Origin of the sequence: Longimicrobium sp. (genome assembly GCF_035474595.1) — a bacterium.
Taxonomy (GTDB): Bacteria; Gemmatimonadota; Gemmatimonadetes; order Longimicrobiales; family Longimicrobiaceae; genus Longimicrobium.
This window is the reverse complement of sequence record NZ_DATIND010000046.1, coordinates 1-57,137: the sequence shown is the minus strand read 5'-3', so window position 1 is coordinate 57,137 and position 57,137 is coordinate 1. Positions and strand designations below refer to the sequence as shown.

The 57,137-nt window shown below is 71.9% G+C and carries 44 protein-coding genes, 1 pseudogene and 1 riboswitch; of the genes and pseudogenes, 17 read left to right on the top strand and 28 right to left on the bottom strand.

The features are described from left to right. The first annotated feature begins 123 nt into the window (after positions 1 to 123). Positions 124 to 816, top strand: a complete 693-nt coding sequence (locus VLK66_RS08075; RefSeq protein ID WP_325308880.1) for a hypothetical protein — start codon at positions 124 to 126, stop codon at positions 814 to 816. 79 nt (positions 817 to 895) lie between these two features. On the opposite strand, the gene VLK66_RS08070 is transcribed toward VLK66_RS08075, so the two are convergent. Then, positions 896 to 1,777, bottom strand: a complete 882-nt coding sequence (locus tag VLK66_RS08070) for a transglycosylase SLT domain-containing protein (protein WP_325308879.1) — start codon at positions 1,775 to 1,777, stop codon at positions 896 to 898. Between the two features lie 238 nt (positions 1,778 to 2,015). Here VLK66_RS08070 and VLK66_RS08065 point away from each other — a divergent pair, with 238 nt between their 5' ends. Beyond that, a complete protein-coding gene (locus tag VLK66_RS08065) occupies positions 2,016 to 2,534 on the top strand; it encodes a hypothetical protein (protein WP_325308878.1) in 519 nt (172 codons plus the stop codon). 439 nt (positions 2,535 to 2,973) lie between these two features. Here VLK66_RS08065 and VLK66_RS08060 read toward each other — a convergent pair whose 3' ends face one another. Next, positions 2,974 to 3,849 (bottom strand): hypothetical protein, encoded by an 876-nt coding sequence (locus tag VLK66_RS08060; RefSeq protein ID WP_325308877.1) that lies wholly within the window; start codon positions 3,847 to 3,849, stop codon positions 2,974 to 2,976. 275 nt (positions 3,850 to 4,124) lie between these two features. Between VLK66_RS08060 and VLK66_RS08055 the strand changes: the two genes are divergently transcribed. From VLK66_RS08055 to VLK66_RS08040, 4 genes are all read left to right on the top strand, one after another. Continuing rightward, positions 4,125 to 5,471, top strand: a complete 1,347-nt coding sequence (locus VLK66_RS08055) for a sigma-54 dependent transcriptional regulator (RefSeq protein ID WP_325308876.1) — start codon at positions 4,125 to 4,127, stop codon at positions 5,469 to 5,471. A gap of 132 nt (positions 5,472 to 5,603) precedes the next feature. Continuing rightward, positions 5,604 to 6,221, top strand: coding sequence for a hypothetical protein (locus VLK66_RS08050; RefSeq protein WP_325308875.1), 618 nt, complete (start codon positions 5,604 to 5,606; stop codon positions 6,219 to 6,221). An 11-nt stretch (positions 6,222 to 6,232) separates the two neighbouring features. Continuing rightward, the gene (locus VLK66_RS08045) at positions 6,233 to 7,234 is read left to right on the top strand and encodes a tetratricopeptide repeat protein (protein ID WP_325308874.1); all 1,002 of its coding nucleotides are present in this window, start codon (positions 6,233 to 6,235) and stop codon (positions 7,232 to 7,234) included. Between the two features lie 180 nt (positions 7,235 to 7,414). Next, positions 7,415 to 7,981, top strand: coding sequence for a superoxide dismutase family protein (locus VLK66_RS08040; protein WP_325308873.1), 567 nt, complete (start codon positions 7,415 to 7,417; stop codon positions 7,979 to 7,981). A 99-nt stretch (positions 7,982 to 8,080) separates the two neighbouring features. Here VLK66_RS08040 and VLK66_RS08035 read toward each other — a convergent pair whose 3' ends face one another. Next, positions 8,081 to 8,920, bottom strand: a complete 840-nt coding sequence (locus VLK66_RS08035; RefSeq protein WP_325308872.1) for a helix-turn-helix domain-containing protein — start codon at positions 8,918 to 8,920, stop codon at positions 8,081 to 8,083. A gap of 126 nt (positions 8,921 to 9,046) precedes the next feature. Here VLK66_RS08035 and VLK66_RS08030 point away from each other — a divergent pair, with 126 nt between their 5' ends. Further along, positions 9,047 to 9,223, top strand: a complete 177-nt coding sequence (locus VLK66_RS08030; protein WP_325308871.1) for a hypothetical protein — start codon at positions 9,047 to 9,049, stop codon at positions 9,221 to 9,223. A 27-nt stretch (positions 9,224 to 9,250) separates the two neighbouring features. Here the strand turns inward: VLK66_RS08030 and VLK66_RS08025 are convergent, their stop codons facing one another. Further along, entirely contained in the window at positions 9,251 to 10,525 is a 1,275-nt protein-coding gene (locus VLK66_RS08025) for a hypothetical protein (protein WP_325308870.1), read from the bottom strand. A gap of 213 nt (positions 10,526 to 10,738) precedes the next feature. On the opposite strand from VLK66_RS08025, the gene VLK66_RS08020 reads away from it, so the two are divergent. Next, the gene (locus tag VLK66_RS08020; RefSeq protein ID WP_325308869.1) at positions 10,739 to 11,200 is read left to right on the top strand and encodes a hypothetical protein; all 462 of its coding nucleotides are present in this window, start codon (positions 10,739 to 10,741) and stop codon (positions 11,198 to 11,200) included. A gap of 83 nt (positions 11,201 to 11,283) precedes the next feature. On the opposite strand, the gene VLK66_RS08015 is transcribed toward VLK66_RS08020, so the two are convergent. Further along, a complete protein-coding gene (locus VLK66_RS08015; RefSeq protein ID WP_325308868.1) occupies positions 11,284 to 11,625 on the bottom strand; it encodes a hypothetical protein in 342 nt (113 codons plus the stop codon). A gap of 465 nt (positions 11,626 to 12,090) precedes the next feature. Here VLK66_RS08015 and VLK66_RS08010 point away from each other — a divergent pair, with 465 nt between their 5' ends. After that, positions 12,091 to 13,335 (top strand): efflux RND transporter periplasmic adaptor subunit, encoded by a 1,245-nt coding sequence (locus VLK66_RS08010; RefSeq protein ID WP_325308867.1) that lies wholly within the window; start codon positions 12,091 to 12,093, stop codon positions 13,333 to 13,335. Positions 13,336 to 13,598: 263 nt separating this feature from the next. After that, the gene (locus VLK66_RS08005; RefSeq protein ID WP_325308866.1) at positions 13,599 to 14,489 is read left to right on the top strand and encodes a DUF4097 family beta strand repeat-containing protein; all 891 of its coding nucleotides are present in this window, start codon (positions 13,599 to 13,601) and stop codon (positions 14,487 to 14,489) included. A 206-nt stretch (positions 14,490 to 14,695) separates the two neighbouring features. Here the strand turns inward: VLK66_RS08005 and VLK66_RS08000 are convergent, their stop codons facing one another. From VLK66_RS08000 to VLK66_RS07980, 5 genes are all read right to left on the bottom strand, one after another. Then, entirely contained in the window at positions 14,696 to 15,760 is a 1,065-nt protein-coding gene (locus VLK66_RS08000; protein WP_325308865.1) for a hypothetical protein, read from the bottom strand. A gap of 18 nt (positions 15,761 to 15,778) precedes the next feature. Continuing rightward, a complete protein-coding gene (locus VLK66_RS07995; protein WP_325308864.1) occupies positions 15,779 to 17,926 on the bottom strand; it encodes a TonB-dependent receptor in 2,148 nt (715 codons plus the stop codon). Positions 17,927 to 18,287: 361 nt separating this feature from the next. Beyond that, a complete protein-coding gene (locus VLK66_RS07990; RefSeq protein ID WP_325308863.1) occupies positions 18,288 to 19,130 on the bottom strand; it encodes an ABC transporter ATP-binding protein in 843 nt (280 codons plus the stop codon). After that, a complete protein-coding gene (locus VLK66_RS07985; protein WP_325308862.1) occupies positions 19,127 to 20,113 on the bottom strand; it encodes an iron ABC transporter permease in 987 nt (328 codons plus the stop codon). The genes VLK66_RS07990 and VLK66_RS07985 overlap by 4 nt, the downstream gene beginning before the upstream one ends. Further along, on the bottom strand, positions 20,110 to 21,054 hold the full coding sequence (locus tag VLK66_RS07980; protein WP_325308861.1) for a cobalamin-binding protein: 945 nt from the start codon (positions 21,052 to 21,054) through the stop codon (positions 20,110 to 20,112). The genes VLK66_RS07985 and VLK66_RS07980 overlap by 4 nt, the downstream gene beginning before the upstream one ends. Positions 21,055 to 21,200: 146 nt before the next feature. Then, positions 21,201 to 21,357: riboswitch (cobalamin riboswitch) on the bottom strand. A gap of 195 nt (positions 21,358 to 21,552) precedes the next feature. Between VLK66_RS07980 and VLK66_RS07975 the strand changes: the two genes are divergently transcribed. Beyond that, entirely contained in the window at positions 21,553 to 22,119 is a 567-nt protein-coding gene (locus VLK66_RS07975) for a hypothetical protein (protein ID WP_325308860.1), read from the top strand. 157 nt (positions 22,120 to 22,276) lie between these two features. Beyond that, positions 22,277 to 22,819: a hypothetical protein gene (locus tag VLK66_RS07970; protein ID WP_325308859.1), complete on the top strand. Its 543-nt coding sequence runs from the start codon at positions 22,277 to 22,279 to the stop codon at positions 22,817 to 22,819. A gap of 450 nt (positions 22,820 to 23,269) precedes the next feature. Here VLK66_RS07970 and VLK66_RS07965 read toward each other — a convergent pair whose 3' ends face one another. From VLK66_RS07965 to VLK66_RS07955, 3 genes are read right to left on the bottom strand one after another with little or no spacing between them, the layout of a single operon-like run. After that, positions 23,270 to 24,079 carry a hypothetical protein gene (locus VLK66_RS07965; RefSeq protein WP_325308858.1) on the bottom strand — a complete coding sequence of 270 codons (810 nt, stop codon included), beginning with the start codon at positions 24,077 to 24,079 and terminating at the stop codon, positions 23,270 to 23,272. Positions 24,080 to 24,090: 11 nt separating this feature from the next. Then, the gene (locus VLK66_RS07960; protein WP_325308857.1) at positions 24,091 to 25,080 is read right to left on the bottom strand and encodes a Gfo/Idh/MocA family oxidoreductase; all 990 of its coding nucleotides are present in this window, start codon (positions 25,078 to 25,080) and stop codon (positions 24,091 to 24,093) included. Continuing rightward, on the bottom strand, positions 25,080 to 26,675 hold the full coding sequence (locus VLK66_RS07955; RefSeq protein ID WP_325308856.1) for a GMC family oxidoreductase: 1,596 nt from the start codon (positions 26,673 to 26,675) through the stop codon (positions 25,080 to 25,082). Before VLK66_RS07955 ends, VLK66_RS07960 begins: the two co-directional genes overlap by 1 nt. A gap of 353 nt (positions 26,676 to 27,028) precedes the next feature. Between VLK66_RS07955 and VLK66_RS07950 the strand changes: the two genes are divergently transcribed. From VLK66_RS07950 to VLK66_RS07940, 3 genes are all read left to right on the top strand, one after another. Further along, positions 27,029 to 31,828: a GAF domain-containing protein gene (locus VLK66_RS07950; RefSeq protein ID WP_325308855.1), complete on the top strand. Its 4,800-nt coding sequence runs from the start codon at positions 27,029 to 27,031 to the stop codon at positions 31,826 to 31,828. A 478-nt stretch (positions 31,829 to 32,306) separates the two neighbouring features. Next, complete coding sequence (locus tag VLK66_RS07945) at positions 32,307 to 33,440, top strand: sensor histidine kinase (protein WP_325308854.1); 1,134 nt, start codon at positions 32,307 to 32,309, stop codon at positions 33,438 to 33,440. After that, positions 33,437 to 34,237 (top strand): LytTR family DNA-binding domain-containing protein, encoded by an 801-nt coding sequence (locus tag VLK66_RS07940; RefSeq protein WP_325308853.1) that lies wholly within the window; start codon positions 33,437 to 33,439, stop codon positions 34,235 to 34,237. Before VLK66_RS07945 ends, VLK66_RS07940 begins: the two co-directional genes overlap by 4 nt. 129 nt (positions 34,238 to 34,366) lie before the next feature. On the opposite strand, the gene VLK66_RS07935 is transcribed toward VLK66_RS07940, so the two are convergent. Beyond that, positions 34,367 to 35,107, bottom strand: a complete 741-nt coding sequence (locus VLK66_RS07935; protein WP_325308852.1) for a DUF3800 domain-containing protein — start codon at positions 35,105 to 35,107, stop codon at positions 34,367 to 34,369. Positions 35,108 to 35,307: 200 nt separating this feature from the next. On the opposite strand from VLK66_RS07935, the gene VLK66_RS07930 reads away from it, so the two are divergent. Next, positions 35,308 to 36,930: an MFS transporter gene (locus tag VLK66_RS07930; RefSeq protein WP_325308851.1), complete on the top strand. Its 1,623-nt coding sequence runs from the start codon at positions 35,308 to 35,310 to the stop codon at positions 36,928 to 36,930. Between the two features lie 335 nt (positions 36,931 to 37,265). Here VLK66_RS07930 and VLK66_RS07925 read toward each other — a convergent pair whose 3' ends face one another. Both VLK66_RS07925 and VLK66_RS07920 read right to left on the bottom strand, forming a co-directional pair. Continuing rightward, on the bottom strand, positions 37,266 to 39,161 hold the full coding sequence (locus VLK66_RS07925) for a chloride channel protein (RefSeq protein ID WP_325308850.1): 1,896 nt from the start codon (positions 39,159 to 39,161) through the stop codon (positions 37,266 to 37,268). A gap of 25 nt (positions 39,162 to 39,186) precedes the next feature. Continuing rightward, positions 39,187 to 39,693: a MarR family winged helix-turn-helix transcriptional regulator gene (locus VLK66_RS07920; RefSeq protein ID WP_325308849.1), complete on the bottom strand. Its 507-nt coding sequence runs from the start codon at positions 39,691 to 39,693 to the stop codon at positions 39,187 to 39,189. 259 nt (positions 39,694 to 39,952) lie between these two features. On the opposite strand from VLK66_RS07920, the gene VLK66_RS07915 reads away from it, so the two are divergent. Beyond that, positions 39,953 to 41,245 carry a hypothetical protein gene (locus VLK66_RS07915; protein WP_325308848.1) on the top strand — a complete coding sequence of 431 codons (1,293 nt, stop codon included), beginning with the start codon at positions 39,953 to 39,955 and terminating at the stop codon, positions 41,243 to 41,245. 97 nt (positions 41,246 to 41,342) lie between these two features. On the opposite strand, the gene VLK66_RS07910 is transcribed toward VLK66_RS07915, so the two are convergent. The 12 genes and pseudogenes from VLK66_RS07910 to tuf form a co-directional block, all read right to left on the bottom strand. After that, positions 41,343 to 41,831, bottom strand: a complete 489-nt coding sequence (locus tag VLK66_RS07910) for a hypothetical protein (RefSeq protein ID WP_325308847.1) — start codon at positions 41,829 to 41,831, stop codon at positions 41,343 to 41,345. Between the two features lie 97 nt (positions 41,832 to 41,928). Continuing rightward, a complete protein-coding gene (locus VLK66_RS07905; RefSeq protein WP_325308846.1) occupies positions 41,929 to 43,326 on the bottom strand; it encodes an ATP-binding protein in 1,398 nt (465 codons plus the stop codon). Between the two features lie 157 nt (positions 43,327 to 43,483). Next, positions 43,484 to 47,743, bottom strand: coding sequence for a DNA-directed RNA polymerase subunit beta' (gene rpoC, locus VLK66_RS07900; protein ID WP_325308845.1), 4,260 nt, complete (start codon positions 47,741 to 47,743; stop codon positions 43,484 to 43,486). A 159-nt stretch (positions 47,744 to 47,902) separates the two neighbouring features. After that, positions 47,903 to 53,179 carry a DNA-directed RNA polymerase subunit beta gene (locus tag VLK66_RS07895; protein WP_414676459.1) on the bottom strand — a complete coding sequence of 1,759 codons (5,277 nt, stop codon included), beginning with the start codon at positions 53,177 to 53,179 and terminating at the stop codon, positions 47,903 to 47,905. A gap of 285 nt (positions 53,180 to 53,464) precedes the next feature. Then, a complete protein-coding gene (gene rplL / locus VLK66_RS07890) occupies positions 53,465 to 53,851 on the bottom strand; it encodes a 50S ribosomal protein L7/L12 (RefSeq protein WP_325308843.1) in 387 nt (128 codons plus the stop codon). A gap of 76 nt (positions 53,852 to 53,927) precedes the next feature. Then, on the bottom strand, positions 53,928 to 54,458 hold the full coding sequence (rplJ, locus tag VLK66_RS07885; RefSeq protein WP_325308842.1) for a 50S ribosomal protein L10: 531 nt from the start codon (positions 54,456 to 54,458) through the stop codon (positions 53,928 to 53,930). 4 nt (positions 54,459 to 54,462) lie between these two features. Next, the gene (gene rplA, locus VLK66_RS07880; RefSeq protein ID WP_325308841.1) at positions 54,463 to 55,158 is read right to left on the bottom strand and encodes a 50S ribosomal protein L1; all 696 of its coding nucleotides are present in this window, start codon (positions 55,156 to 55,158) and stop codon (positions 54,463 to 54,465) included. A gap of 245 nt (positions 55,159 to 55,403) precedes the next feature. Then, a complete protein-coding gene (gene rplK / locus VLK66_RS07875; protein WP_325308840.1) occupies positions 55,404 to 55,829 on the bottom strand; it encodes a 50S ribosomal protein L11 in 426 nt (141 codons plus the stop codon). Positions 55,830 to 55,880: 51 nt separating this feature from the next. After that, positions 55,881 to 56,429 (bottom strand): transcription termination/antitermination protein NusG, encoded by a 549-nt coding sequence (gene nusG, locus VLK66_RS07870; protein WP_325308839.1) that lies wholly within the window; start codon positions 56,427 to 56,429, stop codon positions 55,881 to 55,883. Positions 56,430 to 56,437: 8 nt separating this feature from the next. Next, positions 56,438 to 56,647 carry a preprotein translocase subunit SecE gene (gene secE / locus VLK66_RS07865; RefSeq protein ID WP_325308838.1) on the bottom strand — a complete coding sequence of 70 codons (210 nt, stop codon included), beginning with the start codon at positions 56,645 to 56,647 and terminating at the stop codon, positions 56,438 to 56,440. A gap of 106 nt (positions 56,648 to 56,753) precedes the next feature. After that, positions 56,754 to 56,903, bottom strand: coding sequence for a 50S ribosomal protein L33 (gene rpmG / locus VLK66_RS07860; protein WP_325308837.1), 150 nt, complete (start codon positions 56,901 to 56,903; stop codon positions 56,754 to 56,756). Positions 56,904 to 56,992: 89 nt separating this feature from the next. Further along, positions 56,993 to 57,137, bottom strand: a pseudogene (tuf, locus tag VLK66_RS07855) (elongation factor Tu); the annotation flags it as partial.

The window sequence follows — 57,137 nt, the reverse complement described above, 5'->3', positions numbered from 1 at the left end:
GAATTTACCGCCCCGGGCGCCGCGCGGCCAACCGCGCCGGGCCACCCACCGCCCCACCCGCGAAGGACCGTGGATGCCGACCGCTCGTTCCATCGACCGCCCCCACCCGCGCGCCGGGGCCTGATGCACCGCGCCGCCACCCTCGCCGTCGCCGCGCTGCTCGCGGGGATGGGATGCGCCCCCCGTCCCCGCCCCGCGCCGGTTCCGCCCCCCGCGCCGCCTCCGCCGCCCGCCACGCCCGCGTTCACCGCGGCGGAGGTGTGGACGGCGCAGCCCGGCGTGGTGCTGCGCGGCGACTCGTCGTCCACCACGCTGCCGTGGATGTTCATGCGGCTGGCGGTGGTGCGCGTGGACAGCTCCGAGCTGGTGGTGCGCTGCATGGTGTGCCGCGGCTTCCCGCAGGGCCGCGTGCCGCGCGACCGCGTGGTGTACGAGGTCCGCGGCGTGGCCGACGCGCAGAAGCTGGAGCTGCCGGACTTCGCGCTGGCCGTGCGCGACGCCGCCCGCCGCCGCGACCTGGAGGCGCTGCGCCGGGTGATGTCGCGCGACTTCGTGTATTCGCTGGATTATCCGGAGGGCGTGCTGGAGGCGATGGCCGCGTGGCAGGGCCGCCGCTCGGGCGACATCGAGCGGCTGCCGGGGCTGCTGGACCGGGGCATCGTGAGCACCGGCGGCGGAGGGATCTGGGCCGCGCCCCCCGAGTTCGTCACCCAGCGCGGCTACGCCGACCTGCGCGCCGGCTTCCGCCGCGGCCCCAACGGCTGGGAGCTCACCTTCCTCGTCCGCCCCGAGATCGCCGAAGGGCTGGTGCACTGACGAAGTGCGGAAGTGCGGAAAGTGCGCTGGCTCGCCTGGAACCAGCGCACTTCCGCACTCACGCACTTCCGCACTTTTCCTAGCGGTGGACGCCCTCGCCCGAGATCACCGCGTCGGCGTAGCCGTTGTCGGGGTCGCCGCCGCGCTTCAGGATGCGGTCCACGATGCCGGGGCCGCGGTTGTACGCCACCAGCGCCATCCGCTTGTCGCCCTTGTAGTGGTCCAGCAGCTCGCGCAGGAACTTGAATCCGATGCTCAGGTTCACCTGCGGGTCGCGCAGGTCCGAGATCGTGACGCCCTTGCGCATCCCGCGCGCCGTGGCGGGCATCAGCTGCGTCAGGCCGATGGCGCCCACGTGGCTGGTGGCGCTGGTCTTGAACTCGCTCTCGGTGCGCACCAGCCCGAAGGCCACGTCCGGCTCGATGTTCTCCTGCAGCGCCAGGTCGTAGATGTTCTCGGCCAGCTCGCGGCTCAGCCCCATCTCGCCGTAGCGCTGCAGCTTGTCCTGGATCACCTGCTCGCGCGCCGTGGTCCGGGTCTCGGCCTGCTCGGTGGCCACCGCGCGCCAAGCGTTGCCCACCGCCTGGTCGTTGATCGGCACCACGTGGGGCATGATCCCCACCTGCTGCTCGTGCGCGGGGTCCACGCGCTGCTGGCTGTAGCGGGCCACCGCCAGCGGCGCCGCGGCGCCGGCCACGCCCAGGCCGATCAGCCCGTGGCGCACCGGATTGCGGCGCAGGCGGTCGAACGCCGAGCTGCGCTTGCGGCGCAGCCGGATCCCTTCGTCCACGCGGCGGTCGCCGGCGCCGTCGTAGGCGCGGCGGTAGCGGTGCGGCGGCCGCTGCGGCGCGTCGAGCGCCTCCACGGCGGGAAAGCGGCGGTGCGCGCGGCCCACGGAATGCTTCGGCGCCGGGGCGCCGCGCTCCCAGGGTGGCGGGGGACGTCTGCGGGTGGGTTGCATCGGGGCCTCGCCCTCCAGAGCTGCAAGTTAGCATCTGCCAATAACTTACCATCCCATCCAAGCGCTGTCCACCGATGCAGTTTGCGTGCCGTCGAAGCATCCGTTTACACGGAGATCGTCCCCAGCGGGTCGGGCGTTGCGATCCGTCTCCCGCGCGGCCATCTTTCGCGGTCCACGCAGTCGCAGATCCCCAGGCGCGGAGGTGGTGCATGTCCGCGGCTCGCAGCGCCGGACGGCCATGAAGTACGTCACCCCGCTGATCTTCCTGCTGCTGGTGATCGTGGGCGTCAAGCTGTCGGACTCGGTGTACCGGTGGCTGCGCTTCGGCCCCGAGCGCGAGCAGGTGAAGACGCTGCGCACGCAGCTGGTGGACGCCGGCGCGCAGATGGTGCGCACGCGGCAGGAAAGCGACAGCATGCGCAGCGTGATCCACGCCGACGACGCGGCGCTGGAGCGCGAGCAGGCCGGATTGCGCCGCTACGACGCGCAGGCGCAGGACGGCGCGCTTCCTCCCGACGTGTACGAGCGCTACCGCGTGGAGCTGCGCCGGTACAACGACCACGTGGTGCGGCGCAACGCCAAGCTGGGCGTGTGGCAGGAGATCCTGGCCCGCAACCACGCCGCGGTGGGCCGCTACAACGTGCTCAGCGACAGCATCCGCGACCTGGCCACGCGCATGGGCGACCCCTACTACAGCGTCCCCACGCCCGCCGAGGCCGCCATCGAGCGGGGATTGCTGAAGCCTGTAACGCCTTAGGTTCGTTCGACGCGGAACGACGATCGGCCCTCGCCCACATTCCTGGGCGGGGGCCGGTTCCGTTGGAGCGAACGAGACGGCTTGCGGGGGCTCGGGATGCTGCTGCCCGGCATCCATGCGTCTCCTCGGCCTCGCGCCGCCCTCTCCCCGCGCCTTAGAGCGCTCGCCCTCTCCCGTACCGGGCGAGGGGGGCTGCCCGGCTATCGGCGCGGCCTGCAATCTCTGGTCACACCATCAGTTCAGACGTGCCGGGATGCCGGTCAAGCTACCTCTCCCGGTACGGGAGAGGTGGACGGCCTATGCCGGCCGGAGAGGGCGCGAGGCATCGGACGCACTCCCGCACTTTCGCACTTTCGCACTTTCGCACCCAATGCGAAGGGGAGGCCCGCACCCGAGCCTCCCCCTCGCACCGCCATCTCCGCCGCGCCGAAGCCGGCAGTCAGTTGTGCCCGCTGCCGTGGTGCCCCTCGCTCTCGAAGCCGTGCTCGGCCTCGGCCTCGAGCTCGGCCACGCGGCCGTTGAACTGCGTCAGGTCCAGCACGTTGGCCCCCGTGCGGAAGAAGGCGGCCGGGTCCAGCAGCACCGCCACCTGCGCGCTGGTGTTCCCCTCGGCCACGGTCAGCGGCGGGTTCAGCGGCAGCGTCAGCTTCACCTCGGCGCGGGCGAACACGCGGAAGTCCGTCGCGGTGCCGCCGGTGGGCGTGAAGGTGCCCGTCACCAGCATGCTGGCGTTGGCCGGCCAGTCCGGCACCTGCTGGCGGATGCTGGTGAAGAGCGCCGCCACCGCCTGCTGGCTCACGTCGTCGTCGTCCTCGTGGTCGTCGTCGTCGCGCAGGTCCAGGTTCTTCACGCGGAAGCGCACCGCGGTGAAGGTCCCCGGCGGCACCGTGCCGGTGGTCACCGTAAGCTGGCTCCCGTCCAGCGGCAGCGTCAGGAACTGCGGCCCCGCCTGGAACTCGCACTCGCCGGCCTCGTGGTTCGGGCCGTCGTCGCTCCCGCCCGAGCGGTCGGCGCTCACCGCCGCCGTGGTCGTGGCTCCGCAGCTGGAGCCGTCGGCGCCGCGCAGCTCGAAGCGGCTGACCACCAGCTTGATGTCGGTGATGTTGAGGGTGCCGTTCGTTCCCGTCACCGTCAGCCCGGTGCCGGTGGCGAAGAGCGGGCCGGCGGCGGCGCGCGAGGCGCTCACGCCGGTCGAGACGCCCATGCGGATCTGCACCTGTCCGGGCGCCGAGGCGCCGGTGCCGTCGCCGCTGCAGGCGGCCAGCGCCAGCGGCGCCAGCACGACGGGGAACGCGAGGATGGATCGGAACTTCATGGTGTGCTCCTGCGGGTTCGGCGGCGCCTCGGGGCGGCCGCGGTGTGGGTCGGGTTCGGCAGGCACAGGGTGCAACGGGTGGACCGTGGGCGACTACGGACGTTTACCACCGCCGGAAACCCGCGCCGCGTCTGGATAATCGTGACAACGGAGAATGGGCGCCGTCCGGTTCCGCTGGCGATCATTGTCTCGCCACGCTACACTCCATGACGTGCGGCGAGCCACGCCGCCCCCGAACCGCCACTCCACCCCGTCCCACCGCGCACTCGCCGCCCGTGACCCAGCTCCTGGTCGTCGCCCGCTCCGATTCCTTCTCGCAGCTCTGGCCTCAGCTGGCCGAGGGCGCGGGGGCGGAAGCACGCGTGGTGGGCGCCCCCGACGAGGCCGCCGGCGCCGCCGACGCCCTCGCCGTCCTCCTCTCCGTGGCCGGGGTGGAGGAAGAGGCGGAGCCGGCCATCCGCGCGCTCGCCGCCGCGGGCGCGCCCGCGCCCCTGGTCATCGGCGCGCGGGCGGACCACCGGCTAGCGGTGGCCCTCGTGCGCGCGGGCGCGGCGGACTACTTCGCGCTCCCCGGCGACCTGGAGGCGCTCCGCGCGGAGGTCGCCGACCGGGCGAAGCGGCGGCAGGCGCGCGAGGCGGGCGGGCGGCTGGCGGCGGCCGAGAAGCACCACTTCGACTTCTCGCGCATCATCGGCCGCAGCCCGCAGCTGCGCGCCGCGCTCGACCGCGCCGCGCGCATCATCCCCCGCGACCGCGCCACCATCCTGGTCACCGGCGAGACGGGGACCGGGAAGGAATTGCTGGCCCAGGCCATCCACTACAACGGCCCGCGCGGCCCCGCGCCCTTCGTGGAGCTGAACTGCGCCGCCGTTCCCGCCGGGCTGCTGGAGACCGAGCTGTTCGGCCACGAGCGCGGCGCCTTCACCGACGCGCGCACCGCCAAGCCCGGCCTGTTCGAGGCGGCCGACGGGGGCACGCTCTTCCTGGACGAGATCGGCGACCTGCCGCTGCCGCTGCAGGGGAAGATCCTGAAGGCGCTGGAGGAGAAGCAGGTGCGCCGCGTGGGCGCCGTGCGCGGGCGCGAGGTGGACGTGCGCATCATCGCCGCCACGCACGTCGACCTGGCGTCGGCGGTGCGCAAGGGCGAGTTCCGCGAGGACCTGTTCTACCGCCTGAGCGTCATCCCCATCCACCTCCCCCCCTTGCGGGAGCGGGGCGACGACGTGGTGTTCCTGGCCGAGCACTTCCTGCGCACGCTGGCCGACCAGTACGCCATGGACCCGCCCGCGCTGGCGCCCGACGTGCGGCGCGCGCTGCTGGTGCACACCTGGCCGGGGAACGTGCGCGAGCTGCGCAACAGCGTGGAGCGCGCCCTCCTGCTGGGCGACGGCGGGCTGGACCCGGCCGACCTCTTTCCCTCCCTCGGCGGAGCGGAGGGCACGGGCGGCGGAGGCGGCGCCATCCCCTTCCCCGCCACCCTGGCCGAGATCGAGCGCAGCGCCGCCTTCGCCATGATGGAGCGGATGGAGGGGAACAAGAGCGCGGCCGCCGAGGGGCTGGGCATCTCCCGGTCGCGGCTGTACCGGCTGCTGGAGGGGACGGACGACGATGTTGCGGAATGAGACAAGCCGTCCCGCCCCGGAACATACGCCGTCGCGCGAAGTACAGGCGTGGCGCGGGTTTCCGCGCGGTTCGCGGCTTGCCCCGTTGGGGGACGGAACGCGATCCACCGCACCCACCGTGAAGTGCCTGCCATGCTGATCCGACGTATCCTTCCAGCCGCCGCGCTGCTCCTGGCCGGTGTCCTGTCCTCCTGCGGCGACGGCTCGCCCTCCGGCCCCACCGAGAAGCCCGGCAGCGAGCTGGTCTTCCTGCGCGTGGCCGGCAACGCCCCCGCGCTGCAGACCGACCGCATCCAGTTCTGGGCCAAGGTGGGCGACGGGATCGAGCGGGAGATCCGCTACGCCAACACCGAGCCGGGCTACAACGGCGACGAGTGCCTGGAGTTCAAGATCCCCGGCAACGGCCTGTGGAAGAAGCCCGACGGCTCGCTCTTCCAGCGGGGCGACTCGGTGCTCATCTCCATCCGCGTGGTGGACCTGCAGCACTTCTCCTTCGAGTTCCAGCCGGCGGGGCTGCGCTTCAGCCCCGACCACCCGGCCGAGCTGCGCCTGTCCTTCCGCTGGGCCGACCCCGACCTGAACGGCGACGGCGTGGTGGACGACCGCGACCGCAGCTTCAACTTCGGGATCTGGAAGCAGGAGGCCGACGGCCTTCCGTGGGTGCGCATCGGCACCAGCCGCGACAGCGACCTGCAGGAGCTGCGCGCCGACATCTCGGGGTTCACGAAGTACGCCATGGCCGGCGGCTGAGACACGGACCGATGGACGCCCCGACCGCTCCCGTCCTTTCGCTCGACGAAGCCCGCGCGCTCCGTGCGTCCGGCCAGTGGCAGCCGCTGGCCGAGCGGACCACCGCCCTGGGCGACGAGGAGCTGTTCCGGGAACCCGAGCTCGCTTTCCTGAGCGCGGTGGGCCACCGCCGCATCGGGCGCACCACGCGTGCGCTCGAGCTGCTGCGCCAGGTGGAGCCCGAGGCCCGCCGCCGTGGCGACCAGCGGCTGCTGGCCGAGGTGGTGAACCTCACCGGCATCGTGCTCTGGGAATCGGGCCGCTCCGCCGAGGCCGAGGTCCGCTTCGGCGAGCTGCTGGAGTCGGCGGTGGAGTGGGGCGACGAGGAGGCCACGGCACGCGCCTGCAACAACCTGGGCGTGCTGGCCAATGTGCGCGGGCGGCGCGACTTGGCGCTCACCTACTACCAGCGCGCGCTGGCGGCCTACCAGCGGCTGGGGAACGTGGGCGGCCTCTCGCAGACGCACCACAACCTGGGGATCTCGTACCGCGACCTGCGCTTCGACCGCGAGGCCGACGCGCACTTCGGGCGGGCGGTGGAGCTGGCCGAGCAGTCGCAGCAGGAGGACGTGGTCGCGCTGGCCGAGGTGGAGCGCGCCAACCTGCGGGTGCGCTGGGGCGACGGGCGGCTGGCGGGGGAGATGGCGCGCCGCGCGCTGGAGCGCTTCCGCCGCATCTCCGACCCCACCGGCGCCGCGCAGGCCATCCGCGTCCTGGGCCTTGCCGCGCGCGCGGAGGAGCGCGACGACGACGCGGCCGCGCGCTTCGACGAGGCGCTGGAGATCGCCCGGACGCACGACGACGCCCTCCTGCGCGCCGAGGTGCAGCGCGACCGCGGCACCCTCCTCCGCGACCGCGGCGACCTGGCCGCGGCACGGGAAGCGCTGGCGGATTCGATGGAGAACTTCGCGCAGATCGGCGCCGCCGCCGAGGCCGAGGCCATCCGCGGCCTCATCGACGCGCTCGACGGCTGATCCGGAACGGCAGGGTTCCGCACAGAGAAGCAGGGCAGTAGAGGAGATCCATCATCCTCCGCCGCCCTGCTTCTCTTCTTTTCTCCCCGTGGAACCGGTCGTGGATGCCGGCTGCACGACATTTGCTCGCGTCGCGCTACCGGAGATGTTCGACGACCGAATGGACCGACGGAGGAGGGGATGATGAAGGGGATGATCCGGACCGCGCTGGGCGGCGCGGCGGTGATGGTGCTGGCGGCGTGCGGCTCGGCGGCGCCGGGGGGCGGCGGGGGATCGCCTACGCCGCTCACCTTCACGGTGCCGCTGTACGACGCGCAGGGACAGGAAGTCGCCCGCGCCACGCTCACGCAGGCCGGGCGCGACACCGTGCACCTGGCGGTGGACGCCACGCGCCTGCCCGCGGGAACGCACGGCACGCACCTGCACGAGGCCGGGCGCTGCGAGCCACCGCAGTTCACCACGGCGGGCGGGCACCTGAACCCGCTGGCGCGCAAGCACGGCCTGCGCAACCCGCAGGGCCCGCACCTGGGCGACCTTCCCAACCTGGTGGTGGGCGCGAACGGGCAGGGGCACATGGAGGCGCGCATCCTCGCCTCGCTGCGCCCCGGCCAGCCGCCGATCTTCGACGTCGACGGCACCGCGCTGGTCGTCCACGCCGGCGCCGACGACATGGTCACCGACCCGTCGGGCAACTCCGGCGCGCGCATCGCCTGCGCCGTCATTGCCACCCCCGCCGTGGGGAGCTGAGGACGATTTTGTAAGATCGTGCAACGCGGAGAAGCGGAGGAGCAGAGACGAACCACGTCTTCCGCTCCTCCGCTTCTTTGCGTGATATGAGATCCCCGCCTAATCCTCCACGCGCGACACCCGTTCGGCGCGGCGGCGCTCGCGGGCGGCCTCGCGGATCTCCCGCAGCACGGCGTTGAAGGCGCCGGCCGCCTGCGCGAAGGCGCCGCCGCGGCGCAGCGTGGTGGCGTCGGCGCCCACGAAGGCCGACACCGCGCGCCGCAGCGAGCGGTCGGTGGAGTAGCCGCACGCCCAGGCCGCCGCGTACACGGTGCGGCCGGGGTCGTCCAGGAGCATGCACGCCAGCAGGATGCGCATCCACGCCTGCACCTGGCGCGGCGGCGGCAGGTCGGCGCGCGCGCACCGCTCGGTGAGCGTGCGCGGCGCCACCGACAGCGCCCGCGCCAGGTCCGGCGCCCCGCCCCCCTCCACGGCCACCTCGGCCGCGCCCATCAGCAGGTTCCTCGCTTCGGCCCCCACGAAGGTCAGGAACGACTTCTCCAGCCGCCGCTTCAGCGGGCGCGCGTGCGCCTGCCGCAGCCGCGCGTGGATCCCGCGCGGCGTGCCCTCGGGCCCGGTGTCGATCATCTCTGACACGCCCCACTCCAGCAGCGTCTGCACGTCGGCCACGGTGTCGGCGCCCAGCTCGAAGGCGGCCACCACCGTGAGCGACGGGTAGTGCCGCAGCAGCTCGCGCAGCCGTGGAAAGGCGTCGCCCGCGCGGCGGCCGGCGTACGGGTCCAGCAGCACCACGGCCGACGGCGGTGCGGTGCGCACCGCCGTCTCCAGCTCCTCCCACCCCACCGGCGGCTCCACCACGTACGGGGGGTCCAGACGGTCCAGCCCGTTCAGCCGGAGTCCGTCCAAAACGATGACGCGCCGCGCGTTACGCCGCTTCATCCAGACCGTTCGTCGCGTTCGGGGCGGTCTTTTTCTCCGGGGTATGCGTTGACGGTGTCCACTTTCCACGGCGACCTTAGCCGCGCGAACGGGCATCCCGCCATCCCACACTCCTCGGAGGAAGCCATGAAAGCCAAGGTCCTGCTTGCCATCTGCGCCGTGTCGCTGGCCGTTGCCGCCTGCAACGCCACCACGCCGACCGCCCCGTCCAGCCGCTCGCCGAACACGCCGGCGATGGACGGAGTGGGTACGTTTGGCTCCGGCGGGTTCAGTGACACCACCAAGACCGAAGGCGGCCACTGAGCGAGGCGCGCGGCCGCGCGGGGGGCGTTATTCGCCATCCGAGCGGCCGCGCTCCAGCGAGGCGACCAACTCGTCGGCAAGCTCCTCACCGGAAGACCCGGAGGCACGGCGCTCGGGGACGAAGCCCTCGACGCCCTCCATCTCCTGTTGCTCGACCGCGGCGGCCAGCGCGTCGGCACGAACGATCACATTCGACTCGCTGCGCAGCTTTGCGGCTTCACCAGCGTCGTGCGCCAGGGCAAGTGCCTCCGGCCAGTCGCGGAGTGATGCCGCCCCATATGCCATCTCCAGAATCGCCACCGCGAGCGCTTCTCTGGTCACCAGTTGCGGAACGAGCTCCTCCGCCTCGCTGCGGAACGCTGCGAATCCCGCGCGATCTCCGGTTCCGGCCACCGCACGGGCGGCGTTCGCGACCACTCGCAGCGCGTCGTCCGGAGCGGAGAAGTAGGGCCGGACAGCCTGGAAGACGGAGAGTGCGCGGTGGAAGTAACCCTGCGTCATCCAGAAGTACGCAACGTCGTGCGCCAGCTTCGGAATCCTGCGGTCGGTGGGACGATACGCCGCGAGCGCGCCACGCGCGTAGAACTCCGCGTCGGCGCGGTTGCTCTCCTGGACGGCGATGGCGAACAGGTCGTGCATCGCCATCGCCTCCTGCTCGCGCAGGTGGAAGCGTTGCGAGATCCGGAGCGCGCGAACGTGGTACTGGCGCGCGTCACCGTGGCGCCCGACTTCCAGCAGCAGGTTTCCCATCGACGTGAGCGACCTCGCCTGCGTCTCCCAGTCGCGCTGCGCCACGGCCAGGCGGTGCGCGCGGCGGAGCCACCGCTCGCCGTCGCGGGCGTTGCCGTGGCCGCGAAGGAGCCTTCCCGCGAGCCAGGCATAGCGCGGATGCTGCGGCGCCGTCCGCGCCGCGGCCTCGGCGAAGGCCAGCCCCACGCGCCGGGCCCCGCGCCCCAGCGCCCAGTCGGCCACGCACACGCACGCCCACGGCAGCCGCCCGCCCCCCGCGGCCGGGGCCGCCGCCAGCTCGCCCACCACCACCGCCAGCGGGAAGCGCGCCTCCGCCTCCAGCGACCCGCTCAGCAGGCGGTGCTCCCACCGCTCCATGTAGTCGCGGTCGAACACCTCGCGCCGCGCCCCCTCGGGCTCGGCCGTCCACAGCTGCAGGCAGCGCAGCACCTGCCACACCGCGAAGGCCGCATCGTGCGGAAGCTCGGCCAGCAGGTCGGGCGGAAGGGCGCTGCCGGTGGGAAAGGCGGAGGTCGCGGGGTCGTCGGTGGCGGCGGTTTGGGGGGGCATCATGGCTCCACTCGCGGGGGAAACGATGGGCATACTTTTGCGGCGTATTCTAAGCGGAAAAGTGCGTCTCGTCCACAGCGAGAACCGACCGCCCCGGATAGGCCATCGAAGACCGCGAATCACGCCTTGCGCGGATAAACCGGACAGAGTAAACTTGAAGTCACGTCCATTATGTCCCCCCGACCTGACGTCGGCTTCATTGCGGAGGCAACCGCCATGACGGATCGGCCCCTGGGAAACCTCGAGCGGCTGCGCGAGCAGGTGACCACGCGGGTGCAGGCCACCTCGCTGCGGGCGGTGGCGCGGCAGGTGGGGATGAGCCCCACCGGGCTGGAGAAGTTCCTGGCCGGCGGCACCCCCTACACGCGCAGCCGCCAGAAGCTGCAGGACTGGGCCGAGCGCGAAACTGGACGCCCCAGCAGCGACCTGACGCTCGAGGGCGTGGAGATCGCCATCGGCGCGCTGGTGCGCGACATCCCCGCGGAACACCGCGTGGAGGCCATCGCCCGGCTGGTGCGCACGCTGCGGGCGGTGTACCAGGGGCAGGGCACGTCGCCCCCCGACTGGCTGGACCAGCTCTCGGCCACCTGGCTGGACGAGGAGGCGGGCGGCGGGTGGCCCGAGCGGGGCGATCCGGACTCCGGGGAGCTCGACGACCTGGACGCGGACGACGCCTGACGCGCGCCAACGCGGCGGGGCCCGCGCCGCTGCGCGGGCCCCGCTCGCGTCCGACCGCTCCGAAAGACGGCTACGCTCGCCGGCTAATCGTCGTCATCGTCGTCGTCGCCCTCGGGCTCGTAGCCGCTCTCCTCCTCGATCATCTCGGTGAGCTGCGACCCCCAGGCGCTTTCCAGCAGGCGCCGCACGCGGGGGAAGCGGCCCATGATCTCGGCCATCTCGGGGCTCACGAACAGCTCCAGCACCTCGCTGCGCCGCCCGGCCTCTTCCTCCAGGAACTCCTTCAGCTCCTCGATCAGGTCGCGCAGGTCGCTCAGCAGCTCGGTGGGAAAGTGCCCCTCGTCCAGCGCCACCGCCGATTCCACCCAGTCGTGCGTCTGCGAGACCAGCTCGTCGAAACGCTCGTCCACCCGTGAGTCCGCCATTCCCGCGCTCTCCTTGGCCGTTCTCGATGTAAGGTCAGACAGGCCCGGGGGCCCGGTCCGCGTGCGAAAGATCCGTGGCTGTCCACGTGCGGGACACAGCGTAAAGGATGGGTGGGGGATGGTCAAGTGCCGCGCGCGAATTCTTCCTCCATCTTCCCCGCCCGCCGTGGGTCGAAGACGGGGTCGAGAGGATGAAGATCGCGGGTCCGATCACGAATCTTCCCCCATCCCCCATCCGCTCGCACCTTGCAGGATGGAGATGGAGACCGAGCGTCCGCGCGCGAAATCCTCCACCGTCTTCCCCCTCCGTTGCCGTGAAAGATGGAGATCGGGGGAGATGGAGATTCCGCCGTCGCCGGCCGATCCGCGCCGCGTGAGTGCCTGAATCTTTCCGCGCGGGGAGCGCGTAGACCGGCGCATCCGCAGTGGCAGCACCCGCTCGCACGCAGCTCCAGGAGACAACCCGTGGACATCCCCCGCAAGCCGGCGAAAAGCCGCCGGCGCTGGGTTTACGGCGGCGGCGCCCTTGCCGCGGTGGCGCTGGTGACGCTCGCGCTCACCCGCATCGGCCCGGCCGCGCCCGGCGTGGACCGCGCCACCGTGTGGACCGACACCGTGCGCCGCGGCGACATGGCGCGGCAGGTGCGCGGCCCCGGCACGCTGGTGGCCGAGGACATCCGCTGGATCAGCGCCGTCACGCAGGGGCGCGTGGAGAGCAAGGCGGTGCAGCCGGGAACCTCCGTGGCGGCGGGAACCATCCTGGTCACCCTCAGCAACCCCGACGTGGAGCGGCAGGCGCTCGAGGCACAGCGCCAGCTGACCGCCGCGCAGGCGGAGCTGACCACGCTGCGGACGAATCTCCAGAACCAGCTTCTCACGCAGCAGGGCGCCGTGGCGCAGATCCAGGCGCTGCACAACCAGGCGCAGCGGCAGGCGCAGTCCGCCGAGGCGCTGGCGCGGCAGAACATGGTTTCGTCGCAGGAGCTGGCCAAGGCGCGCGACGACGCGGCCGACCTGGAGACGCGGCTGAACGTGGAGCGCCAGCGGCTGGACTTCATGCGGGGCTCCATGCGGCAGCAGGTGGCCGGGCAGGAGAGCCAGGTGACCATGCTGCGGCGGCTGGCGGCGTTCAACCAGACGCAGATCGCGTCGATGCAGGTGCGGTCGCCGCAGAACGGCGTGCTGCAGGAGCTTCCGGTGGAGCTGGGGCAGTGGGTGAACTCGGGCGCCACGCTGGCCAAGGTGGTGCAGCCTGGCCGGCTGAAGGCCGTCCTCCGCATCCCCGAGACGCAGGCGAAGGACCTGACGGTGGGCCAGCGCGCCTCGGTCGACACGCACAACGGCGTGGTGGCCGGCCACGTGGCCCGCATCGACCCCGCGTCGCAGAACGGCACGGTGACGGTGGACGTGGCCCTGGACGGCGCCCTGCCGCGCGGCACCCGGCCGGACCTGTCGGTGGACGGAACCGTGGAGATCGACCGCATTCCCAACGCGCTTTTCGTCGGTCGCCCCGCCTACGGGCAGGCCGAGTCGACGGTGGCGATGTTCCGCCTCCTTCCCGGCGGCGGCGAGGCGGAGCGCGTGAGCGTGCGCCTGGGCCGCGGCTCGGCCAGCACGGTGGAGGTGCTGGGCGGGCTCAACGCGGGCGACGTGGTGATCCTGTCCGACATGAGCCAGTACGACGGGAACGCGCGGGTGAAGCTGAAGTAGCGGCGCGACGGGACCTCAACAGCGAAGGCCGCGCCCCCCGCGGGACCCTTTCCAGCATCGGGGCGGGCTTACGCCGGGATGCCGGGGAGCAGTCCCGCAGGGACTTTGTGCTGTCGTTGCCGCGATTTCATTCGCCTTCCCGCGGTTCGTCCCCGGGCGGCTCAAACCCTGGCGCGGCGGCGCGCATCCAATCCGGCTGAATGATCGTCGTGCGCCATGTTGATCTCCATCACCCCATCACCCTCCCGGAGGGGGACCCTGCCATGAAGCTGTCCGTCAACCCGATCGCCGTTGCGGCGGTGGCCATGCTCGCGCTGGCCGCCCCCGCGCACGCGCAGCGCGACTTCGACTGGTCGGGCGCGGTCGCCCCCGGCGCCACGCTCCGCGTCTTCACCGTGAACGGCACCGTCACCGTGCGGCAGTCGTCGGGCGGCACCGCGCGCATCCACGCCGAGACCCAGAACGCGAGCTCCGGCGACGAGATCCGCTACGTCACCGCCCGCAGCGGCGGCGACGTGCGCGTCTGCGCCGTGCGCGGCGACGCCACCTGCGACGACAACGGCGTGCACAGCGGCCGCGGCACGGCCTGGCGCAACCGCAGGGCGAAGGGGAACTTCACCGTGGAGGTGCCGCGCGGCGTGGTGGTGCGCGTGTCCAGCGGCAACGGCGACGTGACGGTGGACGGCGCCACCGCCGACGTGCACGCCAGCAGCGGCAACGGCGACGTGCGCGTGGGCACCGGCGCCGCCCAGGTGCGCGTGAGCACCGGCAACGGGGCGGTGATGGTGGACGGCGCCCGCGGCCCCGTGAACGCCAGCTCGGGGAACGGCCGCGTGGCCGTGACCACGTCGAACGGCCCGGTGAGCGCGTCCACCGGCAACGGGCGCATCGAGGTGGCGCTGGCGTCGCTGCGCGGCGCGGGCGACATGAGCTTCTCCAGCGGCAACGGCCCGGTGGTGCTCACGCTGCCGGCCGACTTCTCGGCCGACGTCGAGGCGAGCACGGGGAACGGCGGCTTCCAGAGCGACTTCCCGCTGCGCGTGGTCGGGCGGATGTCGTCGCACCGCGTGTCCGGCACCATCGGCCAGGGCGGGCGCCGGCTGCACATCTCCACCGGCAACGGCTCGATCACGCTGCGCCGGGCGGGGACGTGAACGGCAGGGAATAGGGGACAGGGACAGAACGGCGCGAGTCTGAGAGCCTGATGTTCGTCCCCGGATGACCTGAGGCGCGCCCTGACGATGAAGCGAGTCGAGACAACCCGTGTCTCGACTCGCTTCTCGTTCCTATCTCTCACGAGGTAGCGGAGAGCTGCTGTCCCGTCCTCCGTTACGCCCGGTTCAGGAATGCACGATCTCCGTCAATCCGTCGGCGCCGCGAGCTGGGTGAACTTGATGTCGAACGGGCACACGCCCGTGGTGACTGTGCGGTTCGCCGTGCTGCCGACCAGGCGGTACTCCTTGCCGGGGGCGTTGCAGCTCCCCGGGTTCAGCGTGTGCAGCCGCCCCGCGTAGTCCACCGCCACCGCCGACACCGGCGGCCCCCCCGCCGGCACGATCGGGTTGTCCAGCCCGCGCACGAACTGGTGGACGCCGGGGTTCCACTCCAGGATCCCGGTGCCGTACACGCCCACGTACACGTTCCCCGACACCCCCACGTCGACCGAGCCGGGGAACTCGCCGAAGCCGGTGAACACCTCCTCGGTGGCCGTGGCCAGGTTCAGCACCGACAGCGTGCCGTCGTTCCCGCCGAAGTGGCCCGCGTTCACGATGAAGAGCCGCGCCCCGCTCACCACCCCCGCCGTGGGGTTGATCCCCTGCAGCGACGCGGTGGCGTCGACCTTGTTGGCCGCGGTGATCACGCTCACCGAGCCGGGGCCGGCCGGCGCGAAGTTCACCAGGTTGGCGTTCAGCACGAACACCACGTCGGGCCCCGGCACCACCGTCTGCGGATACGTTCCCACCGCCAGCTCGGGCTTGATCGTCCCCGTCACCGCGTTCACCGGCGAGACGGTGTTGCGGTTGGGGTTGGCGATCATGACGATGGAGTCGTTCAGGAACGCCGCGCCGGTGGCCCCCGAGTTCGCGGGGAGCGCCACGGTGTGGGTGACCACGCCGGTGCGCAGGTCCACCACCACCGCGAAGGGATAGGTGCCCATCGGCACCACGGCCAGCCCGCCGCGCACCGCCGCGGCCACCGGGCTCCCCTGCGAGCCCAGCTCCACCGTGCGCACCACCGGGCTGGCGCTGTCGGGGGAGAGGATGCTGAGCGTGCGGCTCACGCTGTTGACGATCACCTCCACCCGCTCGGGGGCGCCGCCGCCGCCGGGGTCGCCGGGGCCGTCGCCGCCGCTGCAGGCGGCCAGCGTGGCGGCCAGGGAGAGAACCGCGAGCCGGCCGAGCCGGCGGAAGCTTTCGTTCGTCATCGAGCTTTCCAGTGTACGTCAGGGGTGATGGATCCCCGCGCGCGTCAGGCGCAGGTCGAAACGCACCCGCCGCCCCGGCTCGGGATAGCCGGCGATCAGCGACTGCTTCTCGTCGAAGATTCGGTCGATCGTCAGGGCGCCCGTCGCGGCCCAGCGGCCCAGCCGCCACGCCCGCGACACGCCCAGGTCCGCGCTCCAGAAGCCGGGGAGCGCGTTTACCTTCGCCGGGGCCGGGTACCTCAGCCCCGTGTAGCGCGCGGCCAGCTCCGCGCGCCACGGCCCCGGCGCCCACGCGGCCGTGAGCAGGCCGCTGCGCGCGGGGCGGTACGCCACCTGGATCCCGCTGTCCCGCCCGTCCAGGATGTAGGTGATGCGGGCGATGGACCACGAGCCGGCCACGCGCAGGCCGGCCGCGGGGAAGTTCGCCTCCGCCCGCGCGTCCATCCCCCGGCGCGCGACGTCCACGTTGCGCGGGCTCCAGCGGAAGGCGAAGTCGGGGAGCCACACGATCATCCCCTTCACGTCTCCCGTGTACCCGGCAGCCGAGACGGTGAGCCCCGCGCCGCCCCTCTCCACGCCCAGCGACGACGAGATCTCCCACTCGCTGGGCACGCGCTCGGGGCGGAGCGCCGGGTTGGGGACCACGCCCACTCCCTCGCGGAAGAACTGGTCGCCCAGCGACGGCGGGCTGAACGAGCTGCGGTTGGCCACCTGCACCCGCAGCGCGCCCACCCGCGTCCCGGCCGCCAGCGCGCGCGAGGCGAACCACTCGCGCGCCACCCCGTCGCGGTCCACCCGCCCCTCCGCGGAGAGGTCGAGCGGGAGACGGGAGATGGAGATGCCCCCCGCCGCGTGCGCGAACGCGCCGAAGTCATGCCGCGTCCGCGGCGCGCGGTCCGACAGCGCGCCGGCGTCCACGTGCTGCGCCCCCGCGTCGATCCCGCCGCCGACGGTCCGCACGAGACCGACATCGCCCAGCGCCCGCTCCGCCTCCACGCGCACGTCGCCGGTGCGCACGCGGGTGGTGTCGTCGTACGGCAGGCCGAACGGCGGCGCCGGGTCGGCGAAGCGGACGCGCTGCGCGGCGCCCGTCACCCGCGCGGAGAGCGTCGTCCGCGCGCCCACGCGCCGCCAGCCCAGCGACGCCCGCCCGCGCCCCATCTCCTCCCTCGCGTCCGGCGAGGGCGTGTGCCCGGTGCCGGGAAGGCCGCGGCGGAGGGCGTCCCATCCCCCCCGCACCCGCAGCTCGCCGCCCGCGAGGGGAGAGGACACCGCGCCGAACGCGCTCCACTCGCCCAGGTCGTCGTTGGTGCGGCGGACCCTGGTGGGGTCGTTCGCGTCGCGGAGGTAGTCGAAGCCGCCACCGATGCGGCGCAGGTGGCCGCCCGCGCTCCACGCCGTCCGCCCCACCGCCATCCCCATCTCCCCTCCTCCCGACCATTCGCCGAGGGTGCCGGCGGAAAGCTCCAGCGATTGCCGCGCCGCGGCGGCGCGCGTCTCCACCAGCACCACGCCGGCCTGCGCCCGCGGCCCGTACCGCGCCGTCCGCGCACCGGGGAGCACGGTCACGCGCTCCACGCTCGACGCGGGGACGGCGCTCAGGTCCGCCTCGCCGGTCACGGGGTCGTTCAGCGCGGCGCCGTCCACCAGCACCAGCACCTCGTCGGCCGCGCTCCCGCGGATACTGACGGTGCGCGCACCAGTCGGCCCGCTCCCCCGCACCACCACGCCGGGGACGCGCTCCACCACCTCGGCGGCGGTGCGCGCGCCGCTCGCCTCGATCTCCGCGCGTCCCACGCTGCCACCCGCCGCCTCGGCTTCCGCCGTCACCGTGAGGGCGGAGAGGGTGACCGGAACCGGCTGGAGGGTGATGGAGATACGCGCCGTCTCGCCGTTGCGCACCGTCGCGGCGACATCCTGTAACGCATATCCCGCCCGGCGAATGACGACGTGATACGATCCGGGCTCCAGCCCGCGCAGCCGGAACGCCCCCGCGCCGTCGGTCCGCGCCGCCAGCGCCGTCCCCGCCAGCTCCACCGCCGCCGCCGCGACCGGCGCCCCCGTCGCCGCATCCGTCACCGTCCCCGCCAGCTCCCCCGGGAACTGCGCCAGCAAGGGCGTGCGGGAGATGAGCAGCAGGGCGATGACGAGCAGCGCGGTCCGCAATGGAGGGCGCGATCGTTGGAACCCGACAAAGGAGACGTCATCCTGAGGCCGGCCACCCCGACGGCGCGGCATGCGCGACACTTCGCAGGCCGAAGGATCTATAGCATCCGCCAGCACTGAGCAGCCGAAGCGCGCGGAAGCATGGCCGCGTCCAGCCGACGACCGCCTGGCATCGGAGCGCGTCTTCGGCTGAGTGCTGGGGGCGACTATGGATCCTTCGGCCTGCACGCATCCGTGCGAACCAGAGTTCGGCGCGGCCGGCCTCAGGATGACGTCCGCGGTGGTGATGTCTGAATCGCGCAACTCGGGCGCGGATGCGCCCCAACCCACCTGGCACTGGGCACTCGGCACTGGGCACTGATTACGCCGCATCCGCCGCCTCCCGCGCGCCGGACATCTGCGCGCACGCCTCGCCGGAGAGGGGGACGACCTGCGGCGCGCCGGCGTCCGGGCCGGGGCCGGGGTGCCGGTCGATGCGCACGGGCCAGCCGTACACGCGCTCCACCGTCTCCCGGGTGAGCACCTCCTCCGGCGCGCCCGCCGCGGCGATGCGGCCGCGGTCCAGCAGCACCAGGCGGTCGGCGTAGCGCGCGGCCAGGTTCAGGTTGTGCGTCACCAGCAGCACCGTGGTCCCCGCGCGGCCCAGGTCGCGCAGCAGCTCGAAGATCGCCATCTCGTGGCTGATGTCGAGCGCCGCCGTGGGCTCGTCCAGCGCCAGCGCGCGGGGCTCCTGCGCCAGCGCGCGCGCCACCCGCGCCCGCTGCCGCTCGCCGCCGGAAAGGGTGGAGATGGGGCGGTGCGCGAAGGCCAGCACGTCGCAGCGGCGCATGGCCCGCTCCACCGCGCGGCGGTCGGCGTCGCCCTCGCGGCGCCAGGGGCCCAGGTGCGGGTAGCGGCCCATCGCCACCATCTCCCGCACGGTCATCGGGAACGCCGCCTCCTCGCCCTGCGGCACCACGCCCACGGCGCGCGCGATCTCCTCCCGTCCCCAATCCCCCACCGCCCGCCCGTCCAGCTCCACCGATCCCGCCGACGGCCTCAGCGTTCCCAGCAGCAGCCGCAGCAGCGTCGACTTTCCCGAGCCATTGGGCCCCAGCACGGCGGTGCACGTCCCCGCCGGGATCTCCACCGTCACCCCGTCCACCGCGGGGCGATTCGACTCGGGATAGCGGAAGGTGACGCCGCGGCAGCTCCAGCCGTTCACGCGCCCCTCCCGCGCAGGAGCCAGACGAAGAAGGGGACGCCGACGAACGCCGTCACCACGCCCACGGGCAGCTCGGTCGGCGCGGCGGCGGTGCGCGCCAGCGTGTCCGCCAGCACCACGAACGCTGCGCCCAGCAACACCGACGCCGGAATGAGGAAGCGGTGGTCGGGCCCCCACAGCATCCGCACCACGTGGGGGACGACGAGGCCGACGAAGCCGATCACCCCGCTCACGGCGACCGCGCCCGCCGTCAGCAGCGACGCCGTCCCGTAGGCGAGCAGCTTGGTCCGCTCCACCCGCGTCCCCAGGTACGCGGCGGTCTCTTCCCCCACGGAAAGGAGGTTGAGCGGGCGGGCCAGCGCCATCAGCAGCACCAGCGCGGGGACCATGGCCACGGCCAGGAGGGAGATGCCGCGCCAGGTGGCGCCGGAGAAGCTTCCCATGATCCAGAAGATGGCCGAGCGGAAGGCGTCCGCGTCCGCGAAGGTGAGCGCCAGGAGGATGCACGCGTTGAAGAAGGCGCCGACGACGACCCCCGCCAGCAGCAGGATGCGCGTGTCCAGCGCCCGCCCGACGACGGCGGCGATGCGGAAGACGAGGACGATGGCGATCACCGCCCCCGCCAGCGCCGCCGCCGCCACGATCCCCCCCGACGCCGCCGCGCCGCCCAGCGCGATCGCGAACACCGCGCCCACGGCCGCGCCGCCGCTGATCCCCAGGATGTACGGCTCCGCGAGCGGGTTGCGCAGCAGCGCCTGGAAGGTCGCGCCGCTGGCCGCCAGCGAGCCGCCCACCATCGCCGCCAGCACGGCGCGGGGGAGGCGGAGGCGGCGCACGATGGCCACGTTGGTCGGGTCCCCCGCGCCGCGGACGCCGTCCACCACCTGGCGCAGGGTGAGCGGCACCGCACCCAGCCGCACGGCCAGCAGGAGCGCCGCGGCCACGATCGCCGCGAGCAGGGCCAGGCGCGCGAGCGGCCTCATCGCCCCTTCACCCCGGGGTGGATGGCGTCGCGGATGGCCCGCGCCGCTTCGGCCAGGTGCGGCCCCGGCTGGTTCACCACCTGCGAGGGAACGGGCACGCCGCGCCCCTCGCGCAGCGCCCGCAGCTCGCGCCAGCCGACCGCCGTGCGCATCGCCTCCAGCCGCACCATCCCCCGCTCGCCCACGGGTACCAGCACGAAGTCCGGCTGCCGGCGGACGATCTCCTCCATCGACACGCTGGGCCAGAGCGCCGCCTGGTCGCCGAAGACGTTCCGTCCCCCCGCGATCTCGATCACCTGCGACACGAACGTCCTGGCCCCCGCGGTCATCGGCGGGTCGTTCCACACCAGGAAGAAGACGGAAGGGCGGGGAGACGAGGCCACGGACGCGCGCACCGCGTCCAGCTCGCGGCGGATCGACGCGGAGACGGAATCCGCCGCGCGGCCGCGCCCGGTGAGCGCGCCCAGGTTGCGGACCGAGCGGAAGACGTCGGTCGTGTCCTCGATCTTCATGGCGAACACGGGGATGCCGAGCGCGGTCAGCCGGTCGCGCAGCTCCGTGCGCCCGCTCGTCTCCCATCCCAGCACCAAGTCGGGATGGAGGGAGACGAGCTTCTCGATGCTGGGGTCCAGCCCGCCGCCGACGGAGGGAAGACGCTCCACCATCTCCCCCCGGTCGTAATCCGTCCGCCCGACGAGCGAGCCGCCCGCGCCGATCGAGATCACCGTCTCGGTCACCGCGGGCACCAGCGCGACGATGCGCCGCGCGGGACGGTCCAGCCGCACCGTACGCCCCGCGTCGTCCACCACCGAGACGGCCGAGTCTGCGGATGCGGAACGCGCGCGCGCGCCGCCGTCCGCGCGGCCGCCGCACCCGGCGAGGAGCGCGGCCGCCAGCGCGGCGGCGGGGGAGATGCGGAGCCGGCGAGGGACCGGAAACAAAAGACCCGTCCTTCCACGTAGTCGCGGAGGAGACGGGTGCGAAGTCGGCTGGGCTCGTCCCCGAGGGACGAAAGGTGGAGCCACCGGCCGGCAGTCGGACCCGCTCCCCTCCCGCGAGGGGTGTCGTTGCGGGAGCGAAGGGGCCGGTCTCCTGGCTCGAGGCGGCTGGCGCTCCACCTTCCCGGGCCTGGTACACCCAGTGGCGGTGCGGGGGCTTGACCCCCGCGGAGCGGGCCGGGCCGGCGACCGAGGTCGCCGGGCCTCTCACAGTGGCGGGGCCGCGCCGGATTCACACCGGCTTCCGAATGGCCCCCTCGCGTGCATGTTGTCGGGCCGGAAGTTAGCCGCGGGGCAAACCAATGACAAGCCCGCGGCATCCAAGTCGGAAGGGAGCCAATGGTGTGGTGTCACAAACACCCGGCTCCGCGCGTTTGAAATCACCTGTCGTGCGCCCGCCCGGGCGCGCGGCCCGGGCACCCCCGATCCGCAGCCCACCGGATGCTCGATTCGTACTCGTTCCCGTCCTCGCGCGCGCCGCAGCGCGCCGCCGCCGCCGTACCGAACCCGCACCCCAGCCGCCCCGACCACCCCGAACCCGCGCGCCCGGCGCGCCGCTCCGCCGCGGCCGTGTCGCCGGCGCTCGCGCCCGCCATCCGCCGCGCGCCGCACCTGCCCGCGCGGCTGCGCGAGGCGCTGGCGCTGGCCTGCGACGAGGCGCGCAACATCCGCACGGTGGAGAAGCTGGCATCGGCCGCCGGGTGCGACCGCCGCACCCTGTGGACGCACTGGAAGCACACGGTGGGCGCCGGGCTGCGCCTGCAGGACTTCCTGCACTGGCTGCTCCTGCTGCGCGCCACGCACCGCAAGACGGCGGCGCGCGCCTGGGCCGACGTGGCCGACGAGATCGGCATCCACCCGCACACCCTGGGGCGGCTGGCGCGGCAGCTCACCGGCAGCTCGCTGCGCGAGCTGGCGGCGCGCGGCCACGGCCCGCTGGAGGCGCGCTTCCAGGCCGACGTCATCCCGCTCGTGCTCACCCCGGCCCCCAACGGCCGCCACGGGTGACGTTCGCGGCAGCAACGGCGCGGCTCACTACCGCGCCGTGCGCATCCATGCCGCATCGCATGCGTGAAACCTCCCCCGCGTACATCGTTGCAGGCGTGACCCGCCGGGGTCCCGGTCCAGCCGGGGCCCCGAATGCGACCCACCGCCGCGCCCGCAGATGCACGCACACCAGCTCGGTCCGTTCGGCGTTCCCGCCCCGCTCCGCCGTGTGTCCGCCGGCGGGGGCACCCCATCCCCCGCAACCCGCCGCCTGGCCGCCGCCATCCGGCTGGACCCCCGCCTGCCGCAGCGGCTGCGCGCCGCGCTGCTGCTGGCCTGCACCGCCGCGCAGCCCTTCCGCAGCGTCTGCCGCCTGGCAGCCGCGGCGGGGTGCGACCGGCGCACCCTGTGGCGCGACTGGCGCACCGCCATGGGCGAGGCCTCGCCGGTGCGGCTGGAAGACGTGCTGCACTGGGTGATCCTGGCCCGCGCCCTGGAGGCCAAGTCGCCGCACCGCACCTGGATCGAGGTGGCCGCCGAGGTCGCCGTGCATCCGCAGACGCTGGCGCGGTTCGCCCGCCAGTTCGCCCGGCGCGGCCTGCGCGCCGTGGCCACCGACCCCGCTTCCGCCGCCCTGGCGCTGGAGCGGGCGATGGTTCCCCACTTCGGCGCCGCCCACGACGCGGGCGACGAGCCGGTGATGCGCGCCAACGCGGCATAGGTGCGTTTCCCCGGCATCGCGGGATCTCACGCGGAGACGCGGAGGGGTCCTCCTTCGCATCCTCCGCGTCTCCGCGTGGTACCGAATCCGGGAATTCAGTTCGTGCATCCTCGCCGCATCGAGCCGACGTCATCCTGAGTCGTCCCCGCGCTGCCCGCGTCCAAGGAGGATGAAAGGGAGGCGCCCTCCGCAGCCGGAACTGGCTTCCGAGCTGAGCAGCCTCGCGCAGTTTGCGAGGCTTCCCGTAGTTGTTGCTGCGACTTTAGTCGCCGGTGAGGGGCAAGGCCGCGAACTTTCTATTCAGGCCGACCACACCATAACCAGCGTCTAGACGGGAGGTTGCAGGCCGAAGGATCTATCGGCGCCGCAGCACGTGATTTGGAAAGAAAGCGAAGGGGGCAGGCACGATCGCGTGCCCGCCCCTTCGTCTTTTCGTGCCGCGGATGCGGGTTACGGCAGGACGCCGTCGTGCGGGTTGACGAAGCCCAGGACCAGCATGGTGGCGACGGCCAGCCAGATGCAGGCGTAGAGCACGGCCACGATCTTCCGCTTCTCCAGGATCTGCGGGTACAGGATCGGCTTGCCGGCGAACTTGCCGCGCGGCTTGTTGGGGAAGAAGAAGGTCTTGTACGTCTCGATGGTGGCCACGGTGAACCCGATCCCCGCCAGCCCCATGAAAACCCAGTTGTGGGTGAAGAAGCTCATCACCGTGCTCCACGTCATGGCGATGAACGGGCTGCGGAAGAACTTGAAGGTCTCGAACCCCTCCACCGGCGCGTCCTTCCACGCCCCGCCGAAGGCGCTGAACCACCCGCCCGCGCTGGCCAGCAGCAGCACCGCCCACTTCGGCGCGTCGGGATACGCCATCTGCAGCCGCGTCACCCCCCAGACGGTGAGCACGATCACCGCGACCACCGCCGCCAGGATGGCCCAGCGCACGCCGCGGCTTTTGATCGGCTTGCCGAACACCCCGAACTGCATGGGGATGAAGTACTTGCTCTGGTCTTCCTCGCGGATGAAGGTCTTCCACAGCTCCACCACCAGCCGCTCGCCCGCGTACACCATCCCGAAGAACACGGCGGCGTGCGAGAACGAGTCCGGCCCGAAGCCGGTGAAGCGCTCGATCCCCAGCGCCACCAGCGTGGCCACGATGATGCTGCGGAAATACTTGGGAAAGGTGAAGCCCTCGTGCGGCGCGTCCTTGTACATCCCCCAGCTGGAGGTGTGGGCGCCCGCCAGCAGCCCGATCAGGATGGTCATCGGCAACGGTTCTATGGGTTGAGGTGGGGGACGGAAAGGTCCCGCCGGAGTGAAGCGTAGGCGGCCTCGGTCAGCACCAGGTCGCGCCGGGCCTTGTCGAAATCGAACCGCGGCTCGCGGTTCTCCATCAGCGCGGGGACGAAGTCGCGCCACATCCCCGCGTAGCCGGCCACGTCGGCCAGCTTGGGGCCCAGCGACCGCCGGCGGCCGCGGAGCATGAGGAAGATGCCGTTGCTCTCGAAGGTGGCCACGCCCTCGGTGCCGTAGACGGCGGAAAGGTGCAGCCCCTTCATCAGCACCGGCATCTCCCAGCTGTAGTAGAGCGTTCCCACGGCGCCATTGGCGTAGGTGAAGCCCACCACCATCGAGCGGTCCGGCGTGCCGTCGTCGCCGCCGGGGCGGAAGGCCTGCACGCCGGCGACCTCCATCCCCAGGTTGGCGAAGAAGTTCACCCAGTGGATGCCGCCCTCGTACAGCGCGCCGCCGCCGCTCACCGCCACGTCGCCGCGCCAGTCCGCCACCTTCTGCTGCTTCAGCGCGTTCACGGTGACGATGCGCACCTCGCCCAGCGCGCCGGAGGCGATGGCCTCGCGCAGCGCCTCGGCCAGCGGCTTGTAGAAGTAGTTCTCGGCGATCATCACCCGCCGCCCGGCGCGCTCCTTCGCGGCGCGGACGGTGTCGAAGTCGGCCGCGCGCAGGAAGGGCGGCTTCTCGACCACCGCGTGCTTTCCCGCCTCCAGCGCGGCCAGCGTCAGCTCCAGGTGGAGATGCGGCGGCGTCAGCACCAGCGCGGCGTCGACCCCGGGATCGCCGATCGCCTCCTCGTACGACCCGAACGCGCCCGCGCCGCCCCACTTCCGCGCGAACGCCCCGGCCTTCGCACGGTCGCGGCTGGCGAAGTACATTCGCACGCCGGGGAACGACTTCAGGCGCCTGGCGTGGATGGTGGCCGCGTAGCCGCACCCCAGGAAGGCGATCCCCAGCCCCTTCGCTTCCGCCATCAGCCGTTCCCTCCCGCCGCCGCGGCCGCCACCCCGGCGCCGCGCGCGATCAGCCGCCCCACGCGCAGCGCGTTCGCGGCGATGGTGAGGCTGGGGTTCACCCCGGCGGAGGTGGGGAAGACGCTCCCGTCGGTCACGTACAGCCCCTCGACCCCGCGGAAGCGGCACTCGGAATCGAGCGGCGAGGTGGATTCGTCTTCGCCCATGCGGACGGTGCCGACGGCGTGCGAGAAGGTGCTCACGTCCCAGTTCACGCAGAAGAGGGCGCCCGCGCGGCGGAGGATCTGCTTCGCCTTGCGGATCATGAAGCGGCGCGCGGCCAGGTCGCGCGCGGTGTAGTCGTGCTCCACCACCATCCGCGGCACCCCGTACGCGTCGGTCCGCTCGGGGTCCAGGCGGACGCGGTTCTCTGCGCGCGGCTGGTCCTCGGCGATGGAGAGGATTCCCGTCAGCCGGCTGGCGGGGACCTCGGCCAGCCGCACCGCCCACTTCATCCACTTCGGGAGGACGTGGCCGATGAGCGACGGCTGCGGACCCATGATCTGCTGCATGTTCCCCAGCGGCCCGGCGGGCGCGCCCGGCTCGGGCGACCCGAAGTAGAAGTCGTGCACCGCCATCTGCTTGTGGTGCTCGTTCTCCGGGTTCGGGCGGCGCGGGAAGACGCCGAAGGTCATCGCGTTGCAGTGCCGCATCAGGTAGCGCCCGACGGCGTCGCCCGCGGGATTCATCTTCTCCAGCCCCGACGCGAGCAGCAGGTGCGGCGTGGCCAGCGCCCCCGCCGCGAGGACGACCGTCCCCGCGCGGAACACCATCTTCTCCCCGCTCGCCTTGTCCACGCACTCCACGCCCGTGGCACGCTCACCGTCCACCAGCACGCGGGTGGCGACGGTGCCGGGGCGGATCTCCATCCCCCCCGCCAGCAGGTGCGGGAGGACGCGCACGGCCAGGTCGTTCTTGGCCGAGACGGCGCAGGCGAAGGTGTCGCAGGTGGTGCACGCCTGGCACACCGCACCCTCGGCGGCCGCGTGGTTGATCGCCAGGGGGATGCGGAAGGGGTGCAGCCCCAGCGACCGCATGGCCTCGGCCATCCGCCGTGACGCACCGCTGAGCCGCGACGGCGGTTGGGGATACGGCGCGCTGCGCGGCGGCTCCGTCGGGTCCACGCCTGCCTCGCCCGCCACGCCCAGCAGCCGCTCGGCGCGGGTGTAGAAGGGCTCCAGCGCCGCGTAGTCCACCGGCCACGCGGCGCCGGTGCCGCCCACGATCTCCGGCGCGGCGTCGAAGTCGCGCTCGCGGAAGCGGAAGCTGGCGCCCCCGTAGAACACGGACGGCCCGCCCACGCAGGTGCAGAGGTTCTGCGAGGAGACCTGCGACGCGTGGCGGAGGTCGAACGCGGTGTCGGCGGCGTAGTACGGCGTGCGGACGAAGGCGCCCTCGCCGGTCCAGTTGTGCGGGCCGCGCTCCACCCAGCCGCCGCGCTCCAGCATCAGCACGCGCCACCCGGCGTCGACCAGCTCGAGCGCGGCCATGCACCCGCCGAAGCCGCTGCCGACGACGACGGCGTCGAACTCGTCCGCCGTGCTGGGAACCACCATGATCTGAGGCCGGGATCGGGTCGGAGAACCTGCCGTCAAGCGAAGCGGCGCCCTCGCGGGGCGCCGCCGACTGCACGATCGGCCGACAATCTAACCCTTTGCGGCGCTGGCGAAAACCACCCGTCCGGGCCGCCACGCGCGGGAGGACTTTTCGTGCGTTTCGAACGATACGAAAGATCTCACGCGGAGACGCGGAGACGCAGGGAACTCAACCCGGCGATCAGTCCCCGCGTCTCCGCGTCTCCGCGTGAGATCCAGCGATGCCCGTCGTTGCGCGGCGCAAAACATTCGGCCAATTTTGGAGATGCCGCGCGGCGCACCGCCCGGCCAGCACCCTCCTCCCAGCCTTCCCGATGGACGAGCCGCAGGCTCTCACCGCCCCGCCCGAGTCCGACCGCGGCCGCGACGCCGTTCCCGGCCTTCCCGACCTTCCCGCGGAGCACGCCGACGCGCTGCTGGACCTGCTCCTGCGCACCGCCGGGGCCGGCGTGGCGCTGTTCGACCGCGAGCTGCGCTTCGTGCGGGTGAACGCGCGGATGGCGGAGATCAACCTTCTCCCCGTCTCCGCGCACTTCGGCCGCCGGCTGGCCGAGGTCGTGCCGGGCGGCACGGCCGGGCTGGAGGCGGTGATCCGCGGCGTGCTGGAGAGCGGCGCGCCGGTGACCGACGTGGAGCTGAGCGGCGAATACCCGGCCGGGCGGCCCCGCACCTTCACCGCCGGCTACTTTCCGCTGCACGTGGGCGGCCGGGTCGCCGGCGTGCTCGCCGTCGTCCAGGAGACCACCGAGCGCCGCCGCGCCGAGGACGCGCTCCGCGACCAGGGCGAGATGCTGTCGCTGCTCGTCGACAACATCGCCCAGACCTTCTACGTGGACGATGCGGCGGGGAACACGCTGTACGTCTCGCCCGCCTACGCCGGGATGTTCGGGCGCAGCGCCGAGAGCCTGTACGCCGACCCGCGCTCCTTCCTGGCCAGCGTGCACCCCGACGACCGCGCGCGCATCGAGGCCGCGATCCCGCGCGCCCGCACGGGAACGCTGGACCTGCACTACCGCATCGTCCGCCCCGACGGCACCGTGCGCCGCGTCCGCGACCGCCTCTTCCCGGTGTTCGGCGGCGACGGGCGCGTGGTGCGCAGCGCCGGGATCGTGGAGGACGTCACGCTGGAGCACGAGGTGCTGGAGACGGAGCGCCTGCTGGCCGAGGCCGGGCAGGTGCTCTCCGCCTCGCTGGACCTGGACGCCACGCTGCGGCGGACCGTGGATCTCCTCGTCCCCCGCTTCGGCGACTTCTGCGTGGTGATGCTGAAGGGCGAGGACGGCGTTTTCCGCGCCGCGGCCTGGCGCCACGCCGACACCGGGATGGAAGCGCGGCTGGACGAGATGATGGCGACCTTCCATCCGCTCCCCGGCGACGGCACGCACATCGGCGCCGCGCTGGCCACCGGCGAGCCCGCGTGGGTGCACGTGACGCCCGAGCACGTCGCCAGCGTGGCCGCCGTGGACCCCGGCCTGCGGCTGGCCGCCACGGTGCGTCCCGCGTCGTCCGTCATCGCCCCCCTGGCCGCGCGCGGCGAGACGGTGGGGGTGATGCTGGTGTCCATGGCGACGCAAACCGGCCGCCGCCACACCGAGGCCGAGTACCGCGCGCTGCGCGAGGTGGCCCACCGCGCCGCGCTGGCGCTGGAGAACGCGCGCCTCTACCAGGCCGAGCAGCACGCCCGCCACGCCGCCGAGGAGGCCGCCGGCCGCGTGGCCCGGCTGCAGGCGCTCACCGCCGCCCTCTCCGGCGCGATGACGGCGGCCGACGTGGGACGCGTGGTGCTGGAGCGCGGGCTGGAGGTGTTCGGCGCCTACGCCGGCGGCGTGGCGGTGGTGACGGAAGACGGCGCGGCGCTGGAGCTCATCGCCACGGCGGGGTACCCCGAGGGGATGACGCGGCCCTTCGCGCGCGTCCCGCTGGACTCCGGCGTTCCCATGGCCCGGGCGGCGCGCACCCGCGGGCCGGTACTGGTGGACGAGGCGTCGACGGGCTATCCGGCGATGGAGCGCACCGCGGCCCGGCTGGCGCTCCCGCTGGCCGTGGACCAGCGCGTGGTGGGCACGCTGGCGCTCAGCTTCGAAATCGGCCAGGCGCCCGGCGACGCCGAGCTGGCCTTCTTCGCCACGGTGGCGCAGCAGTGCGCGCAGGCGCTGGACCGCGTGCGGCTGCACGAGGCCGGGCAGCGCGCCCGCGCCGCCTCCGAGGCCGCCGAGCGCCGCGCCTCCTTCCTGGCCGAGACCAGCCGCCTCCTGGCCGCCACGCTGGACGCCGAGGAAACGCTGGAGGCGGTCGCCCGCGCCGCCGTGCCCGGGCTGGCCGACTGGTGCGCGGTGGACCTGGTGGGCGACCCCGACTCGGCCGCGTGGCCCCCGGTGGTCCGCCGCGTGGTCGTCGCGCACCAGGACCCCGCGAAGGTGGAGTGGGCGCGGCGGCTCGCCGAGCGCAATCCCCCCCACTGGAGCGCGGACGCCGGCCTCCCGCGCGTTCTCCGCACCGGCGAGCCCGCGTTCCATCCCGCCATCACCGACAACATGCTGGTGGCCGCCGCGCGGGACCCGGAGCACCTGGCGCTGCTGCGCGAGGTCGGCTTCTCCTCGCTCATCATCGTCCCCCTGGTCGCCCGCGGGCGGACGCTGGGCGCCATCACTCTCTGCCACACCGAGAGCGGGCGCCGCTACGACGAGGCGGACCTGGCGATGGCCGGGTCGCTGGCCCGCCGCGCCGGCGCGGCGCTGGACAACGCGCGGCTGTACGGCGCCGAGCAGGCCGCCCGCGCCGCCGCCGAGACCGCCGCCGAGCGCACCCGGCGCCTCCAGTCCATCACCGCCGCGCTGGCGCAGGCCTCCACCCCCGCCGGGGCCGCGCGCGCCGTGCTGGAGCAGGGGATCGCCGCGCTCGGCGCCACGGCCGGCGGGCTGTCGATGCTCACCCCGGCGGGCGACGCGCTGGAGCTGGTGGCGATCGAGGGGTTCACCATGGACACGGCCGACCGCAACGGCTGGCTGCGCTTTCCCCTGAACGCCCCGCTGGCCGCCTGCGAGGCCGTGCGCCGCCGCGAAGTGGTCTTCCTCCGCTCGCTGGACGAGTGGCGCCTGCACTACCCCATCGCCGCGGAGCTGATGCAGCGCTCCGGGCTGCACGCCTACGCCGTGGCGCCGCTGGAGGTGGAGGGGCGCGCGCTGGGCGCCCTTGGCTTCAACTTCCGCGACGCGCGCGAGTTCACGGCCGAGGACGAGGCGTTCGTGACCGCGATCGCGCGGCAGGCGGCGCAGGCGCTGGAGCGCGCCCGACTCTTCGCGGCCGAGCACGACGCGCGCGCCGCCGCCGAGCGCAGCGCCGCGGCCGCGCGCCGGCTGCAGGGCGTGACGGCCGCGCTCAGCGAGGCCGCCACCCCGCGCGAGGTGGCCGAGGTCATCGTGGTGAACGGCGCCGAGGCGCTGGGCGCCGCCGGGGGATCGCTCGCATTGCTGGAGCCGGGAACGGCCGGATTCCGCATGCTGGCCAGCACCGGCTACCCCGAGTCCGTAGCCCACGCGTACGAGCACTTTCCCGTGCAGCCGGGGCGCCCCGTCTCCGACGCCGTGCTCACCGGCACCCCGGTGCTGCTGGAGACGGTGGACGAGGTCGCCGCGCGCTTCCCCGGCGTGGCCGAGGCCCTGCGCGCCACGGGGTTCGAGGCCTACGCCGCCATCCCCATCTACCGCGGCGACATCCCGCTGGCGGGCCTGAGCTTCAGCTTCCGCGGCCCGCACCGCTTCAGCGGCGAGGAGCGCGCCTTCCTGCGCACCCTGGCGGGGCAGGCGGGGCAGGCGCTGGAGCGCTCGCGGTTGTACGAGGCCGAGCGCGCCGCCCGCGCCGCCGCCGAGGCCGCCGCCGCCCGCGCGCTCCGCCTGCAGCGCCTGGCCGCCGACCTTTCCGAGGCCGCCACCCCGGCCGACGTGGCGCGCGTGGTGGTCGACCACGGCGCCGCCGAGCTGGGCGCCGACACCGCCAAGTTCGCCACCCTCAGCGCCGACGGAACGGAGCTGGAGACGCTGGCCATGCGCGGCTTCGGCCCCGCCGCCGCCGCCCGCTGGGCGCGCTTCCCCGTGGTTCCCGGCCGCCCGCTCTCCGACGCCGTCCTCACGCGGCGCCCCGTCCTCATCTCCACCCCGGACGAGGTGCGCGGGCGCTATCCCGAGGCGGTGGGGCTGGCGGAGCGCGAGCGGTACGAGGCCTACGCCGCCGTCCCCGTCTCGGGGGGCGACCGCGTGCTGGGCGGGCTCTCCTTCGGCTTCCGGCGCGCGCGGGAGCTGGGGGCCGACCAGCGCACCTTCCTGCTCACCCTGGCCGAGCTGGCCTCGCAGGCGTTCGAGCGGGCGCGGGCGTACGAGGCCGAGCGCCACGCCCGCGCCGACGCCGAGGGTGCCAACCGCGCCAAGACCGAGTTCCTGGCGGTGATGAGCCACGAGCTGCGCACCCCGCTGAACGCCATCGCCGGGTACGCCGAGCTGATGGCGATGGGGATCCGCGGGCCGGTGACGCCGGAGCAGGCCGAGGACCTGGGCCGCATCCAGCGCAGCCAGCGCCACCTGCTGGGGCTGATCAACGACGTGCTGAACTTCGCGCGCATCGAGGCCGGCCGCGTGGAGCTGCACCTGGCCGACGTGGGCGTCGACGCGGCGCTGGCCGAGGTGGAATCCCTCGTCGCCCCGCAGCTGCGCGAGCGCGGCCTGGTCTACCGGTACCTGGGCGCCGACCCGCGGCTCCGCGTCCGCGCCGACGCCGAGAAGCTGCGCCAGGTGCTGCTGAACGTCCTGTCCAACGCGGTGAAGTTCACCTCGCAGGGCGGCTCGGTGACGCTCGAGGCGCACGCCGCGGCCGACGCCGTGCACGTGCGCGTCACCGACACGGGGATGGGAATCCCGCCGGACCGGCTGGAGAGCATCTTCGAGCCGTTCGTGCAGCTCGGGCGCAACCTGACCAGCCGCCACGAGGGGACGGGGCTGGGCCTCGCCATCTCCCGCGACCTGGCCCGGGCGATGGGCGGCGACCTGGCGGCGGCCAGCACCGTCGGCAGCGGCTCCACCTTCACGCTCACCCTCCCCCGCTCCGCCGACGGCGAGGCGTAGTCCTTCCCGCGGCTCCGGCATCGCAATTTCTCACGCGGAGACGCGGAGACGCAGAGAACTCATCGCGCCACAGAGCTCCCCGCGTCTCCGCGTCTCCGCGTGAGATCTCCCTGATCGTCGAAACGACCGAAATCCTCTCTCGACGCGACTGCCAACCTTCTCTCCCCGAGATGCATCCAAAGGAATGGCAGCCGCTTCGAAATCTTCATCGAAACTGAATGGATCTTCTCCGAGGACGCCCGGGTAAGATTTTAGCAGAACACCGCGAATGGACGCGCGAATACAGGCGTTTCTCGATCCATCCGAAGTAGACGGAGATCGCATCGCGGAAGGCGTGCGACGCGAAACTCCCGGTCAAATAAATCCGTCCTCAGGCGTTGGAGAGAGTGGGCGCGTCCCCTCTCCCCCCGCCCCGCCCCGGTCCCGCGCACTCCGCGCGACATCGGCCGCAGCATCGCTCCGCGAACCGGCCATCCCGATGCCCGAACCCTCCCCCGCGCCCCGCGTGGCCCGCCGCTTTCCGCGCGCGCGCTGGCTCTTCCTGTTCTGGACCGCCGTGGGCCTGTTCTTCGGCGCGCGGCCGTTCATCAACCGGTCGCTGTTCGGCGTCCCGAAGGACCCCAGCCTGCTCTCGTTCGTCGGCAACCTGGCCGACGCGTACTACTGGGGCCTCTTCTGCTTTCCCATCTTCTGGCTGGGCCTGCGGTTCCGCTTCACGCGCCGCGGCTGGCCGCTGGCGCTGGCGGTGCACGTGAGCGCCGCGCTGGCCATCGGCGTGTTCTCGGTGGTGTTCAACCGCGCGCTGGGCAACGCGCTGTGGCCCGGCGACCCCGGCTCGTTCTTCATGTACTTCCGCACCGCGTTCTACTACGACATGCAGTGGTACCTGGTGATCGTGGGCGCGGCCTACGCCTTCGACTACTACCGGCGCTACCGCGACCGCGAGGTGCACGGCGTGCGCATGGACGAGCGCCTGGCCGAGGCGCGGCTGGAAGCGCTGAAGATGCAGATCCAGCCGCACTTCCTGTTCAACACCCTGCACACCATCTCCGAGCTGGTGCACGAGGACCCCCACGCCGCCGAGCGGATGATCGCGCGGCTGGGCGACCTGCTGCGCCTGACGGTGGACAACGCGCAGACGCACGAGGTGCCGCTGGCGCAGGAGATGGAGTTCCTGGAGGCGTACCTGGAGATCCAGCGGACCCGCTTCCACGACCGGCTGGAGGTGATGGTGAACGTGGACCCCGACACCCGCGACGCCCTGGTTCCCAACCTGGTGCTGCAGCCGCTGGTGGAGAACGCCATCCGCCACGGCACCGCCTCGCTGGGCGGGCAGGGGCGCATCCTGGTGAAGACCGTGCGCGAGGACGGCCGGCTGCGCATGGAGGTGCACGACAACGGGCGCGGGCCCCAGCCCGAGACCCGGCCGCGCCAGCGCCAGGGCGTGGGCGTGCGCAACACCCGCGCGCGGCTGGAGCAGATGTACGGCGCGCGCGGCCGGCTGGAGCTCACGCACTGCCCCATCGGCGGCACCATCGCCGCCGTCGAGATCCCCTTCCGCCGCGCGGAGACCGACCCCGCCGCGGCGCTTCCCGTGGAGGTTGCCGCATGAGCGAGCCGATGCGCGTGGTGGTGGCCGACGACGAGCCCCTGGCCCGGCGCCGGGTGCTGCGCCTGCTGCGCGAGCACGACGACCAGGTGGACGTGGTGGCCGTGTGCGAAAGCGGCGCCCAGGCGGTCGAGGCCATCCGCGAGACCCGCCCCGACCTGGTGTTCCTGGACGTGCAGATGCCGGAGATGGACGGCTTCGAGGTGCTGGAGCACCTGGGCGGCGAGCTTCCGGCGGTGATCTTCGTGACCGCGCACGACCGCTACGCCCTGCGCGCCTTCGAGGTGCACGCGCTGGACTACCTGCTGAAGCCGTTCGACGTGGAGCGCTTCAACCAGGCGCTGGAGCGCGGCCGCACCCAGCTGGAGAGCCGCGCCGCCGACGGCCCCAACCGCCTGGTTTCGCTGCTCGAGGAGCTGGCGCGCGACCGCAACGGCCACGCGGCGGCCACGCCCGGCCGGCGCTACCTGGACTGGGTGATGGTGAAGGTGCGCGGCAAGGTGGAGTTCCTGCGCACCGCCGACATCGACTGGGTGGAGGCCGAGGGGAACTACGTGCGCCTGCACACCGGCACCAAGGGCTACCTGATCCGCGAGAAGATCGGGATGCTGGAGGAGCGGCTGGACCCCGACCGCTTCCTGCGCGTGCACCGCTCGGCCATCGTGCAGCTGGACCGGGTCGCCGAGCTGCACCCCATGGCCGCCGGCGACGGCATCCTCATCCTCCGCGACGGCAGCGAGGTCAAGCTCTCCCGCGGCTACCGCAAGCGTTTGCTCGACCGGGTGCCGGAGTACGCATAACGGAAGTGCGGAAGTGCGGCGCTTGACACCCCGCACCCCGTTCACTATACTTCTCGTGTGGACTGGGCATACCCGGTCGGCAAAAGGCCTCGGTGACTCGTCACCGGGGCCTTTTGCTGTCCGGGAGCTTCAGGGAAACACCTTGAGTCCCCACCCGGTGACCCGTCCGTCCGGACTGCGCCGGAACTTCGGGTGGATGATGTCGTAGGCGCGGTTGGGCTGGCCGGGCGCGAGGATCTTGCGGCCGATCGGCCGGGCGACGAGGTCCGCCAGCTGCAGGCCGGCGGAGTTGCACCTCTTGTCGCACATCACCAGCTCGAACGGCAGCTTCTTCCCCGTCGCGTTCGCGCCGCCGCAGATCCGCCGGAACTCCGCCTCCAGATCGGCGTCCTCCCTCGCGCCCCGGCGCTCGAACAGGATGTGCGTCGTCCCGTCTCTGCATCCAAGTCCGCGCAGCTCCAGGTAGGCACGCTCCAGCCCGAAGCCCATCGCCACGTGATACGGGTTCGGCGGCTGCGGATAGCGCTGCCGGTGCTGCTCCTTGCGGATGGCGCTGGCGATGATCCGGAACTCCACCGTTCGCATCCGTTCGTTCAGATCCTCCAGGAAGCCGTCGCGGCGCGTCGGGTCCCGCAGCATGGCGAACGGCCCGCGGTTCTTGCGGATGTCGGTCTCGTGCAGGATCACCTGGTCGTGGCCGAAGTGGCGGAACTTCAGCGCCGTCACCGCGGGGATGGCCGCGCAGGCGTAGCTCTGCTTGTCGAAGACGCACAGCGGCAGCACGAACATCGGGTAGTTGGGATCGATGGATTCCATCCCGTGGTCGCCGCTCTCGTCGCCAAATATCACGTAGTCGTCGAATCGGGGCATGGGCCGCGGGAGAGATGATCGGGGTGCGCATGGACGGAAGGGGGCGAATCCTACACCGCGGACGCACATCGCGAAAGTGAACGGGCTCTTCGCGCGATCTGTTTCCTTGCTGCCCCCGCGATCGCCCGCCTACCTTCGTCGCTCTCCCAGGGACAGACTCTCGCGTGGCGGAGGTGGGCGGTGGGCGAGGCAGCGCAGCGATGAGCACCACCGCCGTCCGCGCGCCGTGCGACGAGGGCGTGATCCGCGCCGGGGATGCGCCCGCGCGCGGCGTCTCCGCCGCGGCCGGGCCGCGCGCGGGCACATGGGTGCTGGTGGCGGCGATGCTGGGCTCCAGCATGGCGTTCATCGACGGCACGGTGGTGAACGTGGCGCTGCCGGTGCTGCAGCGCGCACTGCGGGCCGACGTGGCGGGGGTGCAGTGGGTGGTGGAGGCCTACGCGCTCCTCCTCTCGGCGCTCCTCCTGGTCGGCGGGTCGCTGGGGGACCGCTACGGGCGCAAGCGCGTGTTCGCCATCGGCGTGGGCGTGTTCGGCCTCGCCTCCGTGGCGTGCGGGCTGGCGCCGTCGCTGGCGTGGCTGGTGGCCGCGCGCGCGGTGCAGGGCGTGGGCGGGGCGCTGCTGGTGCCGGGAAGCCTGGCGCTGATCAGCGCCTCCTTCACGCCCGAGCAGCGTGGCCGCGCCATCGGCACCTGGTCGGGGGGGACGGCCATCGCGGCGGGGCTGGGGCCGGTGCTGGGCGGATGGCTGGTGCAGAGCGCGTCGTGGCGATGGATCTTCTTCGTGAACGTTCCCATGGCCGCGGCGGTGCTGGCGATCCTGCTGCGCGTCCCCGAGAGCCGCGACGACGAGGCGGCGCACGCCCCGCTCGACGTGGCCGGCGCCGTGCTGACGACGCTCGGCCTGGGCGGGGTGACGCTGGGGCTGGTAGAGTCCGCGCACCGCGGCTGGACCTCGCCGCTGGTGCTGGGCGGGATCGCGGGCGGGGCGGCGGCGCTCGCCGGCTTCGTCGCTGTCGAGCACCGCTCCCGCGCACCGATGGTGCCGCCCGGGCTCTTCCGCTCGCGCACCTTCACCGGCGCCAACCTGCTGACGCTGCTGCTGTACGCGGCGCTCGGCGGGGCGATGTTCTTCATCCCCTTCGACCTGATCGACGTGCAGGGCTACGGCCCCGCCGCCGCGGGCGCCGCCTTCCTCCCCTTCATCGTGCTGATGTCGGTGCTGTCGCGCTGGTCTGGCGGGCTGGTGGACCGCTTCGGCGCGCGGCTCCCGCTGACCGTGGGGCCGATGGTGGCCGCGGCGGGGTTCGCGCTCTTCGCGCTGCCGGGGATCGGCGGGAGCTACTGGACCACCTTCTTCCCCGCCGTGGTGGTGCTGGGCGCGGGAATGTCCATTGCGGTGGCGCCGCTGACGACGGCGGTGATGGGCGCGGTGGAGTCGCGCCACGCCGGGGTCGCCTCGGGGATCAACAACGCCGTCTCGCGCGCCGCCGGGCTCCTCTCCATCGCCGCGTTCGGGCTGGTGGCCATCGGTGCGTTCGGCGGCGCGCTCCCTGATCGCCTCGCCGCCAACCGCGTCCCCGCCGATGTGGGCCGCGCGGTCGAGGCGCAGCACGTCCGCCTGGCCGCCGCCGCGGCGCCGCCCGGCGCCCCGCCCGCCGTCCGCGCCGCCGCTGACCGCGCGGTGGACGAGGCCTTCGTGCACGCCTTCCGCGTGGTGATGCTGGTGGCCGCCGCGATGGCCGCCGCCAGCGGGATCATCGGGTGGATGATGATCGACCCCACCCCCGCCCTCCGCGCCACCGCATCATCCCCCACAAGTTGAGATCCAGGGCCACACGAATCTTTATCGAGCGCGGGGATGCCAAGGCCGCAGTCCCGAAGGGACTTTGTGCAGTTGTTGCCGCGAATTCATTCGCCTTTCCAGCATCTCCGAGCACAAAACCAAAGGCCCCGAGCCGCAGCCCGGGGCCCATCTTCTTTTGCTCTCCATCCCCCTGACCGGCAGAACCGGAGACAACAGCGAGTCTCCCCAGCTCACGTGCGACCCTGGTTATAGATCCTTCGGCCTGCAACCATCTGGGTGGATAAAAGTTACACTGTGGCCGGCCTCAGGATGACGTCTTGGGGCCACGCGCAGCACGGCTGACTCTCGCCAGGCTACCGCTCCACCGGCACGTCCGCGCGACGGTCGGACGGCGTGCCGCGGCGGCGGCGGACGGGGCGGCGCAGCACCACGCGGGCGCGGCGCGACGCCTCGATGCGGCGGGCGTGCGCGTTCAGCAGGTCGCTGCGGGAGATGATCCCCAGCAGCTCGCCCGGGTCTTCGCGCGAGACCACCACCAGCCGGCCGACCCCCTCGCCCACCATGTGGTCCGCCGCCTCGCGCAGCGAGTTGTCCTCGTACGCCACCACCGGCGCGCGCCGCACCAGCTCGCCGATGCGCCGCTCGCCCGGCGCGTCCGCATCCAGCAGGTCGCGGCGCGTCACCACGCCCGCCAGGCGACCGTCCGCATCGACCACGGGAAAGCCCTGGTGCGACGTCCCCGGCCCGTGCGTGCCCAGCCAGGCGCGCACCCGCTCCAGCGTCTCCCCCGCTTGCAGCGTCACCACCTCGCGCGCGGCCACGTCGCCCACGCGCACGTGGCGCAGGTAGTCGCTCACGAACTCGGTGCCCGCCTCGGTGCCGCGCCGCGCCAGCTTCTCGGTCATGATGGAGTTGCGGCTCACCAGCAGCGAGACGAGGTACGCAGCGCTGCATCCGGCCAGGAGCGGCAGGAGCCCCAGCGGCTGGCGCGTGGTCTCGAAGGCGAAGACCACCGACGCCAGCAGCGCGTGGCTGGCCCCGGCGAAGATGGCCGCCATCCCCACCAGCGCGGCAACGTGCGGGTCCACCCCCAGCGCGGGGACCGCCGCCGCCGTCACCGCGCCGATCGCCGCCCCCGCCCCGCCGCCGATGGTGAAGAGCGGCGCCAGCGTCCCCCCGCTCGTCCCGCTTCCCAGGTACACCGACCAGGAAACGAACTTCAGCACCACCAGCACGATCAGCGCGCGCCCCACGATCCCCCCGGACAGGATCTGGTCGATGTTGGAGTAGCCCACCCCCAGCGTGCGCGGCTCCATCCACCCGATCACCCCCACCGCCACCGCGCCGATGGCCGGCCACCACATCCAGTGCAGCGGGATGCGCTCGAACGCGTCCTCCACCGCGTACACCAGCCGCGTGATCCCCGCCGCGAGCAGGCCGATCACCGCGCCCAAAACCACGTAGGCCGCCAGCGCCGCCCCGCCCGGCTGCGCGACGACCGGCATGGGGAACACCGGCGCCGAGCCCATCAGCGCCATCCGCACCCCCGTGGCCGCCGCGGCCGCGAGGGCCACGGGAATGACGGAGCGCGCGCGGTATTCGAAGAGGAGGAGCTCTACGGCGAGAAGGACGGCGGAGACGGGGGAGCCGAAGGTGGCCGCCATCCCCGCCGCGGCCCCGGCGGCCAGCAGCGTCTTGCGCTCGTCGGTGGTGATGCGGAGCACCTGGCCCACGATGGAGCCCAGCGCCCCGCCGGTGGCGATGATGGGCCCCTCGGCGCCGAACGGGCCGCCGGTGCCGATGGCCACCGCGGCCGAGAGCGGCTTCAGGAACATCACCCGCGGGGGGATGCGGCTTTCGCCGTGCAGCACCTTCTCCATCACCTCCGGGATCCCGTGCCCGCGAATGGCGGCCGAGCCCCAGCGCGCCATCACCCCCACCACCAGCGCGCCGGCGATGGGGACCAGGATCACCCACGCACCCAGGTGGTTCCCCGCGGGCGAGACGAAGCGCGCCTCGGCGCGCCCGTAGAAGGCCAGGTTGGTGATGAGCCCGATGAGCCGCGTCAGCAGCTCGGCGATGAACCCCGCCGCGATGGCCACGGCGATGGCCACCCCGCAGATCGCCACCGTGCGCCGGTCCACCCGCGGATGCACCCGCGGCGCGCGCACCGACGCCAGCGCGGGGCCCATCGACGGCGCCACCGCCAGCCCATCGCCCGTGGCGCTTGCTTCCACCCGCTCCGGCATCCGTCCGCCATCCTTTAGCTACCGTTCAGCCATCCCCGGGACCCTCGTCCTCGAAGAACATGGGGGCCCCCTCGCCCGCGAACCCCGCGTCGCGCACCAGCGTCTCCAGCGCCTCGGCCAGCTCGTGCAGCCGCGGCTGCGGCATGCGCCGGAGCGCCTCCATCATCCGGATCTGCGCCGTCCGCGGCGCCGCGCCCAGCAGCGCCAGGCCGCGCTCGGTGATGGAGATCTCCATCCGCCGCGCGTCGTCGGCGCTGGGCTCGCGCTTCACCATCCCCCGCTCCACCAGCCGCGACACCACGGTGGAGACCGAGCTCTGGTGGGTGCTGGTGCGCTCGGCCAGCTCGTTCACCGAGCGCGCCGGCGCGTCCTGCAGCTGCTGCAGCACGAACAGCTGCGCGCCGCTGATCCCGATCTCCTTCTCCACCGCGCGGGTGGAGATCCGCAGCGCCCGCACCAGCGACCGGAGCGAGTCCATCACCGCGGTGAGGTCCTCGGCCGAAACCTGCCCTGCGATCTGTTGGGCTCCCATACGTGTCTCAAACTTAGCGGTTCGGGTGGGCGTCCTCAAGCGTCCGGGATTCCGCAGGGCCCGATGCGCGTACGGGCCGGGCGGCCGCGCGGATGCATCGGGTTTGCGCAGTATGGCGACCGCGCGCGCAAAGTCCAAGGGGGCGGCGGCGCTTGCCCGCGCGGCGGCGGCGCGGATACCTTTCGGCTCCCACCCTTCTTCCGGTTGCGGCCCAACGACTTGGGCGCGCCGTGCACCGCTTCGTGAACACGCATCCGCCATGCGTCCCCTCTGCCGTCTCCTTCGCCTGGCATGCGCCGCGCTCGCGCTGGTGCCGGCCGCCACCGCCTGCCGCGGCGGCAGCCACGCGCAGTCGTCGGCCGCGCACGCGGGCCACGCCGCGGTCGACTGGGCCAGCGTCGGCGACCGCGACCTGAACATCGCCTCCGTCTTCCTGGTCGCCCGCGACGCGGGGGTGCGGCAGGCGCTCGACAGCCTTTCCGTGCTCACCCGCGCCGACCCGCAGCTGGAGCTGCAGGGGCACGCGATCGCGCACGGGCTGGGCCGCTTCGCCGTCGCGCGGCGCGGCTACGACCTGGCGGTGTTCGCGGAGTGCCGGCCCACCTTCCTCTCCGGCTGCTACCACGGCGTGCTGGAGGGCTACATGTCCATCCGGCGCGCGGGCGACGTCGCCTCGCTGCGGGGCGCGTGCACCTCGGCCGCGGTGCGCGCGATGCCGCCGTACGCCTTCCGCGAGTGCGCGCACGGGATGGGGCACGGGCTCATGGGCGTGCGCGCGCACGACCTCTTCGCCACGCTGGGGGATTGCGACGCGGTGCTCCCCGCGGGCCTCGCGCGGCGCGAGTGCTACGACGGCGCGTTCATGGAGAACGTGGTGCACGGGATGGGGACGATGGACGTGAACGTGGGCGACGCGATGGCCGGGCACCACGCCCACGCCGCCGCCGACCGCAAGCTGCTGAAGGCGGACGATCCCTGGTTCCCCTGCGACAGCATCGCCGCCGCGGGGCACCAGCCCTCGTGCTGGGCGTACCAGCCCGTCGTCTTCTTCGTCTCGTTCGGGGGAGACATGGACCGCGTGGTCCGCGCCTGCGACCGGGCCCCCGCCGCCTCCGCCGCCGCCTGCTTCCGCGGGCTGGGGAAGCAGACCATGGGGCGGATGCCCACCCAGCCGCTGCGAGTGGTGCGCATCTGCCGCCAGGCCGGCGCCGCCTACACGGGCGACTGCCTGGCCGGCGCGGTGGAGTTCTTCGTCGACAAGGAGTGGAAGGCCGAGCCCGCGTTCGCCTTCTGCGCGCAGGTGCCATCGGCGGAGAAGGAGGGATGCTACCGCGCCGTCGGCGAGCGCCTCGCGTGGATCGACCCCGCCCCCGCCGCCATCCGCGCCGCCTGCGCGAAGGCGGGAGATGCGTACGCCGCCGCCTGCACTTCCGCCGCCGAGTCCGAGCACGCCCCGGACGTCGTCGCCCAGGCCGCCGCCGCGAGTCCCCCGCCCGCGCCGGCCTCTCCCGCCCCGGCGCACGAGCACGGGACGATGCACCACCCGGGCTGAGAAGACGGGTTTCACGCTGAGAAGCAGAGCCGCGGAGAACCGATCGTCGTTCTCCGCGGCTCTGCGTCTCTGCGCGAGGTACAGGATGTTTCGCCCGCTACAGCGCCACCCGGAGCTGCCGCCGCTGGATCCACAGCGCGTTCACCGCCGCGACCGCGATGGCGACGGGGTAGACGAACGCCATGAAGAGCACCGAGCCCGAGAAGCCGCCGCCCCAGTGGTCCGTGCGCTGGAGGTAGTGGATGCGCGCGTCCCCGATCACCATCCACTGCAGGTACGAGTAGAAGATGAACAGCACCAGCGGCATCCAGAGCAGCGCCACCCGCTTCCACCCGATGTACCCGCGGTGCAGCGTCGCCCGGTCGCCCAGCCAGAGCAGCGTCAGCCCGGCCACGTACTTCCCCCACCCGATCGCCTGGTAGGCGAAGTCCGCGCCCCGCAGGTCGCTGTCGGAGTACGCGCTCCCCGCCAGCGTCGTCACCCCGAACCCCGCCAGCAGCACCGCGCCCGTGGTGAACAGCAGCGCCGCCAGCACGAACTCGCGCGGGTTCTCGGAAAGCGGCCGGCGTTGGGCGATGCGTCGCATGGGAATCTACTCTTCAGATGGGAGTTTCCTCGGAATACCTCGGAATACCTCGGAATACCTCGGAATGTGCGACTTCCCGCGTCCTCGCGCGAGGCGGTCACGCTGCGACGATCCAGCGTACCCCGCGCGTAACTCCCACCTTCCGTACCAGGCCGAGATGAACGAGCGTGCGAAGTTCCGCCAAGGCCTTGAAGTCGGAGATTTTCTGCGAGAGGAACGGCCGAAGCCGATCGGAAGAAAGACCGCCTTCTCTCGCGAGCACCTCCAGAATCTCCTGCTGAAGCGGGGTCAGATCGTACCCCGCGCGTGACGGAGGTACGTAACCGTTCGGGCTGAACCGCGCAACGAGCTCAGGCCCGCGCACCTCGAACTCGGCGACGGCCAAGCCCGCGCGCTCGGTGAGTTCCAGGATCTTCAGCGTTCCGCTCCCCCACTGCTCGATGATTCCGCGGCGGTACAACGCCGACGCGATCAGGGGGTTCATCGCCACGGATACGTGAGGCCGCGCCAGATCTTCCAGTGTGAACCCGGCAGGAAGCCGGCCGGGATTGGAGATCTCCATGCGGTCGTCGAAGATCGCCACGGCGATCGACCCGCCGTGTGCGGCGTAGTCGCGGTGGCAGACTGCGTTCGCGAGTGCCTCGCGCAACGCGACGGGCGGATACAGCGGATCGTCGCGGCGCTCGAAGAGATTCGGAACCACACGGCCGGCCACGGGCACGTGCATCCGGATGAACCGGTCCGCTGCGTCCAGGACGTCGAACACGTTACCGGTGACCTGCCGATTGTCGAGGAACTCGGACTTGTCCACGCCCTTGAAGGCGGCCAGCCGCAGACTGCATTGCGGATAGAACGGGAGCAGCCGCTCGCTCCGGCCGAACAGCGCGACCGCGGCGTTCAGAAGGTGCTCCCCGTCGAGCAGACCCAGCCCGCGCAGCAGCGCGCGCGGCTCCCGCGTGCCGGGATCGCCGATCCTTCCGTTCGTGATCCCCGCCTCGATCGTGGTGACGATCTGCGCGTGGTCAAGATCGTCGAGCCCGATTCCGTGCGCGCGCTGAGTCTCCCATCGGCTGGTCGGATGCATGGCATCGAGCAGCCGCTGGCGGTACTCGGCCTGTCCCATCGCCACGGTGGTGGGGCCGATACGGACATACGGCCGGCCTTCGAACGTGTACACCGCCCCGCCGCTTGCTTCGGGCACGCGCAGCAGGACCACGGAGCGACGCTCGTCCACCGGCAGCACGTCGGGGGCGATGAGCGGCCGCGGCTCGATCCGCGAAATCTCGCGTACGACGTCGGCGAGCGTGCCCGCGGTCACCTCCTGCCCGCGCACCTCGCCCGAGTCCGTCACGCCGAACAGCACGAATCCGCCGCGCGTGTTCAGCATCGCGCAGACCGTCCGCGCGCTCTCGGTGCGCTGGCCGGTGGAGCGCTTGAACTCGACCTGCTGTGACTCTCCGCCCGACACGAGCGCCCTGAGCTCGTCCGAAAGCATCCTTCCCCACCCATCGGTCAAGGTATGAACGGAGGAAACGAGGAGAGGCAAAGATACAGGGAGAACGTTTCCCGTCCAGAGTGCGCGAGACGCAGAACGGCCCCGGGGCTGGTGAGCCCCGGGGCCGTTCCGCATCCAGCCGAAACCCTCCGCCGGCTTACGCCGGGATCACCGTCGCCTCGTCGGCGGCCGCGATCTCGGGGGCCGGGCGGGCGCTGGCGGCGGGCGCGAACCCGCCGTCGTCGCTCTCCTCGGCACCTTCCGGCGTCTCGGGCCCGAACTCCACCTCGTTGTACCGGTAGATGCCGGTGCCCGCGGGGATCAGGTGCCCGATGATGATGTTCTCCTTCAGCCCCTGCAGGTTGTCGCGCGCGCCGCGGATGGCGGCGTCGGTCAGCACCCGCGTGGTCTCCTGGAACGACGCCGCGCTGATGAACGACTGCGTGGTCAGCGACGCCTTCGTGATCCCCAGCAGCAGCGGCTCGCTGGTCGCCGGCTTCCGGCCGCCGTTCAGCGCCTCCTGGTTGGTGTCCAGGAACACCGTGCGGTCGATGGTCTCGCCCTCCAGGAACTCCGTGTCGCCCGGGTCCATGATCCGGACCTTCTGGAGCATCTGGCGGATGATCACGCCAATGTGCTTGTCGTTGATCTTCACGCCCTGCAGGCGGTACACCTCCTGCACCTCGTTCAGCAGGTACTGCTGCACCGCGGCCGGGCCCTTGATCCGCAGGATGTCGTGCGGATTCACCGGCCCCTCGCTCAGGCGGTCGCCGGCGCGCACGAAGTCGCCCTCGTGCACGCGCAGGTGCTTGCCCACCGGCACCTCGTACACCCGCTCGTTCCCCGCGTCGGGAATCACGATCACCTCGCGCTTGCCGCGCTTGATGTCGCCGAAGCGCACGGTGCCGTCGACCTCGGTGATCACCGCCGGGTCCTTGGGGCGCCTCGCCTCGAACAGCTCGGCGATGCGCGGCAGGCCGCCGGTGATGTCGCGCGTCTTGTACGCCTCGCGCGCGATCTTGGCCAGCGTGGCGCCCGGCTCGATGGCCTCGCCGTCGCGCACCGTGAGCTGCGCGCCCACGGGCACGATGAACTCGCGCAGCTTCACGCTGTTCGGGTCCACGATCTCGATCATCGGGTGCAGCTTCTTGCTGCGGTCCTCGATGATCACCATCTGCCGGCGCCCGGTGCTCTCGTCCAGCTCCTCGCGGACCGTGGCCTCGTCGATGATGTCGATGAAGCGCACGGTGCCGCCGAAGTCGGCCACGATGGGCTCGGAGTACGGGTCCCACGAGAACAGCGTGTCGCCGATGGCGATGGTGTCGCCGTCGTGCACCGAGATGGTGGCGCCGTACGGCACCGCCAGACGGCTGCGCACCGCGCCCTCGGCCGTGCGCATGATGATCTCGCCTTCGCGCGAGGTCACGATCCGCGTCCCGTCGGGGGTCGACACGGTGGTCACGCGGTCGAACTGCGCCACGCCGTCCACCTTGCTCTTCCGCACCGTGGTGGCGGCGATGCGCGCCGCCGTGCCGCCGATGTGGAAGGTGCGCAGCGTCAGCTGCGTCCCCGGCTCGCCGATCGACTGCGCGGCCAGAATGCCCACCGCCTCGCCCGGGTCCACGATTCCCATGGTGGCCAGGTTGCGGCCGTAGCACTTCACGCACAGCCCGCGGCGGCTCTCGCAGGTCAGCACCGAGCGGATCTTCACCGACTGGATGCCGGCGTCCTCGATGTCGTCGGCGATCTCCTCGTTGATCAGCTGGCCGGCCTCCACCAGGATCTCGCCGTCGATCGGGTCGAACACGTCGTCGGCCGCAACGGAACCGACGATGCGGTCCTTCAGCGGCTCGACCACGTCCTCGCCTTCCTTCAGCGCCGACACCTCGAGCCCCAGGATGGTCCCGCAGTCGTCCTCGGTAATGGTCACGTCCTGGGCCACGTCCACCAAGCGGCGGGTCAGGTACCCCGCGTCGGCCGTCTTCAGCGCCGTGTCGGCCAGCCCCTTCCGCGCGCCGTGCGTGGAGATGAAGTACTCCAGCACCGTGAGCCCCTCGCGGAAGTTCGACTTGATGGGGCTCTCGATGATCTCGCCGATGCCGCCGGTGAGCTTCTTCTGGGGCTTGGCCATCAGGCCGCGCATTCCCGCCAGCTGCCGCATCTGGTCACGGCTGCCGCGGGCCCCCGAGTTCATCATCATGTACACGGGGTTGAAGCCGCCGCGGCTGCGCCGGAGGCGGTCCACCATGGCGTCGGCCACGTCGTTGTTGGCGTGCGTCCAGGTGTCGATGACCTTGTTGTAGCGCTCGCCGTTCGAGATCACGCCGTTGTTGTACGCGCGGGTGAAGCGCGTCACGTCCTCGTCGGCCTCGCGAAGGATCTGGTCCTTCTCGGCCGGGATCTCCATGTCCTCGATGCCGACGGACACGCCGCCGAGCGTCGAGTAGCGGAACCCGAACGCCTTCAGGTCGTCGAGGAAGACCACCGTCTTCGCCAGCCCCACCTGCCGGTAGGCGGTGAAGATGATGTCGCCCAGCTCCTTCTTCCCCATGGTGCGGTTCCAGTAGCCCAGCTCGGCCGGAACCACGGAGTTGAAGATCACCCGCCCCGGCGTGGTGCGGATCCACCCGGCCTTGCGCTCCTCGCCCTCCTCCAGCTCGTTCTCGGGGCGCGGGTCGGTGAAGTAGTAGATGGGGCTGTGGTAGCCCACGGCCTTGTGGGCCAGCGCCATCTCCACCTCGGCCACGTTCCCGAAGCGGCGCACCACCTTGGAAAGGTCGGCCTCGGAGCCCGGCTTGCGCTGCTCCAGCAGGTCGGCCTCGAAGGTGGCGTCGTGCTGCGCGGTCTGGTGCGTCAGCCAGTAGCACCCGATCACGATGTCCTGGCTGGGCGCCGCGATGGGCCGGCCGTTGGACGGGAGCAGGATGTTGTTGCTCGACAGCATCAGCACCCGCGCCTCGAGCTGCGCCTCGAACGAGAGCGGCACGTGCACGGCCATCTGGTCGCCGTCGAAGTCGGCGTTGAAGGCGGCGCACACCAGCGGGTGGATGCGGATGGCCTTCCCCTCCACCAGCACCGGCTCGAACGCCTGGATCCCCAGCCGGTGCAGCGTGGGCGCGCGGTTCAGCAGCACGGGGTGGTCGCGGATGATGTCCTCGAGCACCTCGTACACCCGCGGGTCGTCGCGCTCCACGATCTTCTTGGCGCGCTTCACCGTCTCGGCTTCGCCGCGCTTCTCCAGCTCGTGGATGATGAACGGCTTGAACAGCTCCACCGCCATGGCCTTCGGCAGGCCGCACTGGTGCAGCTTCAGCTCGGGACCGACGACGATGACCGAGCGCCCCGAGTAGTCCACGCGCTTGCCGAGGAGGTTCTGGCGGAAGCGCCCCTGCTTCCCCTTCAGCATGTCGGACAGCGACTTCAGCGGGCGCTTGCCGCGGCCGCGGATCGCCTTGCTGCGGCGGCCGTTGTCGAACAGCGCGTCGACCGCCTCCTGCAGCATGCGCTTCTCGTTGCGCAGGATGACCTCGGGCGCGCGCATCTCCATCAGCTTCTTCAGCCGGTTGTTCCGGTTGATGACGCGGCGGTAGAGGTCGTTCAGGTCCGACGTCGCGAAGCGGCCGCCGTCCAGCGGCACCAGCGGGCGCAGGTCGGGGGGGATGACCGGGACCACGTCCATGATCATCCACTCCGGCTTGTTCCGCTCGCTGGCGGTGTCGCCCGAGTTGCGGATGGCGTCGATCACCTTCAGGCGCTTCAGCACCATCTTCTTGCGGTGCTGGCTGGTCTCGCCGGCCACCTGCTCGCGCAGCGTCTCGGCCAGGCTCTCCACGTCGATCTGGCGCAGCAGGTTGCGCACCGCGTCGGCGCCGATGTCGGCCTTGAACTCGGTGTCGCCCTCCTCGCGGGCCTTCTCGCGCAGCGCCAGGAACTCGTCCTCGTCGATCACCTGGCTGTGCTTCACGTCCTGCGCGCCCGGCGCGGTCACCACGTACGCGGCGTAGTAGATGACCTTCTCCAGGTCGCGCAGCGTCATCCCCAGCAGGTATCCCATCTGCGAGGGAAGCGTCTTGAACATCCAGATGTGCGCCACCGGCACGGCCAGCTCGATGTGGCCCATGCGCTCGCGCCGCACCTTGCTGAGCGTCACTTCGACGCCGCACTTGTCGCAGACGTGGCCGCGGAAGCGGATGCGCTTGAACTTTCCGCAGTGGCACTCCCAGTCCTTCACGGGACCGAAGATGCGCTCGCAGAACAGCCCGTCGCGCTCGGGCTTGAACGAACGGTAGTTGATGGTCTCCGGCTTGGTGACCTCGCCGAAGCTCCAGGAGCGGATCTCCTCGGGGGAGGCCAGCTTCACCTGGATGTAGTTGAAGTCCTGAGACCGGGTCTCGCGGCCGCGGGGAAAGTCGATCATGGTCCCCTTGCTGTATCGGGTGTTCCGCCGGCGGTGGTGCGCCGTGCGGTCAAGTCTACCAAAGTCGTCAAGGTCGGGGCCGAGGAAGTGCCCAGTTCCCAGTGCCAAGTGCCAAGTTAAAGAATACTAGGCACTAGGCACTGGGCACTTGGCACTTCTTCAGCTTCCGAGCGTCACTGAAATCCCCAGCGCCTGAAGCTCCTTCACGAGCACGTTGAAGCTCTCGGGAAGGCCGGGCTCCGGAAGGTTCTCGCCCTTCACGATGGCCTCGTACACGCGCGAGCGGCCGTTCACGTCGTCGCTCTTCACGGTCAGGATCTCCTGCAGCGTGTGCGCGGCGCCATACGCCTCCAGCGCCCACACCTCCATCTCGCCGAAGCGCTGCCCGCCGAACTGCGCCTTGCCGGCCAGCGGCTGCTGGGTAACCAGCGAGTACGGGCCGATGGAGCGCGCGTGGATCTTGTCGTCCACCAGGTGGCTGAGCTTCAGCATGTAGATGGCGCCGATGGTCACCGGGCTCTCGAAGGTGTTTCCGCTGCGCCCGTCGCGCATCCACACCTTGCCGCCGGGGGTCAGCCCGGCCGCGGCCATGTGCTCCTCGAGCGCCGCGTTCACCAGCGTGTCGCCGGCCTTCGGCTTCCCGCCCGCCGCCGCCAGCGCGGCCGCCGCGGGATACAGCGTCTCGAAGTCGGCCTCCTTCATGGCCGCCACCTCGCGCGCCGCGGCCACGAGATAGGCCGGCAGCGGGGCCAGCTTCTCGCGCACCTCGGCGGGCACGCGGTCGCCCACCAGCAGGCGGTCCACCGGCCGGCCGATGCCGATCTCCGGCCGCGGCTCGGGCTCGCTTCCCTCCTCCAGCGCGTGCGCGGCGTGCGCGATCGCGCGCACGTCGTCCACGGTGAAGGTGGGCGGCTGCGCCGTCACCCCCAGCGCGCGCCCGGCCCAAACCACGCCGGCCAGGCGGATCAGCACGCCGATCTCGTCTTCCGACGCCCCCTGGAACACGGGGGTCTTGCTCTCGAAGCCCAGCACCCGCGAGGCCCACCCCAGGTGCGTCTCCAGGATCTGCCCCACGTTCATGCGGCTGGGCACGCCCAGCGGGTTCAGGCACACGTCCACCGGGGTGCCGTCGGGCATCACCGGCATGTCCTCGGCGGGAACGATGCGGGCGATGATGCCCTTGTTCCCGTGGCGCCCGGCCATCTTGTCACCCACCGAGATCTTCCGCTTCTCGGCCAGGTACACCTTCACCAGCTGGACGACGCCCGGGGGCAGCTCGTCGGGCTGGAAGACCTTGTCGATCTGGTTCTCGGTCTTCTGGCGCACCCGCTCGATGCGGCGCTTGCTTTCGTCGATCAGGCGGCGGAGCTGCTCGTTGGTGGCGCGGTCGGTCACCTTCAGCGTGGTGAGGTCCACCTCGCCCAGGTCCAGCGCGTCCACCACCTCGTCCGACAGCACGGTGCCCTCGTTGAAGTAGGGCTCCACCGTCCCCTTCTTCAGGAAGAGGGCGGCCTCCTTGCCGCGGATCAGCTCCTTCACCTCTTCGTCGCGCGCCTCGCCGATGCGCTGGATCTCGTTGCGCTCGAAGGTGCGCAGCTCGCCGATCTTCTGGCCGCGCTCCTTCTCGAGGATCGGGTCGTCGATTCGGCGCGAGAAGATCTTCACGTCGATCACGGTGCCCTCCACGCCGGGCGGCACCTTCAGCGAGCTGTCCTTCACATCCTTGGCCTTCTCGCCGAAGATGGCGGTCAGCAGCTTCTCCTCGGGAGACAGCTCCGTCTCGCCCTTCGGGGTGATCTTGCCGACCAGGATGTCGCCCGCCTTCACCCGCGCGCCGATGCGCACCACGCCGCGCTCGTCCAGGTCGACCAGCGACTCTTCCGCGACGTTCGGGATCTCGCGCGTGATCTCCTCCATCCCGCGCTTGGTGTCGCGAACCTGCAGCTCCAGCTCCTGGATGTGGATCGACGTGTACACGTCGTCGCGCACCAGCCGGTCGCTGAGGATGATGGCGTCCTCGAAGTTGTTGCCGTACCAGGGCATGAACGCCACCAGCAGGTTCCGCCCCAGCGCCAGCTCGCCCCCGTCGGTACTGGCGCCGTCGGCCAGCACGTCGCCCTTCTTCACCTGCTGCCCGGGGAACACCAGGGGGCGCTGGTTCAGCGCGGTGTCCTGGTTGGTGCGCCAGTACTTCTTCATCCGGTAGCGGTCGAACTGCGCCAGGCGCCGCAGCGGCTCGTCACCCGTGAGCCCCTCGCCACCGGCGTCCACCACGATGTGGTCGGCCGTGACCTCCTTCACCACGCCGCCGCGCCGGGCCACGACCACGGCGCCCGAGTCGACGGCGATGACGTGCTCCAGCCCGGTGCCCACCAGCGGAGCGTCGGGGAAGAGAAGCGGCACCGCCTGGCGCTGCATGTTCGAGCCCATGAGGGCGCGGTTGGCGTCGTCGTGCTCAAGGAACGGGATCAGCGCCGCGGCGATCGAGACCAGCTGGTCCGGCGCCACGTCCATGAAGTCGATCTCGTCCGGGCGCAGCAGCGGGAAGTCGCCCCGCTCGCGGCAGAGGATGAACTCGTTGGTGAAGGTGAAGTCGGGGCCCAGCGGCGCGTTGGCCTGGGCGATGCGCGCGTTCTCCTCCTCGTTGGCGCTGAGCCACGCCGTGATCCGCGTGACCACCGGGGTCACGTGGATCACCGGCGCCTTCGTGCCCACCGGGATGCGGCCCACGTCGCCCTCGGGCGAAAGCGCGGCCACGCCGGTCACGAAGTCCAGCGCCACCTCGTCGGGCGTGTCGCCGAAGTCGGCGGGGGCCAGCCCCTCCATCTGCCGGGCGTGGATCGCGTCCACCACCTCGGGCGTCAGCACCGTTCCCGGCACCGCCAGCACCGCGGCCGACTTGGGCGCGAACACGCGCACCGGGAGCGAGGCCGGGTTGCGGATGGCCTCGGGAGCCACGCCGCGCGCCGCCGCGCCCGCGCGGCGGGAAACGACGCGCACCAGGTTCACCGGCTGCGCCGCGATGCGGTCGGCCAGCTCCTCGGTCACCCGCTCGCCGCGGCGGGCCAGCACCGTCAGCGTGACGAAGGCCGCGTCCCACTCGGGCTGCGGGATCTCGCCCGCCAGCATGCGCGGGAAGAGCGGAGTCCAGTCCAGCACGTCCTCGGCCAGCTCCGCCCCCACGATCATGGCGCGGAACACCTCACGGCCGCGGGCGGCGTCGACCTCCTCGCCCTTCTTGGCGAACACCTTCGAGCGCTCGCCCAGCACCAGGCGCACCGCGTCGTCCAGCTTCACCGTGGCCGGGTACTGCACCACCGCGCGCACCACCTTGCGGTACGGCGTCTCGATGAAGCCCAGGTCGTTGATCCGCGAGTACGTGGTCAGCGAGTTGATCAGGCCGATGTTGGGCCCTTCCGGCGTCTCGATCGGGCACATGCGCCCGTAGTGCGAGTAGTGCACGTCGCGCACTTCAAAGCCGGCGCGCTCGCGGGTCAGGCCGCCCGGCCCCAGCGCGGAGAGACGCCGCTTGTGCGTCATCTCGGCCAGGGGGTTGGTCTGGTCCATGAACTGGGACAGCTGCGAAGACCCGAAGAACTGCTGGATCACCGCCGACACCGTCCGCGCGTTCACCAGGTCGTCGATGTTGATCTTGTCGGGGTCCGACACGATCGACATGCGCTCGCGCACCAGCCGCGCCATGCGGCTGAGCCCCACCGAGAACTGGTTGGCGATCAGCTCGCCCACCGAGCGCACCCGGCGGTTCCCCAGGTGGTCGATGTCGTCGGTGTAGCCGCGCCCCTCGTGCAGCTCCACCAGGTTGTACAGGATGGCCAGCACGTCCTGCGCGGTCAGCGCCGTCATCCCCGCGGGGGGCACGGCGAAGTCCAGCGAGCGGAAGGCGTCGGAAAGCCGCTGGTTGATCTTGTAGCGGCCCACGCGCCCCAGGTCGTAGCGCTTGTTGAGCGTTTCCTCCAGGTACTCGCTGTAGTCGCTGCGCGCCGTGGCGCTCCCGCCGTCGGCCAGGTCGCCGCTCACGACGAGGGTCGCGCGGGGCTGGAAGAGGAGGCGCCACACCTGCGAGTAGACCTGCACCACGCGGTTCAGCTCGTACACCAGCACGCGCGACGGGCGCGCGGTCTTCTCCGCCCGCTCCTCGCGGAAGTTCTCCCACACGTAGCGGATCCCGCGCTCCTGCGCGTAACGCAGCATGCGCTCCTCGGCGCTCCGCTGCGCCTCGCGCGAGCTGGGGTCGCTGGGGGCCGAGTCGCGCTCGCTCCAGGCGCGCAGGAAGTCGGCCACGTGCATGATGGTGTCGCCGCCCTCGAAGTACTCGTCCTCGGTCCACACGTCGGGGGCCGGGGCCGTGCCCGGGCGCACCAGGTTGTGGATGGCGAAGAGCGAGTCCAGCGTGCCGCGCGTGGGGTCCTTGGCCAGCGTGGCGCGCAGCGACGTGCCCGTCTGCCCCTGCGTGCGGAAGAGCTGGACCGACTCGATGCCGGCGCGCTGCAGGCGGCCGATGACCTCGGCGTTCACCTCGTCGCCCGCGCGGGCGAGCAGGGCCGACGCGATCACCGGCAGCGAGTACACGCCGCCCTCGGTGAGCGCGCGGTACGCGGCCGGCGTCAGGCGCGAGCCGCGCTCGAACACCTCGCCGGTGCCGGGAACCACCACGTCGCGGTACAGCCGCGGCCCCTCGGGGCCCAGCACCGCCGGGTCGGGAACGTCGGCCGCCAGGAAGCCGTGGAACACCTCGCCGCGGCGCCCCTCGCGCGTGCCCTCGCCCGCCAGCGACGCCAGCGCCACCGTGTCGCGGTTGAAGAACACCGAAAGGATGTCGGCGTCGCGCGAGTACCCCACCGTGCGCAGCAGCGCCGTGGCGGGGAACTTCTTCTTCTTATCGATGTGCACCGCGACCACGTCGTGGATGTCGATGGTGAACTCGACCCACGAGCCGCGGAACGGAATGATCCGGGCGCTGAACAGCTTCGACCCGTTGGGGTGCGTGGTCTCCTCGAACACCACGCCGGGCGAGCGGTGGAGCTGCGATACGATCACGCGCTCCGCGCCGTTGATGATGAACGTGCCCAGGGGGGTCAGCACCGGCAGGTCCCCCAGGTACACTTCCTTTTCGATGATGTCCTTCGGACGGCGCTCGTCCCCGATGTCCTCCCACACCACCAGCCGGAGCGTCGCCTTCAGCGGAGCCGCGTACGTCATGTCGCGCTCCATGCACTCCTCCATGTCGTACTTCGGCTCGCCCAAGGCGTAGCGGACGTACTCCAGGGAGAAGTTCCCGTTGACGTCGGAGATGGGGAAGATCTCGTTGAACACGCGCTCCAGCCCGACGTCCTCGCGCTCGCGCGCGGCCGCGTCGGTCTGAAGCAGCGTCTCGAATGCACGAAGCTGAACGTCGAGCAGGTTGGGATGATCCATCCCTGCGACGAGCTTCCCGAACGAGACGATCGGCTTGTTTACGGTTGCCAAGTGGGTCTCCCTCTCGAGCGCGTGGAACCAAACCGGAAGCGCAAACGACCCCGACCGGAAGCCCCGGCGGGGTTACGTGCCGTCCGTATCTATTGAAGAGGCTGCGTGCGCGCCATCGATTCTTTCAGGCTGAAGTTGGACGTGCTTGGGGGCGCTTCTGCCCGCGGAAGCGGTCGGGCGCCCGCCCGGCGAAGCGCCTCCGTTCCGGGAGATGCTTCGCCGGGCAGCCGTCCACTACTTCAGCTCGACCGCAGCGCCCTGCTCCTCGAGCTTGGCCTTGATCTGATTGGCCTCGTCCTTCGAAACGCCCTCCTTCACGGGCTTGGGCGCGCCGTCGACCAGGTCCTTGGCCTCCTTCAGCCCCAGGCCGGTGATCTCGCGGACCACCTTGATGACCTGGATCTTCTTGTCGCCGGCACCCTGAAGCACGACGGTGAACTCCGTCTGCTCCTCGGCGGCCGGGGCGGCGGGGCCGCCCGCGGCGGGGGCGGCGGCCATGGCCATGGGGGCCGCGGCGGTCACGCCGAACTTGTCCTCGAACGCCTTCACGAACTCGGCGAGCTCCAGGACGGTCATGTTGCCGATCGCGTCGAGCAGCTCGTCACGGGTAAGCGTAGCCATTGCAGTGGGCTCCTTCAGTCTAAACGGTACGTGGTTCGGAAAACCGGTTGTCGTTGGTCGGGCTACCCGCGCCATTTCAGGCGCCGGCGCCCTCCTTCTGCTGCCGCAGCGCGTCGACCGCGCGGGCGAATCCCGCCAGGATCTGGCTCATCCCGCCCACCAGGCGCGACATGGGCGCCTGCAGCCCGCCGGCGATCTGCGCCAGCAGGACCTCGCGGGGAGGAAGCTCGGCCAGCTTCTTCACCTGGTCGGCGTTCACCTCGCGGCGCTCCACCACCCCCACCTTCACGGCCGGCCTGTCGCCGAACTCGCGGGCGAAGTCGGTCACCGCCTTGGCGGCGGCCACCGCGTCGTGGCGCCCGATCACCAGCCCGGTGGGGCCGGTGAAGAACGCCGCCACGTCGGGCACGTCGAGTCCCTGCAGGGCCCGCTGGGCCAGCGTGTTCTTCACCACGACGTACTCCACCCCCTGCTTGCGCAGGCGGGCGCGGAACTGCGTCATCTGCTTGACGCTCAGCCCCGTGAAGTCCGTCAGGTAGAAGGCGCTGGCGCCCTCCAGCTTCTGCTGGAGCTCGCCGATGAACTCGTCCTTCTCGCTCCTCTTCATCGGGCTAGCTCCTGCGGAACAGGTTGGCGTCGACGGGCACGCCCGGCCCCATGGTGCTGCTCACCGTCACCGCGCGGACGTAGGTCCCCTTGGCGGCGGCGGGCTTGGCGCGGATCACCGTGTCCATGAACGCGGTGAGGTTCTCCTCCAGCTTCCCGGGATCGAACGAGACCTTCCCGATCGGCACGTGCACGTTCCCCGTGCGGTCCACGCGGAACTCGATCTTGCCGGCCTTGATCTCGCGCACCGCGCGGGTCACGTCCGGGGTGACCGTGCCGGCCTTGGGCGTGGGCATCAGGCCGCGGGGCCCCAGGATGCGCCCCAGCTGTCCCACCTGGCCCATCATGTCGGGGGTGGCCACCACCACGTCGAAGTCCAGCCACCCGTCCTTGATGCGCTGGACGTACTCGGTGCCGACGAAGTCGGCCCCGGCTTCCTCCGCCTCGCGCGCCTTGTCGCCCTGGGCGATCACGAGCACGCGCGCGGTCTTCCCCGTACCGTGGGGAAGGACTACCGCTCCGCGGACGATCTGGTCCGCGTGCCGGGGGTCCACGCCGAGCCGGACGGCCGCTTCCACGGTCTCGTCGAACTTGGCGTAGCTGAGCTCCTTCACCAGCCCCACCGCCTCGGTGGGGGAGAAGGCAGACCCCTGGGGCACACGCGCCTGTGCGTCGCGGAATTTCTTTCCGTGCTTGGGCATGTACTCCCTCAGGCGAAGCCTTGAACAAGTCCTCCCGCCGCTGCGTCGCCCCGCGCGCGGTGGTCAAGCGGACGGAAGCCGGGTCGGGCGACCGGAGTCACGGGAGGGCAGGAGACCGCTCCCTGTGGTCCGAACACCGGCTTCGCTTCTCCTGCCTCCGGCGGAGCACGCAATGCCACAACGCATGCTCCGTCGTCGTCGTCAATCCGTCCCATGGCCAAGAGCCTGGGGACGGGGATGGCCCGTCAGTCGACGACTTCGAGCCCCATCGAGCGGGCAGTGCCCGCGATCATGCGCATGGCGCCGTCGATGTCGGCGGCGTTCAGGTCGGGCATCTTGGTCTCGGCGATCTGCCGGACCTGGTCCTTCGTGACGCGGCCGACCTTGGTCTTCTTGGACGACGCCGAGCCCTTGTCCAGCCCCGCCGCCTTCTTCAGCAGCACGGCCGCCGGCGGCGTCTTGGTGATGAACGTGAACGAGCGGTCGGCGTAGACCGTGATCTCCACGGGGATGATCATCCCCGGCTGGCCCTGCGTCCGCGCGTTGAACTGCTTGCAGAACTCCATGATGTTCACGCCGTGCTGGCCCAGCGCGGGGCCCACGGGGGGCGCCGGGTTGGCCGCCCCGGCCGGAACCTGGAGCTTGATGAATCCGGTAACCTTCTTCGCCATGTCGCGACCCTCGGTCGTTTAAGTCCGCGCCCCGCCGTCCGTGAAGACGGTTCAGAAGCCGCGGAGCTGGGTGTAGTCGAGCTCGATGGAGGTGGGGCGCCCGAAGAGGCTGACTTCCACCTTCACCTTCCCCTTGTCGTGGTCGATGTCCTGCACCGTGCCGCTGAACTCCTTGAACGGCCCGTCGGTCACCTCCACCACCTGCCCGCTGGTGAAGGGGATCAGGATCTGCGGCTCCTCGGCCACGGGGGCCTCGGCTTCCTGCCCGAAGATCTTCGACAGCTCGTCGTCGGACAGCGGCTGCGGCTCGGTGCCCGACCCCAGGAACTTCAGCACCCCCTGGATCCCGGAGATGGTGTGCATGGTGCGCTGGTTGTACACCATCTTCACCAGCACGTAGCCGGGGTAGAGCTTGCGGGTCACGGTCACCCGCTTCCCGTTGCGCAGCTCCACCTGCTCCTGCGTGGGCACCAGCACTTCCTGGATCTGCTTCTGGTCCGGCTCACCCGGCTCCTCGTCGATCCGGCGCTGGATCAGCCGCTGGACCTTGTTCTCGTGCCCCGAGTAGCTCTGGATGGCGTACCACCTGGCCTCCGCCATCGCCGCCCTCAGCCGGTGAAGAGGGAGGTGACCAGTCCCAGGATGGCCATGATGATGCGATCCATCCCGAAGATGACGACCGCGACCGTCAGCACGAACACCACGATCACGCCGGTGGAGCTCTGCAGCTGCGCGCGGTCCGGCCAGGTCACCTTGCGGACCTGCTCGGAGACTTCGTGGAAGAAGTCGAACACGGTGGTGCGGGTCGTCTCTGCCATTCCCTTCCAGGGGGCCGGGGGAAGCGTTTCCTGTCTTGGTTCCTGCCTGCTGCGAAGCACCGGCTCGCGCGGCCGGCCCGGTGGGCCGGCGCGCGGCGCGAAAGACCTACTTGGTCTCGCGGTGCGGCTGGTGCTTGTTGCACCGCGGGCAGTACTTGCTGTACTCCAGACGCTCGGGGTGCTTCCGCTTGTTCTTGGTCTGGTGGTAGTTCCTCTCCTTGCACTCGGTGCAGGCGAGGATGACCTTGTCGCGCATGGCTCCAGCTCCTGTTTCTATGACCGCTCTCTAGACGGCGCGCGGCGGGGAGCGGTCCCCCCGCCGCGCCTGTATGAACCGGCCGGCCTTTACTCGACGATCTCGGTGACGACGCCGGCGCCCACGGTGCGGCCGCCCTCGCGGATGGCGAAGCGAAGCTCCTTCTCCATCGCGATCGGGGTGATCAGCTCCACCACCATCTGCACGTTGTCGCCCGGCATCACCATCTCCACG

What these genes read in the sequence shown, in the direction of transcription:
- VLK66_RS08075 (WP_325308880.1), top strand. Translation starts at nt 124, where the DNA reads ATGCACCGCGCCGCCACCCTCGCCGTCGCCGCGCTGCTCGCGGGGATG.
- VLK66_RS08070 (WP_325308879.1), bottom strand. Translation starts at nt 1,777, where the DNA reads ATGCAACCCACCCGCAGACGTCCCCCGCCACCCTGGGAGCGCGGCGCC.
- VLK66_RS08065 (WP_325308878.1), top strand. Translation starts at nt 2,016, where the DNA reads ATGAAGTACGTCACCCCGCTGATCTTCCTGCTGCTGGTGATCGTGGGC.
- VLK66_RS08060 (WP_325308877.1), bottom strand. Translation starts at nt 3,849, where the DNA reads ATGAAGTTCCGATCCATCCTCGCGTTCCCCGTCGTGCTGGCGCCGCTG.
- VLK66_RS08050 (WP_325308875.1), top strand. Translation starts at nt 5,604, where the DNA reads ATGCTGATCCGACGTATCCTTCCAGCCGCCGCGCTGCTCCTGGCCGGT.
- VLK66_RS08045 (WP_325308874.1), top strand. Translation starts at nt 6,233, where the DNA reads ATGGACGCCCCGACCGCTCCCGTCCTTTCGCTCGACGAAGCCCGCGCG.
- VLK66_RS08040 (WP_325308873.1), top strand. Translation starts at nt 7,415, where the DNA reads ATGATGAAGGGGATGATCCGGACCGCGCTGGGCGGCGCGGCGGTGATG.
- VLK66_RS08035 (WP_325308872.1), bottom strand. Translation starts at nt 8,920, where the DNA reads ATGAAGCGGCGTAACGCGCGGCGCGTCATCGTTTTGGACGGACTCCGG.
- VLK66_RS08030 (WP_325308871.1), top strand. Translation starts at nt 9,047, where the DNA reads ATGAAAGCCAAGGTCCTGCTTGCCATCTGCGCCGTGTCGCTGGCCGTT.
- VLK66_RS08025 (WP_325308870.1), bottom strand. Translation starts at nt 10,525, where the DNA reads ATGATGCCCCCCCAAACCGCCGCCACCGACGACCCCGCGACCTCCGCC.
- VLK66_RS08020 (WP_325308869.1), top strand. Translation starts at nt 10,739, where the DNA reads ATGACGGATCGGCCCCTGGGAAACCTCGAGCGGCTGCGCGAGCAGGTG.
- VLK66_RS08015 (WP_325308868.1), bottom strand. Translation starts at nt 11,625, where the DNA reads ATGGCGGACTCACGGGTGGACGAGCGTTTCGACGAGCTGGTCTCGCAG.
- VLK66_RS08005 (WP_325308866.1), top strand. Translation starts at nt 13,599, where the DNA reads ATGAAGCTGTCCGTCAACCCGATCGCCGTTGCGGCGGTGGCCATGCTC.
- VLK66_RS08000 (WP_325308865.1), bottom strand. Translation starts at nt 15,760, where the DNA reads ATGACGAACGAAAGCTTCCGCCGGCTCGGCCGGCTCGCGGTTCTCTCC.
- VLK66_RS07985 (WP_325308862.1), bottom strand. Translation starts at nt 20,113, where the DNA reads ATGAGGCCGCTCGCGCGCCTGGCCCTGCTCGCGGCGATCGTGGCCGCG.
- VLK66_RS07975 (WP_325308860.1), top strand. Translation starts at nt 21,553, where the DNA reads ATGCTCGATTCGTACTCGTTCCCGTCCTCGCGCGCGCCGCAGCGCGCC.
- VLK66_RS07970 (WP_325308859.1), top strand. Translation starts at nt 22,277, where the DNA reads ATGCACGCACACCAGCTCGGTCCGTTCGGCGTTCCCGCCCCGCTCCGC.
- VLK66_RS07965 (WP_325308858.1), bottom strand. Translation starts at nt 24,079, where the DNA reads ATGACCATCCTGATCGGGCTGCTGGCGGGCGCCCACACCTCCAGCTGG.
- VLK66_RS07960 (WP_325308857.1), bottom strand. Translation starts at nt 25,080, where the DNA reads ATGGCGGAAGCGAAGGGGCTGGGGATCGCCTTCCTGGGGTGCGGCTAC.
- VLK66_RS07955 (WP_325308856.1), bottom strand. Translation starts at nt 26,675, where the DNA reads ATGGTGGTTCCCAGCACGGCGGACGAGTTCGACGCCGTCGTCGTCGGC.
- VLK66_RS07950 (WP_325308855.1), top strand. Translation starts at nt 27,029, where the DNA reads ATGGACGAGCCGCAGGCTCTCACCGCCCCGCCCGAGTCCGACCGCGGC.
- VLK66_RS07945 (WP_325308854.1), top strand. Translation starts at nt 32,307, where the DNA reads ATGCCCGAACCCTCCCCCGCGCCCCGCGTGGCCCGCCGCTTTCCGCGC.
- VLK66_RS07940 (WP_325308853.1), top strand. Translation starts at nt 33,437, where the DNA reads ATGAGCGAGCCGATGCGCGTGGTGGTGGCCGACGACGAGCCCCTGGCC.
- VLK66_RS07935 (WP_325308852.1), bottom strand. Translation starts at nt 35,107, where the DNA reads ATGCCCCGATTCGACGACTACGTGATATTTGGCGACGAGAGCGGCGAC.
- VLK66_RS07930 (WP_325308851.1), top strand. Translation starts at nt 35,308, where the DNA reads ATGAGCACCACCGCCGTCCGCGCGCCGTGCGACGAGGGCGTGATCCGC.
- VLK66_RS07925 (WP_325308850.1), bottom strand. Translation starts at nt 39,161, where the DNA reads ATGCCGGAGCGGGTGGAAGCAAGCGCCACGGGCGATGGGCTGGCGGTG.
- VLK66_RS07920 (WP_325308849.1), bottom strand. Translation starts at nt 39,693, where the DNA reads ATGGGAGCCCAACAGATCGCAGGGCAGGTTTCGGCCGAGGACCTCACC.
- VLK66_RS07915 (WP_325308848.1), top strand. Translation starts at nt 39,953, where the DNA reads ATGCGTCCCCTCTGCCGTCTCCTTCGCCTGGCATGCGCCGCGCTCGCG.
- VLK66_RS07910 (WP_325308847.1), bottom strand. Translation starts at nt 41,831, where the DNA reads ATGCGACGCATCGCCCAACGCCGGCCGCTTTCCGAGAACCCGCGCGAG.
- VLK66_RS07905 (WP_325308846.1), bottom strand. Translation starts at nt 43,326, where the DNA reads ATGCTTTCGGACGAGCTCAGGGCGCTCGTGTCGGGCGGAGAGTCACAG.
- rpoC (WP_325308845.1), bottom strand. Translation starts at nt 47,743, where the DNA reads ATGATCGACTTTCCCCGCGGCCGCGAGACCCGGTCTCAGGACTTCAAC.
- VLK66_RS07895 (WP_414676459.1), bottom strand. Translation starts at nt 53,179, where the DNA reads ATGGATCATCCCAACCTGCTCGACGTTCAGCTTCGTGCATTCGAGACG.
- rplL (WP_325308843.1), bottom strand. Translation starts at nt 53,851, where the DNA reads ATGGCTACGCTTACCCGTGACGAGCTGCTCGACGCGATCGGCAACATG.
- rplJ (WP_325308842.1), bottom strand. Translation starts at nt 54,458, where the DNA reads ATGAAGAGGAGCGAGAAGGACGAGTTCATCGGCGAGCTCCAGCAGAAG.
- rplA (WP_325308841.1), bottom strand. Translation starts at nt 55,158, where the DNA reads ATGCCCAAGCACGGAAAGAAATTCCGCGACGCACAGGCGCGTGTGCCC.
- rplK (WP_325308840.1), bottom strand. Translation starts at nt 55,829, where the DNA reads ATGGCGAAGAAGGTTACCGGATTCATCAAGCTCCAGGTTCCGGCCGGG.
- nusG (WP_325308839.1), bottom strand. Translation starts at nt 56,429, where the DNA reads ATGGCGGAGGCCAGGTGGTACGCCATCCAGAGCTACTCGGGGCACGAG.
- secE (WP_325308838.1), bottom strand. Translation starts at nt 56,647, where the DNA reads ATGGCAGAGACGACCCGCACCACCGTGTTCGACTTCTTCCACGAAGTC.
- rpmG (WP_325308837.1), bottom strand. Translation starts at nt 56,903, where the DNA reads ATGCGCGACAAGGTCATCCTCGCCTGCACCGAGTGCAAGGAGAGGAAC.